General features: G+C 64.8%; 48 protein-coding genes and 4 tRNA genes (1 of these 52 running past the window's edge). 10 read left to right on the top strand and 42 right to left on the bottom strand.

What is annotated here, in order from left to right:
• Positions 1–309, bottom strand: the 5' portion of a protein-coding gene (locus FAS41_RS23995; protein WP_138525886.1) for a carboxymuconolactone decarboxylase family protein. It extends 108 nt beyond the left edge of the window; only the first 309 of its 417 coding nucleotides appear in the window; it begins with the start codon at positions 307–309; its stop codon lies off the left edge, out of view.
• A 112-nt stretch (positions 310–421) separates the two neighbouring features.
• Between FAS41_RS23995 and FAS41_RS23990 the strand changes: the two genes are divergently transcribed.
• Positions 422–1,219, top strand: a complete 798-nt coding sequence (locus tag FAS41_RS23990) for a cyclase family protein (RefSeq protein ID WP_138525885.1) — start codon at positions 422–424, stop codon at positions 1,217–1,219.
• 144 nt (positions 1,220–1,363) lie between these two features.
• Here the strand turns inward: FAS41_RS23990 and FAS41_RS23985 are convergent, their stop codons facing one another.
• The 10 genes from FAS41_RS23985 to FAS41_RS23940 all read right to left on the bottom strand — a co-directional run bounded on the left by FAS41_RS23985 (position 1,364) and on the right by FAS41_RS23940 (position 15,913).
• On the bottom strand, positions 1,364–3,745 hold the full coding sequence (locus FAS41_RS23985) for an efflux RND transporter permease subunit (protein WP_138525884.1): 2,382 nt from the start codon (positions 3,743–3,745) through the stop codon (positions 1,364–1,366).
• A gap of 14 nt (positions 3,746–3,759) precedes the next feature.
• Positions 3,760–4,776, bottom strand: a complete 1,017-nt coding sequence (locus tag FAS41_RS23980; RefSeq protein WP_425049017.1) for a WD40/YVTN/BNR-like repeat-containing protein — start codon at positions 4,774–4,776, stop codon at positions 3,760–3,762.
• 415 nt (positions 4,777–5,191) lie between these two features.
• Positions 5,192–6,559 carry a DUF1329 domain-containing protein gene (locus FAS41_RS23975; protein WP_138525882.1) on the bottom strand — a complete coding sequence of 456 codons (1,368 nt, stop codon included), beginning with the start codon at positions 6,557–6,559 and terminating at the stop codon, positions 5,192–5,194.
• Positions 6,560–6,621: 62 nt separating this feature from the next.
• Positions 6,622–8,589 carry a DUF1302 domain-containing protein gene (locus FAS41_RS23970; RefSeq protein ID WP_138525881.1) on the bottom strand — a complete coding sequence of 656 codons (1,968 nt, stop codon included), beginning with the start codon at positions 8,587–8,589 and terminating at the stop codon, positions 6,622–6,624.
• A 485-nt stretch (positions 8,590–9,074) separates the two neighbouring features.
• Positions 9,075–11,747: an aminopeptidase N gene (gene pepN / locus FAS41_RS23965; RefSeq protein ID WP_138525880.1), complete on the bottom strand. Its 2,673-nt coding sequence runs from the start codon at positions 11,745–11,747 to the stop codon at positions 9,075–9,077.
• Between the two features lie 149 nt (positions 11,748–11,896).
• Positions 11,897–12,724 carry a DUF2797 domain-containing protein gene (locus FAS41_RS23960; protein ID WP_177421678.1) on the bottom strand — a complete coding sequence of 276 codons (828 nt, stop codon included), beginning with the start codon at positions 12,722–12,724 and terminating at the stop codon, positions 11,897–11,899.
• Positions 12,724–12,984 carry a YeaC family protein gene (locus FAS41_RS23955; RefSeq protein WP_138525879.1) on the bottom strand — a complete coding sequence of 87 codons (261 nt, stop codon included), beginning with the start codon at positions 12,982–12,984 and terminating at the stop codon, positions 12,724–12,726. Before FAS41_RS23955 ends, FAS41_RS23960 begins: the two co-directional genes overlap by 1 nt.
• Before the next feature lie 192 nt (positions 12,985–13,176).
• Complete coding sequence (locus tag FAS41_RS23950) at positions 13,177–14,049, bottom strand: rhomboid family intramembrane serine protease (protein ID WP_138525878.1); 873 nt, start codon at positions 14,047–14,049, stop codon at positions 13,177–13,179.
• Positions 14,046–15,026 carry a metallophosphoesterase gene (locus tag FAS41_RS23945; RefSeq protein ID WP_138525877.1) on the bottom strand — a complete coding sequence of 327 codons (981 nt, stop codon included), beginning with the start codon at positions 15,024–15,026 and terminating at the stop codon, positions 14,046–14,048. The genes FAS41_RS23950 and FAS41_RS23945 overlap by 4 nt, the downstream gene beginning before the upstream one ends.
• Entirely contained in the window at positions 15,026–15,913 is an 888-nt protein-coding gene (locus FAS41_RS23940) for an NAD(+) kinase (RefSeq protein ID WP_017519352.1), read from the bottom strand. The genes FAS41_RS23945 and FAS41_RS23940 overlap by 1 nt, the downstream gene beginning before the upstream one ends.
• A gap of 112 nt (positions 15,914–16,025) precedes the next feature.
• On the opposite strand from FAS41_RS23940, the gene FAS41_RS23935 reads away from it, so the two are divergent.
• The gene (locus FAS41_RS23935) at positions 16,026–16,964 is read left to right on the top strand and encodes a DUF1853 family protein (RefSeq protein ID WP_138525876.1); all 939 of its coding nucleotides are present in this window, start codon (positions 16,026–16,028) and stop codon (positions 16,962–16,964) included.
• On the opposite strand, the gene FAS41_RS23930 is transcribed toward FAS41_RS23935, so the two are convergent.
• The 3 genes from FAS41_RS23930 to FAS41_RS23920 form a co-directional block, all read right to left on the bottom strand.
• Positions 16,952–17,863, bottom strand: a complete 912-nt coding sequence (locus tag FAS41_RS23930) for a 1-aminocyclopropane-1-carboxylate deaminase/D-cysteine desulfhydrase (RefSeq protein ID WP_246084931.1) — start codon at positions 17,861–17,863, stop codon at positions 16,952–16,954. The two genes, FAS41_RS23935 and FAS41_RS23930, sit on opposite strands and share 13 nt — an antisense overlap.
• 43 nt (positions 17,864–17,906) lie before the next feature.
• Positions 17,907–19,367 (bottom strand): coiled-coil domain-containing protein, encoded by a 1,461-nt coding sequence (locus tag FAS41_RS23925; protein WP_138525875.1) that lies wholly within the window; start codon positions 19,365–19,367, stop codon positions 17,907–17,909.
• Positions 19,368–19,655: 288 nt separating this feature from the next.
• On the bottom strand, positions 19,656–21,689 hold the full coding sequence (locus FAS41_RS23920) for an NADPH-dependent 2,4-dienoyl-CoA reductase (protein ID WP_138525874.1): 2,034 nt from the start codon (positions 21,687–21,689) through the stop codon (positions 19,656–19,658).
• 210 nt (positions 21,690–21,899) lie between these two features.
• Here FAS41_RS23920 and FAS41_RS23915 point away from each other — a divergent pair, with 210 nt between their 5' ends.
• Positions 21,900–23,018, top strand: a complete 1,119-nt coding sequence (locus FAS41_RS23915; protein WP_138525873.1) for a carbon-nitrogen hydrolase family protein — start codon at positions 21,900–21,902, stop codon at positions 23,016–23,018.
• Positions 23,015–24,052 carry an AraC family transcriptional regulator gene (locus FAS41_RS23910; RefSeq protein WP_138525872.1) on the top strand — a complete coding sequence of 346 codons (1,038 nt, stop codon included), beginning with the start codon at positions 23,015–23,017 and terminating at the stop codon, positions 24,050–24,052. Before FAS41_RS23915 ends, FAS41_RS23910 begins: the two co-directional genes overlap by 4 nt.
• A gap of 251 nt (positions 24,053–24,303) precedes the next feature.
• On the opposite strand, the gene FAS41_RS23905 is transcribed toward FAS41_RS23910, so the two are convergent.
• The 20 genes from FAS41_RS23905 to leuC form a co-directional block, all read right to left on the bottom strand.
• Positions 24,304–24,380: transfer RNA gene (locus FAS41_RS23905), tRNA-Asp, on the bottom strand.
• A 96-nt stretch (positions 24,381–24,476) separates the two neighbouring features.
• Positions 24,477–24,553 (bottom strand) — tRNA-Asp (locus tag FAS41_RS23900).
• A gap of 16 nt (positions 24,554–24,569) precedes the next feature.
• Positions 24,570–24,645, bottom strand: a tRNA-Val gene (locus tag FAS41_RS23895).
• Between the two features lie 272 nt (positions 24,646–24,917).
• Positions 24,918–25,676: an SDR family oxidoreductase gene (locus tag FAS41_RS23890; protein ID WP_045211857.1), complete on the bottom strand. Its 759-nt coding sequence runs from the start codon at positions 25,674–25,676 to the stop codon at positions 24,918–24,920.
• A 5-nt stretch (positions 25,677–25,681) separates the two neighbouring features.
• Positions 25,682–26,893, bottom strand: a complete 1,212-nt coding sequence (locus FAS41_RS23885) for an O-succinylhomoserine sulfhydrylase (protein WP_138525871.1) — start codon at positions 26,891–26,893, stop codon at positions 25,682–25,684.
• Positions 26,894–26,920: 27 nt separating this feature from the next.
• Entirely contained in the window at positions 26,921–28,426 is a 1,506-nt protein-coding gene (gene purF, locus FAS41_RS23880; protein WP_138525870.1) for an amidophosphoribosyltransferase, read from the bottom strand.
• A gap of 106 nt (positions 28,427–28,532) precedes the next feature.
• Positions 28,533–29,075 (bottom strand): CvpA family protein, encoded by a 543-nt coding sequence (locus tag FAS41_RS23875; protein WP_138525869.1) that lies wholly within the window; start codon positions 29,073–29,075, stop codon positions 28,533–28,535.
• A gap of 104 nt (positions 29,076–29,179) precedes the next feature.
• The gene (locus tag FAS41_RS23870) at positions 29,180–29,842 is read right to left on the bottom strand and encodes an SPOR domain-containing protein (RefSeq protein ID WP_138525868.1); all 663 of its coding nucleotides are present in this window, start codon (positions 29,840–29,842) and stop codon (positions 29,180–29,182) included.
• 35 nt (positions 29,843–29,877) lie between these two features.
• Positions 29,878–31,158: a bifunctional tetrahydrofolate synthase/dihydrofolate synthase gene (folC, locus tag FAS41_RS23865; RefSeq protein WP_138525867.1), complete on the bottom strand. Its 1,281-nt coding sequence runs from the start codon at positions 31,156–31,158 to the stop codon at positions 29,878–29,880.
• Positions 31,155–32,030 (bottom strand): acetyl-CoA carboxylase, carboxyltransferase subunit beta, encoded by an 876-nt coding sequence (accD, locus tag FAS41_RS23860; protein ID WP_138525866.1) that lies wholly within the window; start codon positions 32,028–32,030, stop codon positions 31,155–31,157. The genes folC and accD overlap by 4 nt, the downstream gene beginning before the upstream one ends.
• 257 nt (positions 32,031–32,287) lie before the next feature.
• Complete coding sequence (locus FAS41_RS23855) at positions 32,288–32,911, bottom strand: phosphoribosylanthranilate isomerase (RefSeq protein WP_138525865.1); 624 nt, start codon at positions 32,909–32,911, stop codon at positions 32,288–32,290.
• A gap of 57 nt (positions 32,912–32,968) precedes the next feature.
• A complete protein-coding gene (gene truA / locus FAS41_RS23850; protein ID WP_138525864.1) occupies positions 32,969–33,826 on the bottom strand; it encodes a tRNA pseudouridine(38-40) synthase TruA in 858 nt (285 codons plus the stop codon).
• Between the two features lie 19 nt (positions 33,827–33,845).
• Positions 33,846–36,737 (bottom strand): motility hub landmark protein FimV, encoded by a 2,892-nt coding sequence (locus tag FAS41_RS23845; protein WP_138525863.1) that lies wholly within the window; start codon positions 36,735–36,737, stop codon positions 33,846–33,848.
• Positions 36,738–36,905: 168 nt separating this feature from the next.
• Positions 36,906–37,916 carry an aspartate-semialdehyde dehydrogenase gene (locus FAS41_RS23840; protein ID WP_138525862.1) on the bottom strand — a complete coding sequence of 337 codons (1,011 nt, stop codon included), beginning with the start codon at positions 37,914–37,916 and terminating at the stop codon, positions 36,906–36,908.
• 95 nt (positions 37,917–38,011) lie between these two features.
• Positions 38,012–39,148 (bottom strand): type IV pilus assembly protein FimV, encoded by a 1,137-nt coding sequence (locus tag FAS41_RS23835; protein WP_138525906.1) that lies wholly within the window; start codon positions 39,146–39,148, stop codon positions 38,012–38,014.
• Positions 39,149–39,472: 324 nt separating this feature from the next.
• Positions 39,473–40,585, bottom strand: coding sequence for an aspartate-semialdehyde dehydrogenase (asd, locus tag FAS41_RS23830; RefSeq protein ID WP_045211887.1), 1,113 nt, complete (start codon positions 40,583–40,585; stop codon positions 39,473–39,475).
• 80 nt (positions 40,586–40,665) lie between these two features.
• Entirely contained in the window at positions 40,666–41,748 is a 1,083-nt protein-coding gene (gene leuB / locus FAS41_RS23825) for a 3-isopropylmalate dehydrogenase (protein ID WP_138525861.1), read from the bottom strand.
• 104 nt (positions 41,749–41,852) lie between these two features.
• Entirely contained in the window at positions 41,853–42,617 is a 765-nt protein-coding gene (locus tag FAS41_RS23820; RefSeq protein WP_138525860.1) for a class I SAM-dependent methyltransferase, read from the bottom strand.
• Positions 42,618–42,649: 32 nt separating this feature from the next.
• Positions 42,650–43,294: a 3-isopropylmalate dehydratase small subunit gene (leuD, locus tag FAS41_RS23815; RefSeq protein WP_138525859.1), complete on the bottom strand. Its 645-nt coding sequence runs from the start codon at positions 43,292–43,294 to the stop codon at positions 42,650–42,652.
• A gap of 11 nt (positions 43,295–43,305) precedes the next feature.
• Positions 43,306–44,733, bottom strand: coding sequence for a 3-isopropylmalate dehydratase large subunit (gene leuC, locus FAS41_RS23810; RefSeq protein WP_138525858.1), 1,428 nt, complete (start codon positions 44,731–44,733; stop codon positions 43,306–43,308).
• A 166-nt stretch (positions 44,734–44,899) separates the two neighbouring features.
• Between leuC and FAS41_RS23805 the strand changes: the two genes are divergently transcribed.
• Complete coding sequence (locus FAS41_RS23805) at positions 44,900–45,793, top strand: LysR family transcriptional regulator (protein ID WP_017520368.1); 894 nt, start codon at positions 44,900–44,902, stop codon at positions 45,791–45,793.
• A gap of 112 nt (positions 45,794–45,905) precedes the next feature.
• Positions 45,906–48,779 carry a bifunctional diguanylate cyclase/phosphodiesterase gene (locus FAS41_RS23800; protein WP_138525857.1) on the top strand — a complete coding sequence of 958 codons (2,874 nt, stop codon included), beginning with the start codon at positions 45,906–45,908 and terminating at the stop codon, positions 48,777–48,779.
• Between the two features lie 6 nt (positions 48,780–48,785).
• Here the strand turns inward: FAS41_RS23800 and FAS41_RS23795 are convergent, their stop codons facing one another.
• Entirely contained in the window at positions 48,786–49,409 is a 624-nt protein-coding gene (locus FAS41_RS23795) for a helix-turn-helix domain-containing protein (RefSeq protein WP_138525856.1), read from the bottom strand.
• A 111-nt stretch (positions 49,410–49,520) separates the two neighbouring features.
• Here FAS41_RS23795 and FAS41_RS23790 point away from each other — a divergent pair, with 111 nt between their 5' ends.
• From FAS41_RS23790 to FAS41_RS23780, 3 genes are read left to right on the top strand one after another with little or no spacing between them, the layout of a single operon-like run.
• On the top strand, positions 49,521–50,633 hold the full coding sequence (locus tag FAS41_RS23790) for an NAD(P)/FAD-dependent oxidoreductase (RefSeq protein ID WP_138525855.1): 1,113 nt from the start codon (positions 49,521–49,523) through the stop codon (positions 50,631–50,633).
• Between the two features lie 20 nt (positions 50,634–50,653).
• On the top strand, positions 50,654–51,028 hold the full coding sequence (locus FAS41_RS23785; protein WP_138525854.1) for a RidA family protein: 375 nt from the start codon (positions 50,654–50,656) through the stop codon (positions 51,026–51,028).
• Between the two features lie 58 nt (positions 51,029–51,086).
• Positions 51,087–52,148: a YkvI family membrane protein gene (locus FAS41_RS23780; RefSeq protein ID WP_138525853.1), complete on the top strand. Its 1,062-nt coding sequence runs from the start codon at positions 51,087–51,089 to the stop codon at positions 52,146–52,148.
• Between the two features lie 88 nt (positions 52,149–52,236).
• On the opposite strand, the gene FAS41_RS23775 is transcribed toward FAS41_RS23780, so the two are convergent.
• A complete protein-coding gene (locus FAS41_RS23775; RefSeq protein ID WP_024766905.1) occupies positions 52,237–52,683 on the bottom strand; it encodes an Hsp20 family protein in 447 nt (148 codons plus the stop codon).
• A gap of 147 nt (positions 52,684–52,830) precedes the next feature.
• Between FAS41_RS23775 and FAS41_RS23770 the strand changes: the two genes are divergently transcribed.
• Complete coding sequence (locus FAS41_RS23770; protein ID WP_138525852.1) at positions 52,831–53,577, top strand: SDR family oxidoreductase; 747 nt, start codon at positions 52,831–52,833, stop codon at positions 53,575–53,577.
• Between the two features lie 148 nt (positions 53,578–53,725).
• Here the strand turns inward: FAS41_RS23770 and FAS41_RS23765 are convergent, their stop codons facing one another.
• The 6 genes from FAS41_RS23765 to FAS41_RS23740 form a co-directional block, all read right to left on the bottom strand.
• Positions 53,726–54,685 carry a tRNA dihydrouridine synthase gene (locus tag FAS41_RS23765; protein ID WP_138525851.1) on the bottom strand — a complete coding sequence of 320 codons (960 nt, stop codon included), beginning with the start codon at positions 54,683–54,685 and terminating at the stop codon, positions 53,726–53,728.
• 76 nt (positions 54,686–54,761) lie between these two features.
• Positions 54,762–55,217 (bottom strand): acyl-CoA thioesterase, encoded by a 456-nt coding sequence (locus FAS41_RS23760; RefSeq protein WP_138525850.1) that lies wholly within the window; start codon positions 55,215–55,217, stop codon positions 54,762–54,764.
• Complete coding sequence (locus FAS41_RS23755; RefSeq protein ID WP_138525849.1) at positions 55,214–55,864, bottom strand: bifunctional 4-hydroxy-2-oxoglutarate aldolase/2-dehydro-3-deoxy-phosphogluconate aldolase; 651 nt, start codon at positions 55,862–55,864, stop codon at positions 55,214–55,216. Before FAS41_RS23755 ends, FAS41_RS23760 begins: the two co-directional genes overlap by 4 nt.
• Positions 55,865–56,031: 167 nt before the next feature.
• Positions 56,032–56,871 carry an alpha/beta fold hydrolase gene (locus FAS41_RS23750; RefSeq protein WP_138525848.1) on the bottom strand — a complete coding sequence of 280 codons (840 nt, stop codon included), beginning with the start codon at positions 56,869–56,871 and terminating at the stop codon, positions 56,032–56,034.
• Between the two features lie 13 nt (positions 56,872–56,884).
• Entirely contained in the window at positions 56,885–57,424 is a 540-nt protein-coding gene (locus tag FAS41_RS23745; RefSeq protein ID WP_138525847.1) for a TetR/AcrR family transcriptional regulator, read from the bottom strand.
• A 169-nt stretch (positions 57,425–57,593) separates the two neighbouring features.
• Positions 57,594–57,669 (bottom strand) — tRNA-Glu (locus FAS41_RS23740).
• Positions 57,670–57,671: the final 2 nt, after the last annotated feature.

Here is a 57,671-nt window from a genome sequence, read left to right as displayed (position 1 = left end):
CAACTCGCCGAGCATGCTGTCGTCCATCCCGGCCTTGCGCGCCGCCGCACCGTGGGAGCCGATGCAGTAGTTGCAGTTGTTGGTGACGCTGACGGCGACGTAGATCAGCTCCTTCATCAACGGGTCGAGCTGTCCCGGCCCCATGACTTCCTTGAGGCTTTCCCAGGTGCGCTTCAGGGTCTGCGGGTGGTTGGCCAGAGCCTTCCAGAAGTTGTTCACCCAGTCGATCTTGCGGGTCGCCATGATGTCCTCATAGACGGCACGGACTTCAGGGCTGGCTTCGGCGTACTCGATGAGCTGGAAGGACATGGGGTCTCCTAACGAAAGGGAATAAGAAAAGCAGAATTCAGAATTGGATGACGGAACGGGCGATGGAGAAAGATAAGGCGCTTTCTCCCATCCCCGTCAAGGAATCAGACCCATGCAACGCCTTCCCGCCCTGCTCTTCGCCGCTGCCTTGTTGCCTGCCGCGAGCCAGGCCGCCCAGCCCGGCCTGTGGGACACCTACGCCAGCCTCAAGCAGCATGACTGGGTCGACCTGACCCACTCATTCGACAGCAACACGCCGCACTGGAAAGGCTTCGAGCCGATGGGTCGCAAGACGCTCTATACCGTGGACAAGGACGGTTTCCAGGTGGAGTTGTACAGCCACGTTGGCCAATGGGGTACCCACGTCGACCCGCCGGTGCACTTCCACAAGGGCCTGCGCAGCGTCGACCAGTTGGAGGTGAAGGAGCAGTTCCTGCCACTGGTGGTGTTCGACATCCACGAGCAGGTGGCGAAGAACCCGGACTACGTGCTCACCCTCGTCGATGTGAAGGCCTGGGAGGCCAAGCACGGGGCAGTACCGGAAGGCTCCTTCGCAGCGTTGCGCACCGACTGGTCGCAGCGCTGGCCGGACCAGGCGAAGATGCAGAACCAGGACGCCAAGGGCGTGGCGCACTATCCGGGTTGGAGCAAGGAAGCGCTGGTGTACCTCTACGAGACGCGCAAGATCACCGCCTCCGGCCACGAGACCACCGACACCGATCCGGGCATCGCCACCAGCAAGGACGATTACTCGCTGGAGTCCTACATCCTGGGCACCAACCACTACCAGATCGAACTGCTCGCCAACCTCGACAAGGTGCCCGAAGCCGGCGCGCTGGCGGTGGTGAGCTTCCCGAAGATAGCCGAAGGCACCGGCTTCCCGGCGCGGGTGTTTGCGATCCTGCCTTAAGCCAGAACGGCGGCAGAACCTGTAGGAGCGAGCTTGCTCGCGAACCAGGCTCCTGCGCGATGCTGTTCGCGAGCAAGCTCGCTCCTACGAAGAGCATAAAAAAACGCGGCCCGAGGGCCGCGTTTTTTATGGCTTGAGCGTCGATCAGTGAACCAGGATCGAAGCCTTCTTCTGACGCACCTTCTCCGGATTGATCAGGAAGCGCGCCAGTGCCGGCAGCAGCCACAGCGCACCGAACATGTTCCAGAGGAGCATGAAGGTCAGCATCAGGCCCATGTCGGCCTGGAACTTGATCGCCGAGAAGATCCAGGTGGCGACGCCGATGGCCAGGCACAGGCCGGTGAACAGCACCGCTTTACCCGTGGACTTCAGGGTCTCGTAGTAGGCCTCCTGCAGGGACAGGCCCTGGCGCAGGAAGGACTCCAGGCGGGTGTAGATGTAGATGCCGTAGTCCACGCCGATCCCCACGCCCAGTGCGATCACCGGCAGGGTCGCCACTTTCACGCCGATACCCAGGGTGGCCATCAGCGCGTTGCCCAGCACCGAGGTGAGGATCAGCGGCAGCACGATGCACAGGGTCGCGGCGAAGGAGCGGAAGGTGATCAGGCACATCAGCGCGACGCAGATGTACACCAGGATCAGGATGGTCAGTTCCGAGTGCTTGATCACGTCGTTGGTGGCGGCCTCGATACCGGCGTTACCAGCGGCGAGCTTGAACTTCAGGTCATCCTTCTCGTTGGCCTTGGCGAAGTCCTGCACGACCGCCACCGCGCGGTCGAGGGTCTCGGCCTTGTGGTCGTTGAGGAACACCAGCAGGGGCGCCAGCGAGCAGTTGCTGTTGAACAGGCCTTCGGCGCGGCTGATGGAGTTGTTCAGCACGTCCTGGTTGCGCGACAGCGACTCCCACTTCAGGTTGCCTTCGTTCATGCCCTTGATCATCTGCTTGGAGACAGTGACCAGGGAGATGGCCGACTGCACGCCCTGGGTGTTCTCCAGGCGCCAGGCCAGCTCGTCGATGGCGGACAGGGTCTTGTGGGTGGAGCAGCCTTCGGCTTCGGACGCCACCATCACCACCAGCACGTCGGAGCTGGTCGAGTAGTTGCGGATGATGAAGTCGTTGTCCAGGTTGTAGCGCGAGTCCGGACGCAGTTCCGGCGCGCCCTGGTCGAGGTCGCCGATCTTCAGGTGATGGCCCTGCCACAGGCCGCCGGCGAACATCGCCAGGGCGATGACCACGGAGATCGGCGCCACGGACGGGCTGGCGAAGTTGGACAGGGCACGCCAGAAGGGATGGTCGCGCACGGCGTCTTCCTTGCTGCGCTGCACTGCCTTCTTGCTGATGCCGATGTAGGAGATCGCAACCGGCAGCAGGATCAGGTTGGTGAACACGATCACCGCCACGCCGATGGAGGCGCCGATGGCCAGTTCGCGGATCACGCCGATGTCGATCACCAGCAGGGTGATGAAGCCGACGGCGTCCGCGAGGATCGCGATCATGCCCGGCAGGAACAGCTGGCGGAAGGTGCGGCGGGCGGCCAGCAGCGGGGTCTCCGCGTCACTGGACTGCAGGGCGATACCGTTGATCTTCTGCACGCCGTGGGAAATACCGATGGCGAAGATGAGGAACGGCACCAGCATCGAGTACGGGTCCAGCCCAAAGCCGATGATGTGCAGCAGGCCCAGCTGCCAGATCACCGCCACCAGGGTGGTGGACAGCACGGCGATGGTGGAGCGCACGCACTTGGTGAACCACAGCAGCAGCACCAGGGTGATGACGAAGCAGATGCCGAAGAAGCCGACCACCATCAGCAGGCCGTCGATCAGGTCACCGACCTTCTTGGCGAAGCCGGTGATGTGGATCTTCACGTTGGGGTTCTGCAGCTGGTACTTGTCGCGGATCTTCTCTTCCAGCTCATGGGAGAACTGGCGGTAGTCCAGCTTCATCAGCTTGCCCTGGTCCTTCGGGTCCGGGTAGACCTCCAGCAGCGGCACGTCGACGATGCTCGACTTGAAGTTGTTGGCCACCAGGCGGCCGATCTGGCCGGACTTGAGCACGTTGTTGCGCAGCAGGTCCAGGGCCTTGGCGGAACCGTCGTAGGTCTGCGGGATCACTTCGCCTCCGGCGAAGCCTTCCTCGGTCACCTCGGTCCAGCGCACGCTCGGGCTCCACAGCGACTTCATGCCGGAGCGGTCGACGCCGGGGATGTAGAACACCTCGTCATGGATCTGCCGCAGCGTCTCCATGTACTCCTTGGTGAAGATGTCGCCATTCACCGCTTCCACCGAGATGCGCACGGTGTTGCCGAGGTTGGCCAGGTCGTTGCGGTGCTCCAGCATGTTCTGGATGAACGGGTGCTGCAGCGGGATCATCTTCTCGAAGCTGGTGGATGGGCGCACCTGCGTAGCCGACCAGCCGAGGAAAATGGTCACCAGCAGGCACGCGATGATCACGAACGGCCGGTGGGTGAAGATGATGCGTTCCAGGAAAGTCGCCTTGTCCTGTTGATGCTTGTTCAGAGCGTTCATTGCGGCTCCCCGGCTTATTGTTGTTCTGTCAGCTCGGCGCCGGTCGCCGTAGCCAGGTGGATACCGCCCTGGCCGACCAGGACCAGGTTGCCATTGCCGGCCGCGCTCACGCCCGCAAGGGACAGGCGGTCCGGACGGTTGACGACACTGAAGCTCACGCCGTCGTCCTTGCTCTCCAGCACGCTGCCGCCATGGCCGACGACGACGATGGTGCCGTCATCCAGCAGGCTGCCTTCAGAGAGGCCGAACTCCAGCTCGCCGCCATTGGCGGTGGGCAGGCTGACCTGCTGCCAGGTGTCGCCGAAATCGGTGGAGCGGAACAGGTGGCCGCGCAGGCCATAGGCCAGGACGGTGCCGGCGTGGGTGGTACCGGTGGCGCCGAACAGCGAGCCTTCATAAGGGCCCTGGAGTTTTTCCCAGGTCTCGCCCCAGTCCTTGGAGCGGAACATGCTGCCTGCTTCGCCGACCACGAACAGGCCGGAATCCTTCACCGCCGTGATGGCGTTGAGGTGGAACTGGTCTTCGTTGTCCAGGCGGTCGCTGACGTCTTCCCAGCTCTTGCCGCCGTCGGTGGTTTCCAGCAGCGCGCCATAAGCGCCCACGGCCACGCCGTGGTTCTCGTCCTGGAACCAGATGTCCAGCAGCGGCGCTTCGCGCTTGAGGTCCTCGAACTGGCGCACCCAGGTAGTGCCGCCATCGGTGGTGGCCAGGACCTGGGCATCATGGCCGACGGCCCAGCCTTTCTTGTCGTTGACGAAGAACACCGAAGTCAGCAGCTGGCGGGTCGGCACGGTGGCCTGGGTCCAGCTCTTGCCTGCGTCGTCGGAATAGAGGATGTGCCCGTGATCCCCCACCGCGACCAGGCGCTTGCCGGCATGGGCGATGCTCAGCAGCAGGCTGCTGGAAGCCTTGGCGGAAATGATCGAGTTGGCATCGCTGGCGGCGTCCGTTGCGGCAACGGCATGCAGCGGAGCCAGGGACATCATCAGGAAGGAAAACGCGCCGAGCAGGGAAACCGACTTGCGCGACATCGGGAAGGAGCTTCGCACTCCCGATATGGGCTGCTCGCTCGAAGTGCGCCACAGGGGCTCACGCATATGCCTTTACCTCTTTTTCTTATGCAGGCGGTATGTAGTTTGGAGCTATATAGCCAGCCTTTTCCGGGGCTGACAATTGACGGCACGTTATCTTTTGTTAAGCCCCAGCCGCCTCACTCGAAAGGATGACTGCGTTTTGCCATCTCAGCCGAAAGGCGCGCGGCCGCGGGCTTCCAGCGGGTTGTGCGGTAACACTTTTGCTCCCTCGAGGTTTTGCCCGGGCAATGAAAAGCCCCGCCGAGGCGGGGCTCTTTTCGTAGGAGCGAGCTTGCTCGCAAATGTGTCAGCCGGCAGCAACGGTGCTGGGCGGGTTCGCGAGCAAGCTCGCTCCTACACGCCTACGGCGAACTCAGCGGGTGCCGCGGCGACGCAGTGCGGACGGGCTGAAGTAGGAGTCGTCCGGTACAGCCTGGCCGAAGTCGATGGTGCTCGGCTCTTCGTTGTCCAGGTTCTGTACGTGGTAACGACGGGCCTGCAGGTCGTGGAAGGTATCCAGAGCGGTCCAGGTGGTGGGCAGCTCGTAGTAGTTCTTCAGGTAGGCCAGCGATACACGCCACAGCTCGCCGCGACCGTCGTACTGGTCGACTTCGGCGGCGCCCCAGCTGTCCTCGTCCAGGAACAGCACGCGCTTGGAATAGATGTGGCGCGAGCCCGGCTTCAGGGTGCCTTCGACGACCCACACGCGGTGCAGTTCGTAGCGGGTGTATTTCGGGTTCAGGTGGTTCGGGGTCAGCAGATCCTTGTACTTAACCTCAGGGCTGGAGACCTTGTAGTTGTTGTACGGGATGTACATTTCCTTCTTGCCGATCAGCTTCCAGTCGTAGCGGTCCGGCGAGCCGTTGAACATGTCGGTGTCGTCGGCGGTACGCAGGCCGTCGGCGGCAGCGATCGGGGTGTCGTAGGCCAGGTTCGGCGCGCGGCGCACACGGCGCTGACCGGCGTTGTAGCCCCAGGCCTGACGCGGCTCCTTCACCTGATCGAGGGTCTCGTGGACCAGTGCGGCACCACCGGCCAGGCGAGCCGGGCTCTTGGTGAACGACAGGTAGTAGAACAGCAGGTTGTTCAGGTCCGAGAAGCTCTTGCCCTGGATGTAGTACTTGAACAGCGCCTCCTGCTGCGAGGTCACCAGCGAGTAGTCACCATTGCGCTGCACGGCCACTTCGGACGCGCGACGCACGATGTAGGTGCCGCGGTAGCGGGCGATGTGGTTCCACACCGCTTCCACGCCGTTCTGCGGGATCGGGAACGGAATGCCGCCAAAGGCATCGACGAAACCGTTGCCGCCCTCGGCCAGCTTGGCGCTGGTGGCGTTCTTCAGGGTGTTGTCATACACCCACTGCGGTGCCGAACCACTGCGGCGGCTCGGGTACACCGGCATCTGGAAGGTGTCCGGGTAGGTGGCGAACAGCGCCAGGGTGCCCGGGGTCAGGTTGGCCTTGTACTGGTCCAGGTTCGCCTTGGTAATGGTGTACAGCGGCTTGTCGGCGGCGAACGGGTCGATGTGGTGCTGGCCCGGCTTGTAGCCGGCCGGTGCCTGGGTGATGCCACCGGTCCAGGCCGGGATGGTGCCGGCGGCGTTGCCGGCCTTTTCCGCGCCCAGCGGGGTCAGGCTCGACTGCAGCTTGGCCGCATCCTGCGGGGAAACCGCCGCCAGGGCGCTGCCGGCGGACAGGGCCAGAGCCACGGCAGCGCCGACCAGGGTACGCATGTTGCGCATGTTGCTTCTCCGTGAGGGGCGTGCGGCAGGCACTTCTGAAGCCCGCCGCACACTTGTCGTTATCAGAAGGAGTACTTGACGTTGAAGCCGACGTTGTCGCGGTCGCGGCTGGCGTTGTTCTGCCCGGCGCCGTAGAACTCGGTGTACTGCAGCTCGGCCTCCAGGGCGTTCAGGTAGGTAGCCTTGACGCCGAGAGTGTAGGCCTTGCGGCCTTCGATGAAGTTGCCGGTCTGGTAGGAGTTGCCTTCGAAGTCGTCCTTGTAGACGGCGTAGGGCGAGATGTTCACGCCGGCGAAGACGTCGTTCCAGGTGCCCGACAGCAGCAGGGTGTAGCCGTAGGCGTTCTTGTTCACCTGATCGTCGCGGTCGTAGCCGGAGATGTAGGCGCCGTTGCCACGGCCGGAGTAGTAGCGGGTACTGCCGTCATACGCGGTGTACTGCAGGTCGCTGCCGCGCAGGTGTTCGGAGGCCAGTTCCGCCACGCCCATCAGCGAGTCGAAGGACAGCGACGGGCCGAAGTTGTAGATGGTGCCCAACGAGGTGTTGAAGGCCTCGACGCGCTCGTAGTTGTGGATCTGGTCGCGAATCGAGACGTCACCGCCACCGATGTTCACGGTCTTGCCGCTGGCCAGCGCCGGGGCCTGCACCAGCAGATCGCCGAGCAGGTCGTTGGTGGTGGCGATGCCGATCGGCAGGTTCGGGCGGTAGGCCAGCTCACCGAACACCGAGGCGTCGCCCACGGTGGTGTTGAAGCTGAAGCCGTACATGCGGATGTTCTCGACGTACTCGCGGCGGGCGTTGACCTGGTTGGCCACGTCCACGGAGGTCGCACCATTGACCAGGCTCAGCACCTGGCCGGCCAGGGCGTTGCCGCTGCCGGCCGCCGAGACCAGCTGGTCGTAGGAGGTGAAGCCGCCGACGCCGGCGAGCTGATCGAGATCCACGCCAGCGTAGTCGCTGTTCAGGTCGGCGTAGATGGTCGGTTCCTTCGAGTGGTAGTTCACGAAGTAGAAGCCGAACTCGGTGGAGTTCAGTTCTTCGGCCACGTAGTGGAAGGCCACGCCGAACTGACCATCGTTCTTGGCGTTGATGTCCTTGCCGACGTTGGCAACCTTGAACACACCGTTGGAGTCCAGGTACTGGGTACCCTGCAGGCCGCCCACATGGGCTGCGGACAGCTGCGGGTAGAGGCTCTGGAACAGCGGGTTGGAGAGCGCGCCCACGGTGGTGTAGGCGGTGTTGCCACCATCGGCGAACAGATCGGTCTCGGAGAAGAAGGTGCCGACCGGGTCGATGCGGGTCTCTTTCCAGTTCCACTGGTAGAAGGCGTCCATCGACAGGTTGTCGGTCAAACCGATGTTGAAGCTTGCAGCTTCCACCGGCATCAACACTTCCTTCAGCTCGGAGCCCGGCAGGCGGAACTTGGCGGCGTCCACCGGGTTGGTGGTGTTCACGCCACCACGGTAGAAGATGCCCTCCCCCCAGTTGAACACCTGGCGGCCCAGGCGTGCGGTCAGCGGGTGGTCGGCCACGTCCCAGTTGCCGTAGACGTAGGCATCGAGGATCTCGGCGCGATTGCCGGCGGCATCGCGGGTCTCGCTGGTGAAGCGATCGCTGTTGGGGTAGGTCTGGCTCGGCTGCGCCGGATGGTTGTTGTCGTAGTAGTCGTTGCGCTTGTCCATGATCTGGGTGTCATAGAAAGCCGAGCCACGGACGAACAGACCGTAGTTCTTGTAGGTCGCTTCCAGGTCGGAAGTGATCTTGTACACCTCGGAAACCAGGCCAGTGTCGAAGTTACGGTTGCCGTCGTTGCCGTTGATGTCGTTGTTGGTCTTGTCCTGGCCCTGCACGCGCCAAAGGGCGCCGTAGGACACGGTGCTGTCCAGCGAGCCGGTGACTTCGTTGTCGAGGAAGCTGAACTCGACCGCCGTTGCCTGGGCAGACATCAGCAGAGGCAGGATGCCGGCCAGGGCGAAACCGGCACGAGCAGGCGCATAACGCAAGACGGGCTTGCGAACTGGGATTTCCATTAGGACTCACTCCATGGACTGATCATTCTTTAGCGGCGCCGCCAGTGCGCGGTACGCCTTGTCAGCCGTTATTCCACGGCCTTGTTGTCGTCGATCTGAAGGAAACTCCCCCAAGGTGCTCGACACGCCTCCCGTCCCAATGGACGGGCAAAGGCTAAGCGGGGTCCGTCGGTGCAACCCCAGTGCCAACAGCACCGATGTATCGGATTCTGCTTACAAAAAATAAAGAATCTGCGCGCTACTTTTTGTGACTGGTCGTTCACTGATCAAATCAGGTGGCCGATTGCGCCATTTACCACCCCTGATGGCGCAATCTGCCCCTGAAGGTGCGACGCAGACACATCGGCGTTTTTCGCCCAATACCACAAAGCGATAAGAATGATATCGGTTAATTTCGATAGGTAACAAAAAGGTGTTACCAACAAAAGTTGGTAACACCTTTTCGACAGGACATTGCGCCCCTGGGACGGGGCGCGGCGGGTGTGTTACGCGAGACTCTTGCTGACCACTTCGTATACATCGCTGGACAGCTCGCCGGACGCCAGGATGCGTTCCAGCTCGGCCTTCATCTGCGCCTGGCGCGCCGGTGCGTACTTGCGCCAGCGGGTCAGCGGGGTCAGCAGGCGCGAGGCGATCTGCGGGTTGAGTGCGTTGAGGGTGATGATCTGGTCAGCCAGGAAACGGTAGCCGGCACCGTCCGCGCGATGGAAGTTCACGGCGTTCTGGTTGGCGAAGGCGCCGATCAGGGCGCGGATCTTGTTCGGGTTCTTCAGGGTGAAGGCCGGATGACTCATCAGCGCCTGCACGCGCTCCAGCCCGCCCGGCAGGGTACAGCCGGCCTGGACGCTGAACCACTGGTCCATCACCAGCGGGTCTTCCTTGAAGTAGTCGGCGAACATTGCCAGCGCCTCGGCCTTCGCACTGTCGAAGGACCCGCTTTGGGATGAAGAGTTGACCAGCACCGCGAGTGCAGTCAGGCGCTCGGTCATGTTGTCGCAATCCTTGTACTGCTCCTGGCAGGCGGCGAGCACTTCAGCCTTGCCGCTCTGCATCAGGTAGGACAGGGAAATGTTCTGCAGGCTGCGACGGGCTATGTGCGAAGCCTCAGCGACGTAGGCAGTCTCGCGGGACTGCTTGCGGTTGGCCTGGTAACGCTCCCACAGCTGCTCGTGCAGCGCTGCACCGATCTGCTGGCGGGCGAATTCGCGGGCCACGTGGATCGCCTCGACATCAGCCACTTCGCTGATCTCGGCGAGATACGCCTCGCTGGGCAGCGAGAGCATCTCGGCAACCATGGCCTGGTCCAGACCGGTATCCAGCAGCAGGGTACGGAAAGCGGTGATCAGACGCTCATCCAGGACAAGCTTCTCGCCACGCTGGTGCTGGCCGATCAGCTCCTGCAGGACCTGCACGGACAGCTGCTGGCCGGCTTCCCAGCGGTTGAAACCGTCCTCGTCGTGCTGCATGAGGAACATCAGCTGGTCGCGGTCGTAGGGGAAGCTCAGCTTCACCGGCGCGGAGAATCCACGCAGCAGCGACGGCAGCGGCTTATCGGCAAGACCGACGAAAGTGAAGGACTGCTCGGCCTCGGTGACCTGCAGTACACGGTCGCTGCCGTGGGCGTGCTCTTCGCCCTGCAGGCGCAGCGACAAGGCGTTGCCGAGCTTGTCGATCAGGCCCATCTGCACCGGAATGACGAAAGGCTGCTTCTCGCTCTGCCCCGGCGTGGCCGGGCAGCTCTGGCGGAAGGTCAGGGTGTAGCTCTGCGCGGCAGCGTCGTAGCTCTCCTCGACCGCCAGGCGCGGGGTGCCGGACTGGCTGTACCAGCGCTTGAACTGGGTGAGGTCGACGCCGTTGGCGTCTTCCATGGCCTTGACGAAGTCGTCGCAGGTCACGGCCTGGCCGTCATGGCGCTCGAAGTACAGGTCGGTGCCCTTGCGGAAGCCGTCGGCGCCCAGCAGGGTGTGGATCATGCGCACCACTTCCGACCCCTTCTCGTAGACGGTCAGGGTGTAGAAGTTGGAAATCTCGATGAAGGAGTCCGGGCGCACCGGGTGCGCCATGGGGCCCGCGTCCTCGGCGAACTGGTTGGTACGCAGGAAGGCCACGTCCTCGACGCGCTTGACGGTGCGCGAGTTCATGTCGGCGGAGAACTCGCTGTCTCGGAACACGGTGAAGCCTTCCTTGAGCGACAGCTGGAACCAGTCGCGGCAGGTCACGCGGTTACCCGACCAGTTGTGGAAGTACTCATGCGCCACTACGCCTTCGACGCGCTGGTGCGCGGCGTCGGTGGCGGTCTCGGCCTTGGCCAGCACGCAGCTGGAGTTGAAGATGTTGAGGCCCTTGTTCTCCATGGCACCCATGTTGAAGTCGTTGACCGCGACGATCATGAAGATGTCCAGGTCGTACTCGCGGCCGTAGACCTTCTCGTCCCAGCGCATCGAGTTCTTCAGGCTGTCCATGGCGTGCTGGACCTTGTCGATGTTCTCCGGCTCGACATAGATGCGCAGGGTGACTTCGCGCTCGCTCATGGTGGTGAACTGGTCTTCCACGCACCAGAGGTCACCGGCAACGAGGGCGAACAGGTAGGCCGGCTTCTTGAACGGGTCCTGCCAGGTCGCCCAGTGGCGGCCGCCCTCTTCCGAACCGCTGGCCACCGGGTTGCCGTTGGACAGAAGCACCGGGTACTGGTGCTGCTCGGCCGACAGCGTGGTGGTGAAGCTGCTCATCACGTCCGGGCGGTCGAGGTAGTAAGTGATCTTGCGGAAGCCTTCGGCCTCGCACTGGGTGCAGAACATCTTGCCGGACTTGTACAGGCCTTCCAGCGCGGTGTTGCTTTCCGGGTGGATGCGCACGGTGCTGTCGACGGTGAAGGTCTTCGCCGTCGGTTGCAGCGTCAGGTGGTTCTCATCGAGCTGGTACTGGCCGGCTTCAAGGGCCTGGTCATCCAGCGCCACCGACAGCAGCTCCAGCTGTTGGCCGTCGAGCACCAGCGGCGGCAGACCATCGCCGCGCTCCGGGTTGCGGCGCATCACCAGCTGGGCGTGGACCAAGGTGTGGTCCTCGTACAGCTCGAAGGTCAGGTTGGTCTCGTCGATCAGGTACTCGGGCGCCTGATAATCCTTGAGGTAGATGACTTTCGGTTGCTCGGTACGCATGGCTTTTGGCCCCTTGGAAGGCGGCAGGCGGAATCGGCCGGCCGGAGGAATCTGGTACTGACTCTAGCGATCTGGAACGCAGCGGGCGAGTCGGGGACGCATCTATCCCTAGATGCGTGCCACGAACCAGAAATTCAATGCGGATTCGATCAGGCGCTGATGGCCAGCTGGTACGCGGTGAACTTGCGTACGTTGATCACACCGGTATCGAAGATCAGGTACTGGCCCTTGATACCCTGCAGGGTACCCTCGACCACCGGCGTCTTGTCCAGATCGAAGCTGGTGATCTTGGCCAGGTAGGCCTCCACCGGGTACTTGATCTCGATGGGGTCCATGTCAATCACCGGCTGGATCGCCTGCAGGCCGAAGCGCTGCTGCAGGGCGACGAGGCCCTCGGCACAGGCGTCGAAGATCTGCTCGCGGATAGCTACCAGATCCAGTGGCTCGGCCTCGCCCTTGAGCAGCGCGCGCCAGTTGGTGCGGTCGGTGACCTGGCTACGCAGCAGGTCCTCGACGAAGCCCGACTGCTGGCGGGTCGCCACACGCATGATCGGCAGCGCCTGGCGCGCGCCCTGGTCGATCCAGCGGGTCGGCACCTGGGTGGCGCGGGTGATGCCCACCTTGGCCCCCGAGGAGTTGGCCAGGTAGACCACGTGGTCGGTCATGCAAAAGCGCTCGCCCCACTCAGGCTCGCGGCAGGAGCCGTCTTCGTAGTGGCACTTCTCCGGGCTCATGATGCAGCTGTCGCATTGCGCGAGCTTGGTGAAGCATGGGTAGCAGTAGCCCTGGGCGAAGCTCTTCTTGGTCTTGCGTCCGCAGTGGCAGCAGTTGATCTCGCCCAGGTACTCCAGGCGCACGGTCTTGCCGATCAGCGGGTTGACCGGCACCTGCGAATCGCCCAAGCGGAAGGCGTACTGCACGGGGCTTTCCAGGCGCGCCGACATCTTGTCCAGGGCGCCGCGTCCGATCTCTTGCATCAGTGCAGGGAGTTGGAGGAGAAGATCATGTTCGGGATCGGCTCGGCGTGGGAGGCGCATTCCTGCGGGCCCATGTAGCCGGTGCGCTGATCCTCGGGCAGGTTGTCCATCTCCCAGGCGATCATGGCCTGCAGCGACAGTTCCTTCTGTTCCTGGGACAGCTTGCGGCCGTCTGGCCACTTGCCGATTTCCACGGCCAGCTTGAGGCTCTCGTAGATTTCGGGGGTGATGTTCTCGATCATTTCGGCGAAGGACGACATGGGCCGGCTCCTGCAGGGGAAAAACGAAGCCGGCATTCTACCGGGCGAAAGCCTCGCGCGCACGAACGCCGGTCAATCGGTTGCGCAGCTTCCGCTCGGCGTAGAGGGTGCTTTCGCAGGATGGCGTGGAGCGAAGCGATACCCATCGATCCCTGCAGCGACAGCATGGGTATCGCCTAGGCTCCACCCATCCTACGGGGAGCCGTTTTTCCGCCGCGCCAGCAGCCCGCCGATCAGGCCACTCAGGCAACCCGCAACCAGTCCACCGACATGGGCGCCGTTGGCAATGGAGCCGAAGCCGAGCAGGTCGATTACCCCCGACAGGCAAACCAGCAACCAGATCAGCATCATCGCCACCACGCCCTTGGGCAGCTGATAGGCCGGCGTCGGCGCCATGCGCTGGAAGATCCAACAGTGGCCGAGCAGGCCATAGAGCACACCGGACAGACCACCGAACAGGCTCGGCCCACTGACGCCGTACTGCACGACGTTGGAGACCAGCCCGAAGCCCAGGCTCAGCCCCAGCAGCAGCCAGGGCCCCTGGCGGTATTCGATGCGCCGCCCCAGCTCCCAGTACCACATGGCGTTCATCGCCAGGTGCAGCCAGCCGAAGTGGATCAGCATGGGCGTGAACAGGCGCCACCACTGCCCCTGCGCCAGCGAGTCGGCCAGCGGATAGAACAGCGCACGGTCCTGGCCGACCATCTGGAAGTTCTGGAAGGTGAACCAGCGTAGCGTTTCCGGGGTAGTGCCCAGCGTGGTGATGGCCGCCACCACGAAGGTCACCAGCAGCACCGCGGCGGTCATCCGGCTCATCTTCAACTGCTGCACGAAGCCTGGCCCGCGGCGCTGCGGCTCGGCCTGCACGGTGAACTCCGGATCACCCTGCGGATAACGCTCATACAGGCTGCGAACCTGCTCGGCCAGCTGGGCATTGGGCACCCAGAGCACCTGCTCGCCGGATTCCTCGCTGACCCGGAACGGTACGTTCAACCGACGCAGCAGGCCGACAAACGCTCCCAGGTCGACTGCCGCCGGCAACCGCATCGCTTCAACTGCGCTCACTCATCGCCCTCCGGACGCTTCACATCCACCCAAACGAACTTATTGCGGTCCAGCCGCGTTTCCTCGTCCAACCGGTAGGCCGCGAGCTTGCCGTACATCACCGCGCTGTAGTCCAGGCAGGCGAGGTTCGGGCGGATCGGCGCCGGGGTGCCACGCCGCCAGTAGTGGCCGACGAACAGCAGCGGCTCGTCGGCGCCGTAGGTCAGCAGGCGTGACTTCTGCTCCTCGCTCAGGCGTTCGCTGGCCACTTCGTCGGGCAGCGCGTCGGGCTGGAACACGATATCGCCATAGGTTTCCGGCGCGCGGTCCTCTTCCCAGAACTTGGTGCGGAAGGCCGAACGGGTGAAGCCGTCACTACCGGTCAGGGTCATGCCGTTGGGCAGGCGCATGTCGGTGCCGCGCAGCAGGCGATCGCAGGCTTGCTGGGCAAAGCTGCCGGGTTCGGCGGTAGACATGACGAAGGCTTCGTCGATGCGCCCATCCGGGAACTGTCGGCGCAGCGTCTCGATCACGTCGTGGTCCCAGCAGGCATGGACCATGCGGAAGCGCCCCGAGTCGAGGAACAGCGGCATCTCCTGGAACCAGCCGAGAAAGTCGCGCCAGTCCGCCGGGTGGCCTTCGAACTGCTCCAGCGTCTCCTTGATCAGCCGGGCGTGGCGTGGCGTGTGCTCGCGCACGTACTGGCGACCGCTGCCGGGCGCGGCAGGCATCGACCAGCCCAGGGCGTTGAATTCGTGATTGCCCATGATGCACAGCGCCTCGCGGGCGGCGACCATGTCGTGCACCCGGTGCAGCGCTTCTCGGATTCGCGGGCCACGGTCGATGATATCGCCCAGGAACAGCGCCTGGCGCCGCGGGTGCCGCCATACACCGCCCTGAGAGCGATAACCCAGGCGCTCCAGCAGATGGTCGAGGGTGTGCGCGCAGCCGTGGATGTCGCCAATCAGGTCATAGCCACGTGCGGGGTCGAGTTCCATCACTCACTGCTCCCGAGGCGGCTGCCCCAGCCCAGCTTGGTCCGGCAGACCTCGTAGTAGTTGTGGTCGATGGGGTGGATCAGGCGCAGCTTCTGTGGCTTCTTGCTCACCGTGACGGTGTCGCCCGGCGCGCAGGTGAAGTGGTTCTGGCCGTCACAGGACACCTGCGGGTAGATCTGCATGTTCGGCGAGACGACGATCTTCAGCTCGCTGTTGCCGTCCACCACGATGGGCCGGCTGGACAGCATGTGCGGGTACATCGGCACCACCACGATGGCATCCAGCTTGGGATGCATGATCGGCCCGCCGGCGGACAGCGCGTAGGCGGTGGAGCCGGTCGGCGTGGCGACGATCAGGCCGTCGGCCTTCTGGCTGCAGACGAACTGGCCGTCGATATACAGCTCGAACTCGATCATCCGCGTGGACTTGCCGGGGTGCAGCACCACGTCGTTCAGCGCGTCGCCCTGGCCAATGGATTCACCGTGGCGGCGCACCAGGGCGTCGAGCAGGAAACGACTCTCGACGATGTACTGGCCGCCGAGCACTTCGGCGACCTTGGTTTCCAGCTCGTCGGGGCGGATATCGGTGAGGAAGCCCAGGCTGCCACGGTTGATCCCCAGCACCGGCACCTTGTGCCGCGCCAGAGCGCGCGCCGCGCCGAGCATGCTGCCGTCGCCGCCGACCACGATCACCAGGTCGCAGATCTCGCCCATGATCTTCCGTGAGCAGGTCTGTAGACCGTGCCCCGGCAGGACCTCGGCGATGGTGTCCTCGAGGATCACGTGCAGGTGGCGCTCAGTGAGGAATTTCTTCAGCCGACGGATGGTTTCCAGCACCTGGGTGCTGCCCAGGCGGCCGATGATGCCGATATTGCGAAAGGGTTCCATGGGACTCCGGACGGCGTTGCGCTACTCGAATGGCGGAATTATGGGCGAAAGGCCCAAGCAGCGGCAAACCGCAGCGTGGCCGGAGCAAGGGTGTAGCAGCTAGGCTTGGGGCATGACCGACTTCACCGCCCTGCTCGACGAGCTGCTGATCGACCTGCGCCAGCCGCAGGTCCGCGACCTCGCCTGGACATTGCTCTCCCCACCCCTGCTGCAACCCGACAGCCCGGCGCTACGCCATCCACTGACTGCCAGTCGTTGGTACTTGCAACCGGCCTTGCTGGCCGACTGGCTGCGCGCCCAGGAACAGTCACCGGGCGAACTGCTGGCGCAGCTCGAGTCCGCACCGCACCAGCGCCTGGGCCGCTACTACGAACGGCTCTGGCAATACGCCCTGGAGCGCGCCCCGGACCTGCGCCTGCTGGCCGCCAACCTGCCGGTGCGCGACAACGGCCAGACCCTCGGCGAACTGGACCTGCTGCTGGAGGACGACGACGGCCTGCATCACCTGGAGCTGGCCATCAAGCTCTACCTCGGCCCCAGCGACGACGGCCCCGACTCCTGGCTCGGGCCGGGCGCCGAAGACCATCTGCTGCGCAAGATCGAGCACTTCTACCAGCATCAGTTACCCCTCTCATCCACCGTCGAGGGGCTTGCCGTGGTGCGCGAGCACAGTGACGCCGATCCGGCCCCCGGCCTCTGGCTCGGCGGCTACCTGTTCTATTCCTGGCCTACGCCCTGCCCGCCACCCGCGGGGGCCAGCGACAACCATCAGCGCGGCCGCTGGCTGCACCGGCATGCCTGGCCTGCCTACCAGGCAGAACACCCGCACGGCTGGCAGGCTCTGTCCCGCAAGGGCTGGCTATCCCCGGCCGCCGAAGATGAAAGCTGGGGCACGGAGCGCTTCGCCACCTGGCTGGCAGAACTGCCGGAAGACGGCTTCCCGCAGATGCTGGTGCGAATGGCGTTCCACGAAGGACGCTGGCGGGAGCAGGAGCGCCTGTTCCTGGTGGGTGACCGCTGGCCAAGGGTGCATAGCGGCTATTCGCGCTGAGCGGCCAGGGTCTTCAACTTCTCTTCCAGCGCTCGCCGTCCCTGCAGGCCACCACTGTGGACCGCGACGATGCGAGTACCGCGCGCGACGCGCCCCGCCGCGACCTCATCGTGCAGCGCCAGCAGCAATTTCCCGGTGTATAGCGGCTCCAGCGGCACGCCACACTCGGCTTCAGTCGCGAGGATGAAGCGCGCCAGCGTCACGTCGATCCGCGCGAAGCCGCCACGGCTGGCATCCAGCAGGCGGTATCCGTTATCGCCCGTGCCACTCTCCCTCAGCAGTTCCGGCACCTGCGCTTCGACGCCATGCCCCTGCGGCACCGCCAGGGCACCGACCACCGGATGCGCACCGCCCTCGCCGAGCACCAGGCCGGCCAGGGTCGTGCCGGTGCCGCAAGCCACCCAGAGCTGCTGGTAGTCCTCCCAACCAAGGGCGCCGAGCTGTTGGCGAATTTGCTCGATCAGTGGCGAGCAACCTTGTGCGCCAGGGAGTCCGCCGCCGCCCTCGCCGACCGCCAGCAACTGGGGATAGCACCGACGCCAGGGCTCCCAGAATTCGGCTTCGTGACGCCGACGATAGCCACCGTAGCCAAGCCAGTGCAGCCGCATGCCGAGCTGGCGCAGGTCGGTAACCGTGGGATTGTCCTGCTCTTCTCCGCGCAGCAGTCCGACGGTCTCGAAACCGAACCGCGCGCCGGCCGCCGCTACCGCGTGCAGGTGATTGGAATGGGCGCCGCCCAAGGTCATCACGCCGGCTAGGCCGAGGTCGGCAGCCTGCTGCAGATAGGGTGCGAGTTTGAACCACTTGTTGCCTGAGACCAGCGAATCCACCCGATCCAGGCGCAACAACGCCAGCTCGACGCCGGCGCGATCGAGCCAATCCAGGTGGATGCGTTGCAGGGGAGCTTCAGGGCGCCAGTCGGGAAACGGCACGGCACCCCGGTCAGCCGGTGGTGACACTACGCAGTCGGCCGGCGGTCTTGTGTCGGGAGCAGCAGTTGCTGTCGCCTTCGACAAAGCGGCCGGGAGTTTCCACGCGGTCGATGGGCATGGCGCAACGCTCGCCGTTGGACAGTCGTCCTTCGCAGGCGGGTTGCTGATAATGGGCCAGCCAGCTGCGGTACTGGTCTTCGGCGACGAAGCACTTGGCCGCGGCGTAAGCCATGGGGTTTTCCTGGTAACGGGCGACATCCTGCAGCGACAGGGTCAGATGACCGGCGCCGGGATGGTACACCACGAAGATCACGCCCATGCCCGCCAGGCGCTCCAGTACCGAGCCATCGGCCGCCTTGGCCGACAGGGTATCGAGTTCCAGGCGCAGGCCTTCCGCACCCTGCTGCAGTTGTGTGGCGAGCTGGCGTAGCTGTGCGGTTTCCTCGCGCAGTTGCTCGGCCTCCTTGCGCAGCTGCTGGTTCTCCTGCTGCAGCTGCTGGTCGAGCTCGTTGCGGTAGCCCAGTTCGACGTCACGGACGGAAATCTGCTCCTTGTAGCGAGCTTCCAGGCTGGCCAGGCGTGTGCGGGATTCGTCCTCGATCTGCTGGCGCAGCTGCTCCAGTTCATCGCGACCACTCTGTTCGATGTGGCGCAACTGTGCGGTCAGCTCCTCGCGTCCGCGCTGGAAGCCATTGGCCTGGCCGTCCAGTTCACGGCGAAGGCCGGCATTGATCTCTTCCTCGCGCTTGAGGCCTTCGCGCAGCGCGGCCAGTTCGGCCTGCAGCACCTTGACCTGCTCCTGCGCGCCGAGCTTCAGGCGGCCGAGCTCCTGCTCATGCTGCTGGCTGATCTGCGACAGGCGGGTTTCATGCTGGCCGAGCAACTCGGCGGTCTTCTGTTGGTGCTCCTCGAGCATCGCGCGGGCCAGCTTTTCGGCCTCCTCGCGGGACTCCTCGGCGGGCGCGTACCACTGGTGTTCGTCTGCCATCTGCAGGCGCGCGAGCTCCACGGCGGCCGGTTCTTCTTCCACCAGCACCCCGAGGTTGTTGCGCTTGATGGACTCGCGCAGTTGCACCAGATGGTTCTGGCTCGCCTCCAGGGTCGGGTCCCAGAGGTGCATCTGGTGCCAGGACACCGGGCACTGGCTGCGGCAGGCCAGGCGGATAGGCCCGGCGCCCATGTCGGGACCACGGCCAGCGCGGTCGGCCAGGTTGCGCAGTGGCAGGTTCCAGCCTCTGTCGGCTTCGCCCTTCTCGTCGAAGTCCAGATAGAAGAACACCACCGCCTTGACCAGCAGGCGTGGGTTGATCAGCACATAGGCGAGCTGCATCTGCTGATCGGCGTATTCCGGCATCTGCACGACGTTGTCGAGCAGCGCCTCGAATTCGGGGTAGAGCATTTCCCTGCAGACGCCACGGTCGTTGAAGAAGACCACGGCTTCCACCATTTGAGGCTTCTTCTGCATGCTCATCGATTGACCTCTGGGCTGGTGCGGGAGGAAGTCTGGAGAAAAGGGTCTGTCAGAAAAGCAGCACCCAGACAGCGGGAAAATCCCGACATCCGAGCAAGTCTAGGGGAATTAATGTCGCAGGCAATGTGACTCGGTTGGCACCCGTCCCGGCGGTCAGGCCAAGCGGTTAACCGGCTGGATAATTCTGTGACGCGGTTGGATTTTCGAAAGGGTTTCCGGGCCCGGAAGGGAACTTTTCCGGGCCCGGCTTTGTGACCTGAATCTCAATCGACCCAGGTTACCGCCAACTCAGAGCTCAGCAGCGAGGCGCGAGCCCTGGTTGATGGCGCGCTTGGCGTCGAGCTCGGCAGCCACGTCGGCGCCACCGATCAGGTGCACGCTCTGGCCGGCGGCAACCAAGCCATCGTGCAGCTCACGCAGCGGGTCCTGGCCGGCGCAGACGACCACCGTGTCCACTGGCAGTACCTGCGGCTCGCCGCCGGCGATGCTGATGTGCAGGCCGTCGTTGTCGACCTTGAGGTATTCGACGCTGTTGAGCATCTGTACCTGCTTGTTCTTCAGGCCGGTGCGGTGGATCCAGCCGGTGGTCTTGCCCAGGCCGTCGCCGACCTTGGACTTCTTGCGCTGCAGCAGGAACACCTGGCGCGCCGCGGCATGCGGATGCGCCTGGATACCAGCGATGCCGCCCCGGGCTTCCAGGTTCTCGTCGATACCCCACTCCTGCCAGAAGGCATGGCGATCCAGGCTGGTGGATTCGCCGGCATGGGTGATGTATTCGGAGACGTCGAAGCCGATGCCGCCAGCCCCGATCACTGCGGCAGTCTTGCCGACCGGCTTGCGCTCGAGGATGGCGTCCAGGTAGCTGATCACCTTGGCATTCTCGATGCCCGGAATAGCCGGGGTGCGCGGCACGATACCGGTGGCCAGGATGACTTCGTCGAAGCCGCCCTTGACCAGGTCATCGACGCTGACGCGGGTATTCAGGCGCAGGTCGACGCCGGTGGTTTCCACCTTGCGCTTGAAGTAGCGCAGGGTCTCGTAGAACTCTTCCTTGCCCGGCACGCGCTTGGCGACGTTGAACTGCCCGCCGATCTCGCCGGCAGCGTCGTACAGGGTCACCTCGTGGCCACGCTCGGCCGCCACGGTGGCAGCGGACAGGCCCGCAGGGCCGGCGCCAACCACAGCGATCTTCTTCACGTGGCTGGTCGGGATGTAGTTCAGCTCGGTCTCGTGGCAGGCACGCGGATTCACCAGGCAACTGGTCAGCTTGCCGCCGAAGGTGTGGTCCAGGCAAGCCTGGTTGCAGCCGATGCAGGTGTTGATCTCGTCGGCGCGGCCTTCGGCAGCCTTGTTGACGAAGTCCGGGTCGGCGAGGAACGGACGGGCCATGGAGACCATGTCGGCATCGCCTTCAGCCAGCACCTGCTCGGCGATTTCCGGGGTGTTGATGCGGTTGGTGGTGACCAGCGGGATGCCGATCTCGCCGCGCAGCTTGGCGGTGACCTTGGTGAAAGCCGCGCGCGGCACCTTGGTGGCAATGGTCGGGATACGCGCTTCATGCCAGCCAATGCCGGTGTTGATGATGGTGGCGCCGGCCTGCTCGATGGCCTTCGCCAGCAGGACGATCTCGTCCCAGGTGCTGCCGCCTTCGACCAGGTCGAGCATCGACAGGCGATAGATGATGATGAAGTTCGGGCCTACGGCCTCACGCACGCGGCGGACGATTTCCACCGGCAGGCGCATGCGGTTCTCGTAGCTGCCGCCCCAGCGGTCGGTGCGGTGGTTGGTGTGGGCGGCGAGGAACTGGTTGATGAAGTAGCCTTCCGAACCCATGATCTCGACGCCGTCGTAGCCGGCCACCCGGGCCAGGCTGGAACAGTTGACGAAGTCGGCGATCTGCTTCTCGATGCCCTCTTCATCCAGCTCGCGCGGCTTGAACGGGTTGATCGGCGCCTGGATGGCGCTGGGCGCTACGGACTTGGGGCTGTAGGCGTAACGGCCGGCGTGGAGGATCTGCATGCAGATCTTGCCGCCCGCCTCGTGCACCGCCTGGGTGACGATCTTGTGCTTCTCGGCTTCTTCGGCGGTGCTCAGCTTGGCTGCGCCGGAATACACGCCGCCCTCCTCGTTCGGGCCGATGCCACCGGTGACCATCAGGCCGACGCCGCCACGGGCACGCTCGGCGAAATAGGCCGCCATGCGTTCGAAGCCCTGGGGTTTCTCTTCCAGGCCGGTGTGCATGGAGCCCATCAGGGTACGGTTGCGCAGGGTGGTGAAACCCAGGTCCAGCGGCGCGAGCAGGTGCGGATAAGTGGCGGTCATGATTCCTCCGGCATTCACGATGATGCCGCGCCCTCAGCCTGCGGAACGGCTCGGCATGGGGCGCGGTCGGTATGGGGCTGACTCTAAGGAGCGCACCTCCACCGCTCAATGATCGAAAATGACAAGTTACTGACCAAAGATGACACCCCGCCTTGGCAACGCCCGGCCCAAGCCCTACCCTGTGAGGCATCCCATGAGTACCCGTCGTTTATGCGCAAGCTGATCTTCCTCGTCCTGGTGATCCTCTTCGCCGGCTATGCCGGCTGGGCGGAGCGTCGCCCGGTAGGCCACTACCTGTCCGACCTGCGCAGTGAGGTCTCGCTCAACCAGGGCCAGCCGTCCGAGCGCGGCAACCTGCTGGGCGTGCAGCCGGAGCTGTTCACCCAGGACTACCAGAGCGTCGAGCGCCTGCACCTGAAGTTCCGCGCCTACCTGGCCAAGGCCCGAGACGAAGGGCTGATCAACCCTCGCACCGTGGTGGTCTTCCCCGAGCACATCGGCACCTGGCTGGTGGCCGCCGGTGAGAAGCCCGAGGTCTACCAGACCGAGCACATCGCCGAGGCCATGGAATGGATGGCCGCCAGCAACCCGCTGAAACTGGCGCGCGGCTGGCTCGGTGCCAAGGGCGAGGACCGCATGGCCGACGCCCTGTTCCGCATGAAGGCCGTGGACATGGCCCACGACTACCAGACGCTGTTCGGCTCGCTGGCAAAGGAATTCGGCGTGACCATAGTCGCCGGCTCCATTGTGCTGCCCAACCCGCGCATCGTCGAAGGACAGATTCGCACCGGCAACGGTCGCCTCTACAACGTCAGCCAGGTCTTCGGCAGCGACGGCCTGCCCCTGGGCAAACCGCAGCGCAAGCTGTTCCCCATCGACGACGAGAAAGGCTTCACCGGCAGCGGCGATGCGGACGACCTGCAGGTCCTGCAGACCCCAGCCGGGCGCCTGGGCGTACTGGCCTGCGCCGACAGCTGGTATCCGACGAGCTACGCCGCGCTGGCGGCGAACAAACCCGACATCATCGCGGTGCCCGCCTTTCTTACTGGCAACGGCAGCTGGAGCAAGCCGTGGAAGGGGTACAACGGCGGTGCGACACCGAGCGACGTGACCCTCAAGCCCGGTGCGCTTTCCGAAGGTGAAGCCTGGGAACGCCTGGCCCTGGCCGGCCGTCTCGGCGAAAGCGGCGCTCACGCCGGGATCACTGTGTTCTTCCGCGGCCATCTCTGGGACCTGGGCAGCGACGGTCGCAGCCTGGTGATCAATGGCAACGGCCATACCCTGGCGCCCGACGGCCCCGGCGCACGCCTGATCAACCTCTGGCTATGAACCGCCCGACCATGCGGCTCGGCGACCTTTCGGTGGGTTTTGTCCACAGCCTCGCCGATGCGCTGGCGGAGAGCGGCGTCGCTCCACAAGCCCTGCTTCAACAATACGGACTGGACGCGGCACGCCTGGGCGAGCCCGGCGCACGCCTGTCGATCCCCCGCTACATGCGTCTGGGCCACGCGGCCATCCAGCAGAGCGGCGACCCGGCCCTTGGCCTGCGCATGGGCCAGTTGAGCCGACCGGGCCAGAGCGGTCTGGCGGGTGTCACCGCCGCCCAGGCACCGAACCTGCGCGCCGCCGCCCGCGCGCTGATCCGTTTCGAGCCGCTCTACGCGCAGAACTACCGCGGCCAGAGCAGCTTCATCGAGGACGCCAGCGGCGCCTGGCTGCGTTTCTACTCCATCAGCCCGTACAACGCCTACAACCGTTTCGTGGTGGATTCGGTGCTGGCCGGCTGGGTGAGCATGCTCGGCAGCATCGGCGCGCAGCCGCTGCGCCCGGAGAAGGTCGAGATCGAGTATCCGGCGCCTGCCTGGGCGTCGCGCTTCGAAGAGATGCTTGGCTGCGCGGTGGAGTTCGGCGCCGAGCACAACCAGCTGCGTCTGGACCAGGCAGCGCTGGCGCGCGCCAACCCGGACCACTGCCCGAGCACCTGGCGGCAATTGCTGGATATCTGCGAAAAGGAACTTGAACAACAGACTCGAACACGCAGCCTGCGCGAGCGCGTTGCCCAGCTGCTGGGCCCGATGCTCAATGGTCGCGAGCCGGACCTGGAGGAAGTGGCCGCGCGGCTCAAGCTGCCGACCTGGACGCTACGCCGCAAGCTGGCGGAAGAAGGCACACAGTTCCGCAGCATCCTCAACGACACCCGCCGCGACCTGGCGATGATCTACATCCGCGACACCGACCTGGCGTTCGGCGAGATTGCCTACCTGCTCGGCTTCGCCTCCGCCGAGGCCTTCCAGCGCGCCTTCAAGCGCTGGAGCGGGCAGACGCCCGGGGAGTTCCGCCGCGCCCAGCGCCACAGCGCCTGATCACATCTCCGTGGCGTCGTCGGCCGGTTCCGGCAGATCCTGTTCCACGGCGTGCAGTTCGAGCAGTTCTTCCTGATAGTCGTCCATTGGCTTTTCTCCTGACCGTTCGATCCGGTTTTAGCAAAGACCATGGGGAAAAAGCTAGACGCCAAAGGTGAACGACCTGTGACAGCGTCTTACAGTGCGACGGTAGAGCTTTCGGACGGAAACGAAAAAACCCTCAGGTATTGCTACCTGAGGGCTTTCGAATATGGCGCAGCGGACGGGACTCGAACCCGCGACCCCCGGCGTGACAGGCCGGTATTCTAACCGACTGAACTACCGCTGCGTGTCGGTTGGACTTTCGTCCGGTACAGCAACCTCCTTGCGCCTGGAGTGAATCACTCGACAAGCCGGTTCGGGGTAGGAACCAAGGAGGGGAAAATGGCGCAGCGGACGGGACTCGAACCCGCGACCCCCGGCGTGACAGGCCGGTATTCTAACCGACTGAACTACCGCTGCGCGTAACTTGCGAGAGTGGTGGGTGATGACGGGATCGAACCGCCGACCCTCTGCTTGTAAGGCAGATGCTCTCCCAGCTGAGCTAATCACCCTTCGTCTCGAAGTGGGGCGCATTCTACAGCCGGCAGAACCTAAGTCAATGCCCTGATTGAACTTTTTTTCATTTTCCGCGAAAAAAGTTCGGCGTGCGGTTAATGACCTCGGTGCGGCTCCAGATTCGCGAGCAAGCTCGCTCCTACAGAGTCAACCTAGCGAGCGCTCTTGTAGGAGCGAGCTTGCTCGCGAACAGCCCACGCCCGGAGTCGGAGAGGCACAAAAGAAAAAGGGCGACCCTCCGGCCGCCCTCCTCATCCACGTTCGACGATCAGTCGAGGTAGATCATCTTGCGCGTCATGCCGCCATCGATCACCAGCTCCTGGCCGGTGACGAAGCCGGCACTGTCGCCGATCAGCCAGGCCACCGCCGAGGCAATGTCCTCGACCGTACCGACACGGCCGACCAGGTGCTGGTCATGGTCCAACTCGGTCAGCGGCTCGGCTTCGCGCTCGCGCAGGTCGCGGGCGTCGATCCAGCCGGGGGAAATCGCGTTGACACGGATTTCCGGCCCCAGACTGCTGGCCAGGGCATGGGTCAGCGACAGCAGCCCACCCTTGCTCGCCGCGTAGGCTTCGGAATTCGGCTCGGACTGGTGCGCGCGAGTGGAGGCGATGTTGACGATGGCACCGCTGTGAGCGCGCAGGTACGGCGCGCAGTGCTTGGCCAGCAGCATCGGGCCGGTGAGGTTCACCGCCAGGGTACGGTTCCACTCGTTCAGGCCGAGGCTTTCCAGCGCCGTATTGTGCGGCCGGGCGATGGCGGCATTGCTCACCAGCGCATCCAGGCGGCCGAACTGGCCGATCAGCTCGGCCACAGCCGCAGCGACCTGCCCTTCGCTGGCCACGTCCAGCGCGATGAAGCTGGCGCGCTCGCCCAGCGCCGCCGCCACCTTCGGACCGCGCTCACGATCGATATCCGCCAGCACCACCTGCCAGCCCTCGGCGACCAGCCAGGCAGCGACGCCCAGGCCGATGCCGTGTGCCGCACCGGTGACCAGCACCACCTGGCCGTTACCCAGGGCGTCCATCACGCTCACAGTGCCGCCAGGCCTCGCGCCAGGTCGGCCTTGATGTCGTCGACATCTTCCAGGCCCACGGCGACGCGGATCAGGTTGTCACGGATGCCGGCGTTCTCGCGCTCGGCCGGCGACAGGCGACCGTGGGAGGTGGTGGCCGGATGGGCGATGGTGGTCTTGGTGTCACCCAGGTTGGTGGTGATGGAGATCATCCGGGTGGCATCGATGCAGCGCCAGGCCGCCTCCTTGCCGCCCTTCACCTCGAAGCTCACCACCGCGCCGAAGCCCTTCTGCTGACGCTTGGCCAGTTCGTGCTGCGGATGACTGGTGAGACCTGCGTAGTACACACGCTCTACCCCCGGCTGCTGCTCCAGCCACTGCGCGACCAACTGGGCCGAGGCGCTGTGGGCCTGCATGCGCACGCGCAAGGTTTCCAGCCCCTTGATGAAGATCCAGGCGTTGAACGGGCTGAGGGTCGGGCCAGCGGTACGCAGGAAGCCGACAACTGGCTCCATCTGCGCACGGCGACCGGCGACTACACCACCCATGGTGCGGCCTTGGCCGTCGATGTACTTGGTCGCGGAGTGGATCACCACATCCGCGCCCAGCTTCAGCGGCTGCTGCAGCGCCGGGGTGCAGAAGCAGTTATCCACCGCCAGCAACGCGCCCTTGGCGTGAGCGATTTCAGCCAGTGCGGCAATGTCGACCAGCTCGGCCAGCGGATTGGACGGCGACTCGACGAAGAACAGCTTAGTGTTCGGCTTGCAGGCTGCTTCCCAGGCTTTCAGGTCGCTCAGTGGCGGGTAGTCCACCTCGATGCCGAAGCGTTTGAAGTACTTCTCGAACAGGCTGATGGTCGAGCCGAACACACTGCGCGAGACCAGCACGTGGTCACCAGCGCTACACAGGCTCATCACCAGGGAAAGGATGGCCGACATGCCGGTGGACGTGGCCACCGCCTGCTCGGCGCCTTCCAGCGCAGCGATGCGCTCCTCGAAGGTGCGCACCGTAGGGTTGGTGTAGCGCGAGTAGACATTGCCCGGCACTTCACCGGCGAAGCGCGCGGCAGCATCGGCGGCGCTGCGGAACACATAACTGGAAGTGGTGAACAGGCCTTCGCCATGTTCGCCTTCCGGGGTGCGGCGTTGCCCGGCGCGCACTGCGAGGGTGTCGAAACCGACGCCCTCCAGGTCGCTGTCCAGCCGGCCGGCTTCCCAATCCTGAGCCATGCCCTGCTCTCCCTATTCGTTTCTAAGTCAGTCGTTATACAGATCGATGATGGCGCTGACCGCGGCACCCTTGGTCTTGGTCGCGTCGTTGCGCGCCTGCTCGATCTTGTTCAGATAGGCTTCGTCGACGTCGCCGGTGACGTATTCACCGTTGAACACGGCGCAGTCGAAGTGTTCGATCTTGATCTTGCCGCCCTCGGTGGATTCGATCAGGTCCTGCAGGTCCTGATACACCAGCCAGTCGGCTCCGATCAGCTCGCCGACTTCCTCGGTGCTGCGGTTGTGTGCGATCAGCTCGTGGGCGCTCGGCATGTCGATGCCGTAGACGTTGGGGTAGCGCACCGCCGGGGCGGCGGAGCAGAAGTAGACGTTCTTCGCGCCAGCCTCGCGGGCCATCTGGATAATCTGCTTGCAGGTGGTGCCGCGAACGATGGAGTCGTCCACCAGCATCACGTTTTTGCCGCGGAATTCCAGCTCGATGGCGTTGAGCTTCTGGCGAACCGACTTCTTGCGCGCGGCCTGGCCGGGCATGATGAAGGTACGGCCGATGTAGCGGTTCTTCACGAAGCCTTCGCGGAACTTCACGCCCAGGCGGTTGGCCAGTTCCAGCGCAGCGGTGCGGCTGGTGTCCGGGATCGGGATGACCACGTCGATGTCGTGGTCCGGACGCTCGCGGAGGATCTTGTCGGCCAGCTTCTCGCCCATGCGCAAGCGCGCCTTGTAGACCGAGATGCCATCGATGATGGAGTCCGGACGAGCCAGGTAGACGTGCTCGAAGATGCACGGCGCGTACTGCGGGTTGGCCGCGCACTGACGGGTGTAGAGCTTGCCGTCTTCGGTGATGTACACCGCTTCGCCCGGGGCCAGGTCACGGATCAGGGTGAAGCCGAGGACGTCCAGGGCAACGCTTTCCGAAGCGATCATGTACTCCACGCCGTTCTCGGTGTGACGCTGACCGAAGACGATCGGGCGGATCGCATGGGGGTCGCGGAAGCCGACGATACCGTAGCCGGTGATCATCGCCACCACAGCGTAGCCACCCACGCAGCGAGCGTGCACGCCGGCAACGGCGGCGAACACGTCTTCCTCGGTGGGCTGCAGCTTGTTGCGCACCGCCAGTTCATGGGCGAACACGTTGAGCAGCACTTCCGAGTCGGAGTTGGTGTTCACGTGACGCAGGTCGGATTCGTAGATTTCCTTGGCCAACTGCTCGACGTTGGTCAGGTTGCCGTTGTGCGCCAGGGTGATGCCGTACGGCGAGTTGACGTAGAACGGCTGCGCCTCGGCGGAGCTGGAGCTGCCCGCAGTCGGGTAGCGCACATGACCGATGCCGATCTTGCCGACCAGGCGCTGCATGTGACGCTGCTGGAAGACGTCACGGACCAGGCCGTTGTCCTTGCGCAGGTACAGACGGTCGTCCTGACAGGTGACGATCCCCGCAGCGTCCTGGCCACGATGCTGGAGAACGGTGAGGGCGTCATACAGCGCCTGATTGACGTTCGACTTGCCCACGATACCGACGATGCCACACATGCGACGCAACCCCTAGTTGGTGTTCAGGCTAAAACAATTCCGTATTCGGCAGTATCCACCGGACCTGCCATAGCGGCGACGGCTACCCGTCGCCTCCGCCCGCCCGTCACTGGGCCGGCAGCAAAGACCCCACTCCGGATGGCGGAGTGATGGTAACGCCGGACATCCACTGCCCGGCAAAAGTCAGGATGAAGTTCTTCGACCAGTCGGCGACCATCAGGAAATGCGGCATCAGCACCGACTGCTGCCACCACGGATCCTGCTGCACCGGCGCAAGGCTCAGCAGACCGACCAGCAGAACCACCAGCAGCACACCACGGGCGCCGCCGAATACCATGCCGAGCACACGGTCGGTGCCGGACATTCCGGTCACCCGCACCAGCTCGCTGATGAGGAAGTTGACCAGTGCGCCCAGCAGCAGCGTGACGACGAAAAGAAGAGCGCAAGCGGCGATGACACGCCCCGAGGGCAGCTGAATGTAGGGTGCGAGATGCTCGGCCAGGGCGCCGCCGAACATCCAGGCGACCGCACCGGCTACGATCCAGGTGACCAGCGACAGGGCTTCCTTGACGAAACCACGGCTCAAGCTGATCAGGCTGGAAATGACGATGATGCCGATCATCGTCCAATCGACCCAGGTAAATGCCACGTTGCGGCCCAGAAACGGAAAGGCCCCGCATTTTAGCAGAGGCCTTCGATTTAGAAGAGCCCCAGTTTGACATGGGGCTGATTGAGAGAAGCTAACGAACGGGCTCAGCCACGCTCAGGCTGGAAACGCACCACGAAGCCATTGAGCTTCTGCTGCTTGCCCAGTTGGTCGCGCAGGCGATCTGCCTCGGCGCGCTCGACCACCGGACCGACGAATACCCGGTTCATGCCGTCGAAGCTGCGCACATAGGCGTTGTAGCCCTGACTGCGCAGGGACTTCTGCAATTCGTCGGCGCGTGCACGGTTGGACAGGCTGGCCAACTGCACCGACCAGCTCACCGGCAGGTTGTTGCTGTCCAGGCGCTGGGCCGGCTGTTGCGCCGGAGCGACAGGAGCGGCGCTAGCCTGAACCTGGGCAGGCGCAGCCGACTTGGGAGCGACCGGTTGCGGGGCCGCAGCCTTGGGCTGTGCCGGCTGGGCCTGCTGGGTCGGCAGGCTGGCGATGGGGGCGGAAGGCGTCTGCGCCGGGGCCGCTTCGGCCGGCGGCACGGCGTTGTCCGCATCCTCGGCCTGGGGCTCGGGAACCTCGGTAGGCTGTACTTCGACGGTGGGCATGGCCGGTGGCTTGGGCATCACCGGCGCTTCGACCACCACCTGGCGTACATCATCCTCGCGGGAGAACAGCATCGGCAGGAAGATCACGGCCAGTGCCAACAGCACCAGCGCTCCGACTACCCGCTGCTTGAGCCCCTTATCGAGCAACGCCATGCACAACTCCCCTTAGGTGTACTTCATTGAGCAGCTTATTGAGCAGCCTTGGCGAGCCACTCCAGGGCATCCGCCACGCTGTAGAACGAACCAAACACCAGAATCTCGTCATCGGTGCCCGCTGCATCGCACTGTGCCACCAGCGCCGCAGCGATATCGCCATGGCAACTGACCTGCGCCCCGCGAGCCTGCAGCGCAGCCTCCAGCTCTGCGGCCGGACGACTGCGACCGGTGGGCAGCGGCGCGACGGCCCAATCCTGCACCAAGCCGAGCACGGGTTCCAGTACGCCGTCGAGGTCCTTGTCCGCCAGCAGACCGAACACTGCGTGGCGCACACCCTTGGGCGGCGCTGCGCGCAGGCGGCTGGCGAGGTATTGCGCTGCGTGCGGATTATGCCCGACGTCGAGCAGCAAGTGGCGCTCTTCGCCATGCCATTGCACAGTGCGACGATCCAGGCGCCCGGTCACACGGGTGCGCTGAAGTGCGGCGACCAGCTGCTCGCGCTGCCATGGCAGGCCCAGCAAGGCATAGACCTGCAAGGCCAGTGCGGCATTCTCCATTGGCAGGTCGAGCAACGGCAGGTTGTGCAGGCTCAGCGCCTCGCCAGTGGAGGAGCGACCACGCCAGTGCCAGTCGCCCTCGCCCAACGCCAGGTCGAAATCCCGGCCGCGCAGGACCAGTGGTGACCCGAGCTTGCGCGCCTGTTCCAGAATCGGCGTCGGCGGTTCCAGGTCACCACAGACGGCAGGCTTGCCGGCGCGGAAGATACCGGCCTTCTCGAAAGCCACGCTTTCGCGCGTGTCACCCAGCCAGTCGGCGTGGTCGATGCCGATACTGGTGACCACGGCAACGTCGGAGTCGATCAGGTTGACCGCATCCAGACGACCGCCCAGGCCGACTTCCAGTACCACGGCATCGAGGTTGGCTCGCTCGAACAGCCAGAAGGCCGCGAGGGTGCCCATTTCGAAGTAGGTCAGGGAAATTTCGCCACGAGCCGCCTCAACAGCGGCGAAGGCTTCGCAGAGCGCCTCATCGCTGGCTTCGACGCCATCGATGAGCACGCGCTCGTTGTAGCGCAGCAGGTGCGGCGAGCTGTAGACGCCGACACGCTGTTCCTGCTCACCCAGCAGGGCGGCGAGGAAGGCACAGGTGGAACCCTTGCCGTTGGTGCCCGTGACGGTCACCACGCGGGAGGCGGGGCGCCCCAGGCCAAGCCGGCCAGCTACTTCACGGGAGCGATCCAGCCCCATGTCGATTGCCGTGGGGTGGAGTTGTTCGAGATAGCTGAGCCAGTCGGCAAGGGTACGTTGGGTCATCCTGCGAGTGCGGCGCTGGGAGTGTGGGTGAACTTGGCCAGAACCTTCGCCAGACGCGGGCGCAGCTCGGCACGGTGGACGATCATGTCGATGGCGCCGTGCTCCAGCAGGAACTCGCTGCGCTGGAAGCCTTCCGGCAGCTTCTCGCGCACGGTCTGCTCGATCACGCGCGGCCCGGCGAAGCCGATCAGGGCGCGTGGCTCGCCGACGATCACATCGCCGAGCATCGCCAGGCTCGCGGATACGCCGCCATAGACCGGATCGGTCAGCACGGAGATGAACGGGATGCCTTCTTCGCGCAGACGGGCCAGCGCGGCGGAGGTCTTGGCCATCTGCATCAGGGAAATCAGCGCTTCCTGCATGCGCGCGCCACCCGAGGCGGAGAAGCAGATCATCGGGCAACGGTTTTCCAGGGCGTAGTTGGCGGCGCGCACGAAGCGCTCACCAACGATGGAACCCATGGAGCCGCCCATGAAGGAGAACTCGAAGGCACTGACCACGACCGGCATGCCCATCAGCTTGCCGCTCATGGAGATCAGCGCGTCCTTCTCGCCGGTGTCTTTCTGCGCAGCAGTCAGGCGGTCCTTGTACTTCTTGCTGTCGCGGAACTTCAGGCGATCCACCGGCTCCAGCTCGGCACCCAGCTCCTCGCGGCCTTCCTCATCGAGGAAGATATCGATGCGCGCACGGGCGCCGATACGCATGTGGTGATCGCACTTGGGGCAGACGTCGAGGGTCTTTTCCAGCTCCGGACGGTACAGCACCGCCTCGCAGGACGGGCACTTGTGCCACAGGCCTTCCGGTACCGAGCTCTTCTTCGCCTCGGAACGCATGATGGAAGGGATCAGCTTGTCTACCAGCCAGTTGCTCATGCTCTCGTCTCCAGTGCAGTGACACGGCGCGATGGGTTGCGCGTGCCGCTGAGCAAATTCATCGTCGCGGTTCCAACCTCAAGGCCGGAACCCCTCGCAAACAAAGGCGCCGCCAGGGGCGTCGCCACGGATACAGCATTCGATACGGACCGTCGGCAGGCAGCTGTTCCTGCTGCGACGACTCCCAGCGCTCCCCAAGGGCAGCGATTGGGTAGTGGACGGCGGCAGGCCGCTCGTCGTCACATGAAGATTCCGCGTCAAGCCGCCGAACGACATTGCGCAATGAAATCGCGGATCTTCTGCGCATCCTTGATGCCCTTGCTCGCCTCCACCCCGCCGCTCACATCCACGGCATAAGGGCGCACCTGGGCAATGGCATCGGCCACGTTTGCGACCGTCAGCCCCCCTGCCAGGATCAGCGGACGCTGCACATCCTTCGGCACCAGGGTCCAGTCGAAAGCCAGCCCGGTTCCGCCAGGAACACCCTCCACATAGGTATCGAGGAGGAATCCGCTGGCCTGTGGATATTTCGCAATCTGCGCTGCCACGTCGTCACCCGGCTTCACCCGCAGGGCCTTGAGGTAGCGCTTGTGCCAGCCGGAGCAGGCCTCGGGCGTCTCGTCGCCATGGAACTGCAGGACATCCAGCGGCACCGCATCGAGAATCTCCCCCAACTCGCAGCGGCTGGCGTCCACGAACAGGCCGACGGTACTGACGAAGGGCGGTAGCGCAGCGACTATCGCCCGCGCTTGCTGGATGCTCACCGCGCGCGGACTCTTGGCGTAGAACACCAGGCCGATGGCGTCGGCGCCCGCCTCGGCGGCGGCCAGGGCATCCTCGACTCGGGTAATACCGCAGATTTTGATGCGAACGGCGGACAAGATGCAGCAACCTTCAGGCAAGTGATCGATCGATGGTAGCAAATGCCCCTGGCATCGTCAGCCGACGATATCCGGCAAACTTGAAAGGAAATGTGGCCCCAGGTAGCGCTGGGGCAAGACGAATTCCTCCGGGTATTCCACGCTCACCAGGTACAGCCCATAAGGATGCGCAGTAATACCGCTGGCACGCCGATCGCGCGCGGCCAGCGCTTCGGCCGCCCATTCCACCGGGCGCTCACCGGCACCGATGGTCATCAACATCCCGGCAAAGTTGCGCACCATGTGATGCAGGAAGGCGTTGGCGCGGACGTCCAGCACGATGAAACGCCCGTGCTCGATCACCTCCAGGTGATGCACTGTCTTCACTGCCGACTTGGCCTGGCACTGCACCGCACGGAACGAGGTGAAGTCGTGGGTGCCGACCAGCGCGCGAGCCGCCTCGCGCATGCGCGAGACATCCAGCGGACGGTGGTTCCAGGTGACCTCCTCGGCCATGTGCGCCGGGCGGATCTGGTCGTTGTAGATCACATAGCGATAGCGCCGCGCCATGGCGGTGAAGCGCGCATGGAAATGCGCGGGCATCACCTTGGCCCAGGTCACGCTGATGTCGTTGGGCAGGTTGGCATTGGTGCCCATGACCCAGGCGATGAGCGAGCGCTCGGCGGTGGTATCGAAATGCACCACCTGGCCGCTCGCGTGCACCAGCGCATCGGTACGGCCTGCGCACATCAGCGAGACCGGGTGATCAGCCACTCGGGACAGGGCTTTTTCCAGCGCGCCCTGCACGGTCGGCACGCCATTTTCCTGGCGCTGCCAACCGCGATATCGCGAGCCTTTGAATTCGACGCCCAGGGCAATCCTGGAAACGCCAACGGCGGCCGATTCGGCCGCCGCTGAGGGTACTGCTTCAATCATCTATCTGGAGCCTTCCGGCTCAGGCGATACGCCCGAGCAGTTCGCGAGCTTCCTGCTGCTGGTTGTCGTTACCCTCGGTGATGACTTCATCGAGGATGTCGCGGGCGCCTTCAGTGTCGCCCATGTCGATGTAGGCACGCGCCAGGTCGAGCTTGGTGGCCGCTTCGTCGGCACCGGAGAGGAAGTCGAAATCGTCTTCGTCGTCGGCACCCTCGCCCGGCAGATCCAGTTCACTGGCGGAGAAGCTCTCCTCTGCCAGCGACTCGACGGGAGCCTGCGGCTCGTCGTTGTGTGCGGAAATACGGTCGAGCTCGGCACTGACTTCGTCCAGTTGGGCGGCGAAGCTGTCATCGGCCTTGGCCGGTGCCGGCTCGTCATCCGCGAGGGACAGATCGAAGTCATCCGGCAGGTCGTCGGCTTGCGGCGCCTTGCTCTCGATATCCAGGCTGAACTCCTCGGGGCTCACACCGGACAGCGAAGCGGTGTCATCGTCCAGACCCAGCAGGAAGTCGTCTTCTACCGAAGTCAGGGCGGAGTGGGAGTCTTTCTCCAGGTCCTTGTCCAGGTCCAGGGAGAAGTCACCCAGATCGCCGGCCAGCGACGGAGCCTCGACCTTGGCAGCCGGCTCTTCCGGCAGGTCCAGATCGAAGGCGAAGTCGTCCTCGGCCTTGGCGCTCGGCGCCTCGGCCGGCGAGCCGCCCAGGCTCAGATCGTCGTCCAGGTCGAAGCTGCCGAAGGACAGTTCGTCATCCTGCTGCGAGGCCGGAGCGGCGGGTTTGTCGTCACCCAGCTCCAGATCGTCCAGCGCCAGATCGAAGGCGTCGTCAAGGTCGCCGTGGGGCTGAGCTGCGGATTCCACAGTGGCGGCCGGACTATCAGTAGACGGGCTGTCGATAGTGAAGTCGTCCAGGCTGAACCCATCGAGATCATCGTCGGAAGCCGCCGCGGCAGCGGCCAGTCCACCACCCACGGCAGCCAGGGTAACCATGCCCGGGTAACGGGACTTCAGCTGCTCGACCTGGGGTTCGGCGCCGCCGATCTCACGCAGTTCGTTTTCCTGACGGGCGAAACCTTCGCGATCACCAATCTCGGCATAGACCTCCATCAGCTTCAGACGCAGGTCGGTGCGCTGCGGTTCGTCGTAGATGGCGCCCTGCAGCAGTTCGGCAGCCTGGTTGAAGCGGCCGTAGGCGATGTAGATATCCGCCTCGCCCAGCGCATCGCTGGTCTGCGCGGCAACACGCTCGGGCGCCGCTTGCGCCGGAGCGGCAACCTCGGCGGCCTGCGGCACGTCCAGGGTGTCCAGCTCGCTGCCGGCGAGGGTCAGGTCGTCGTCGAGGTGCGGCTCGTCATCACCGGCATAGGCAGCGAGGCTTTCCTGCTCCTTGGCGGCGCGACGGCGGGAAATGATCATCAGCAGCACCAGCAGGGCCAGCAAGGCGCTGCCGGCGATGGCGCCCAGCCAGATCGGATTGGCGAGAATCTCGTCGACGATGCTGGTCTCGGCCTGCTCGACCGGTGCAACAACGGGAGCCGGAGCCGGTTGCGGCTTCTGCGCCTCGGGCGCGGGGACCGCTGCGGCAGGAGCCGGAGCGGGTGCCGGAGCGGGTGCCGGAGCCGGCTGCGCCTCGGCAGCAGGAGCCGGCGGGGTGCCTGCATCGCCACTCGGAGCCGCTGCGGCCGGTTGATCTGCTACCGCCGGAGCCGCCGGCTGGGCAGCCGACTCGGCGCCCGGCACGGGAGCCAGAACGGCGGCGGCGCCATTGGTGGCGACAGTCTTGTCGTTGCCCAGCTCGCTCTGCAGCTTGGCCAGCTGTGCATCCTTCAGCGCGATGAGCTTCTGCAGCTTGTCCATCTGGCTCTGCAGATCGGTCATGCGGCTGCTCAGCTCGTCGTTCTCGCGACGGGTGCTGTCGAGGCTTTCCTTGGTGACGGCCAGCTTGTCAGCGACGGCCTGGCCGTCTTTGCTGCCCTTGTCCCCCCCCTTGGCCTTGCCGTTCTCGCCGGAAAGCAGACGCAGGCTGTCCTTGGTCTCGGCCTGGGCCGGAGCGTTACCGGCGTTGGCGCGCTGGGTGGCATCCAGCTGACGGGCGCCGCCGGTGGGCAGGCTGCGACCTTCACGCCAGGCGGTGTACTGCTGGTTGACTTCGGCCACGGCAGCCGGCTGGGTACGCGCCTTGATCTGCTCGGCATCGGGCAGGCGCAGCACCTGGCCGCTCTTCAGGCGGTTGATGTTGCCGCCGAGGAAGGCATCGGGGTTGAGGTCCTGGATCGCCAGCATGGTCTGCTGGACGGAAACGCTGCCATCCGGGCGCGCACGGGCGGCGATTTCCCAGAGGGTGTCGTTCTTGCCGGTGCGGTACTCATTGCCTTCCAGGCGGCGAGACGGGGCAGCCGGAGCGGAGCTCGGAGCGGGAGTCGCACGCGGCGCGGCAGTGGCGGACGGGCGCACCACCGGAGCGGGAACGGCCATCGGCGCACGCGGCACGGCAGCAGCGGTCTGCGGCGAATACAGTGGCGGGTCCAGCAGCACGGTGTACTCGCGCAGCAGACGGCCATTGGGCCAGAGCACTTCCACGAGGAAGTTCAGGTAGGGTTCCTGTACCGGCCGGTCGGAGGTCACGCGGATGACGCTCTTGCCGTTCGGCTTGACGATGGGAGTGAACTTCAGCCCGGTCAGGAAGTACTGACGGTCGACGCCGGCCTTGTTGAAGTCTTCCGGCGAAGCCAGCTTCGGGATGACCTCGGCCGCGGACAGGTCACGAACTTCGACCAGCTCGATTTCGGCATCCAGCGGCTGGTTCAGCGCCGAACGCAGGTGGATATCCCCCAACCCCAGCGCATGCGCCATGCCGGAGGTCAGTGCCGAAGCAGCTGCGATTGCCTGCACCAGTTTGCGAAGCCGGACCATATATTAATCCCTTGTTTTAATAGCTTTTTTCTGGATTAGAACAACGTCTAACGGGCGCCGCTGCCCACTACACCTTCCGTTTTCAGGATGGTGCTTTCCCCTGTCAGCGACGTTCCCGGCCAGTATTGCCAAGCTAGAATACTTCTTCAAATATTCGGTAAGTATCTTTTACAGATAGTGTTTTATCAACAATTCGCCCAAGTTCACAGCATTTAGGGCTGCGCCTTTTCTCACATTATCTGACGCAATCCACAAATTCAGTTCGCACGAATCTGTCAGACCGGTACGTAGGCGACCGACGTAAACACTATCCTGCCCCTGTGCATCGCCAATGACAGTCGGGTAATCGTCTTCCACCAGCTCGATGCCCTCGGCCGCGTCCAGGGCGGCGCTGACAGTCGCCAGGGAAACCGGCGCCGCCGCCTTGATGGAAAGCATCAGAGTATCGCCAAAGAATACCGGCGCCAGGCTGCAGGTCACGCTCAGACCGCTCTTCAGCTCGGGGAACAGCACCGCGAGCTCTGCCGCGACGCGGCGCTCGACCACGGAATACCCCTGCTCATCGACGCCGCCCAGTTGCGCCAGCATGTTGAAGGCGAATTGGCGATCCACCAGTCGCGGCTCCAGCGGACGCGCATTGAGCAGCTCGGCGGTCTGCCGCGCCAGCTCCTGCACGCCCTCTCGCCCCAGCGCGGAAGCAGACAGGCAGGCACTCACAGTGACCTGGCGAAGCTCCAGCACGCCACGCAGCGCGGCAAGCACTTCAGCAACTTCGGCCGCCGGCGCCGCCGGAGCAGCAATCAGCGCAGGAAGTTGCAGGGTTTCGACGGCATCGCCATTCACGCAGGCCTGGGCCAGCAGCGCGGCGGCATTGTTCAGTGATGCACCACTGAGATCGATCACACTGCAGCCAGCCGCGACGGCTCGCGCGGCGCAGTCGACAGCGGCTTCGGCACCCACGGAGAGGAAGGCCAGGCGCACCTTGGCAAAGTCGAAATCATCGAGCTTGCCGACCCGGATGTTGCGCCCACGGAAGGCCACCGACTTGCCGGCGGATTCGCCGCTGGCCAGCAGATACAGGTTGGCGACAGGGAAGTCGCGCTCGTCCAGCAGTTCGACCAAAGCCTCGCCAACGAGTCCTGTGGCGCCTACAACGGCGATGTCGAGTGTTTCAGGCATCCGGGGTCTCACAATCGGTGGGAAAAGTAGCGCAGCACTTTACTGCTCCCACCGGCGGCGAAGCAATCGAGGGCTCCGCCGCCTATCGCCGCAGCTCAGGGGCGCGGCGCACCGTCCGTTGCCTGGGCGGTCAATGGCGCGGCCACCTGGGCGACCTCCCCGGCCGCTGCCTGCGGATTGCCCGCCGGCGCAGCACCCTGAGTCCTGGCGCGATCCTGCTCGGCCAGACGCGCGATCAGGCCGGCGATCTGCGAGTCCTTCAGCTCGATCAGCTTGTTGAGTTTCTGGGTCTGGCTTTCCAGGTCAGAGATCCGGCTGCGCAGTTCATCGCCGTCACGGCGTGCGCTGTCCAGGCCTTCCTGGGCTACCGCCAGTTGCTCGGCCTCAACCTTACCCTTGTCCTTGCCAGGCTGGCCGGAGATCAGCCGCAGGTTGTCGCGCTCTTCGGCCTTTGCCGGCGCGCTCCCCGCCTCTGCCTTGTGGGTGGCGTCGAGCTGGCGGCCCTGCTGGGCCAGTTGCGGATTGCGCTTGGCCTTCCACTGCGAATTCTGGGTTTCCACATGGGCCACTGCCTGAGCATGGCTTTGCTCGCGAACCTGCTGTTCGCTGGGCAGGCGCAGCACCTGGCCGACCTTCAGGCGATTGATGTTGCCGTCGACGAAGGCATCGGGATTCATCCGCTGCATCGCCGCCATGGTCTGCATGACCGATACGCTGCTGGACGGACGATTGCGCGAAGCGATGTCCCACAGCGCATCGTTGCGCTGGATGCGATAGCTGTCAGCCGGCGCATTGGCCATCGACGGCGCCAGCGGTTGCGCTTGCGGCGGGCGAACCGCAGCCACCGGCGCGATAGCCGGCGGCGTCACCGGGCTGGCCACATAGGTTGGCGGGTCCAGCAGCAGGGTGAATTCACGCACCAGGCGCCCCTGCGGCCAGACAACCTGGAGAACAAAGTTCACGTAGGGCTCGCGAATGGGCTTGGACGAGCTGACGCGAATGACGCCACGACCGTTCTTGCCGACGTCAGGGGTGAACTTCAGCCCGCTGGCGACCACATTGCGGTCCACGCCCAGACGTTCGAAGTCTTCCGCCGAGGCCAGGCTGACCACGACCTCCTCGGAGCTCAGGTCAGCCACGCCGCGCAGGTCGATGTTGGCCGAGAGGGTCTGCCCCAGCGCTGCTCGCGAGGAAATGTCGCCCAGTTCCAGGGCGCCTGCCATGCCCGGCATGAAAGCCGCGGCCACCGCCGTTGCCAACCACAATCTGTGTAACCGAGCCATTGTCTCCCCCCGCTGCTTGCTTGCCGTCGGCCGGCGCGAAAAGGCGCACCGAAACCTGTCCCCATGGACGGGCTGCGAGGATAGCGACTGGTTCCCGGTGGCTTTTCCGGGTGCGTCACAGAAACCGGCGCCAAAGAGCCGACAGCTCGACGGACTGACGTTTTTGTGCGGCGGTTCACCTACACACCGGGAACTTCTCATGCGCCAGAAAGCACAACGCCGGCTCAAGGCCGGCGTTGTGCGCTCCAGGGAGCAGCAGCACTCAGGAGGGAATCAACGCTCGAGCAGGATGCGCAGCATGCGGCGCAGCGGCTCGGCAGCCCCCCACAGCAGTTGGTCGCCGACGGTGAAAGCGCCCAGGTACTGAGTACCCATGTTGAGCTTGCGCAGACGGCCGACCGGAACGCTCAGGGTGCCGGTGACGGCCGCCGGAGTCAGTTCGCGCATGCTGATTTCGCGCTGGTTCGGGATCAGCTTGACCCAGGGGTTGTGCTGGCTGATCAGGCCTTCGATGTCCGCAATGGGCACATCCTTGTTCAGCTTGATGGTCAGCGCCTGGCTGTGGCAGCGCATGGCGCCGATGCGCACGCAGATGCCGTCAACCGGGATCGGGTTCTTGAAGCGGCCGAGGATCTTGTTGGTCTCCGCTTGGCCTTTCCACTCTTCGCGGCTCTGGCCGTTGGGCAGTTCCTTGTCGATCCACGGGATCAGGCTGCCGGCCAGCGGCGCACCGAAGTTCTCGGTGGGCATGGCGTCGCTGCGGATGGCTTCGGCGACCTTGCGATCGATGTCGAGGATGGCGCTGGACGGGTTGGCCAGGTCATCGGCGACGGAAGCGTTGATGGCGCCCATCTGCTTGATCAGCTCGCGCATGTTCTGCGCACCGGCGCCCGAGGCCGCCTGATAGGTCATCGCGCTCATCCACTCGACCAGGCCGGCTTCGAACAGGCCGCCCAGGGCCATCAGCATCAGGCTGACGGTGCAGTTGCCGCCGATGTAGTTCTTGGTGCCGGCGTCCAGCGAGTTGTCGATGACCTTGCGGTTCACCGGATCGAGGACGATCACCGCGTCATCCTGCATGCGCAGGCTGGAGGCGGCGTCGATCCAGTAGCCCTGCCAGCCGGCTTCGCGCAGCTTGGGGAAGACTTCGCTGGTGTAGTCGCCGCCCTGGCAGGTCAGGATGACGTCGAGGGTTTTCAGTTCCTCGATGCTGTAGGCGTCTTTGAGGGGGGCAATGTCCTTGCCAATGGACGGACCTTCGCCACCCACGTTGGAGGTAGTGAAGAACACCGGCTCGATCAGGTCGAAGTCCCGCTCTTCCAGCATCCGCTGCATGAGCACCGAACCCACCATGCCACGCCAACCGATCAGACCTACACGCTTCATCGCTACTACACCTTCATATATTTAGAGGGCCGTCGTTCCCGCTTTCCTACAAGAGCACGGGAACGAGCGAGCCGAACAGATTACAGATTCCGCAGAGCCGCGACTACCGCATCGCCCATTTCGCGGGTACCGACCTTGGTGCAGCCTTCGGACCAGATGTCACCGGTACGCAGGCCCTGGTCGAGCACCAGGCTCACGGCCTTCTCGATGGCGTCGGCGGCGGCGCCTTCATTGAAGGTGTAACGCAGCATCATCGAGACCGAGAGGATGGTCGCCAGCGGGTTGGCGATGCCCTTGCCGGCGATGTCCGGCGCGGAACCGTGGCAGGGCTCGTACATGCCCTTGTTGTTCGAATCCAGCGAGGCGGAAGGCAGCATGCCGATGGAGCCGGTGAGCATGGAAGCCTCATCCGACAGGATGTCGCCGAACATGTTGTCGGTGACCATCACGTCGAACTGCTTGGGTGCGCGCACCAGTTGCATCGCGGCGTTGTCGACGTACATGTGCGACAGCTCGATGTCCGGGTAGTCCTTGGCGACTTCCTCGACCACTTCACGCCACAGCTGGCTGGAAGCCAGGACGTTGGCCTTGTCCACCGAGCACAGCTTCTTGCCGCGCACGCGGGCCATGTCGAAGCCGACGCGGGCGATACGGCGGATTTCGCCCTCGCTGTACGGCAGGGTGTCGTAGGCCTGGCGCTCGCCGTTCTCCAGCACGCGCTGCTCGCGCGGTTGGCCGAAGTAGATGCCGCCGGTCAGCTCACGGACGATGAGGATGTCCAGGCCGGCGACCACTTCAGGCTTCAGGCTGGAGGCATCGGCCAGTTGCGGGTAGAGGATGGCCGGACGCAGGTTGCCGAACAGGCCCAGTTGCGAGCGGATCTTCAGCAGGCCGCGCTCGGGACGGATGTCTCGCTCGATCTTGTCCCACTTCGGGCCACCCACGGCGCCCAGCAGCACGGCGTCGGAAGCGCGCGCTCGCTCCAGGGTCTCGTCGGCCAGCGGTACGCCGTGCTTGTCGATGGCCGCGCCGCCGATCACGTCTTCGGTCAGCTCGAAGCCCAGGCCGAACTTGTCGTTGGCCAGCTCCAGCACCTTGACCGCTTCGGCCATGATTTCCGGGCCGATACCGTCGCCGGGGAGAACCAGAATCTGTTTGCTCATCTTTCTGCTCACTCTTTGAAAGTCGCTTGGCCAATAAAGCCGCTTGGCAAATAACGTAACGCCCCGGATGGCTCGCGCCATCCGGGGCGGTCAGAACCTTGAAATCAGCGCTCCGCCCAGAGCACCAGCACGTCGGTGCTGAAGGAGCCCTCGGCGTCGATCTCGAAATACTCACGCACCTCGTCGCCCATCGAAAGCTGCAGGGCATGAATGGCCTGGCGCATCACATCAGGGGTGCGCATGCGCTCGACCCAGGAAGTGAACTCCAGGCGCAGGCGCTGGCGCTTGGCGGCAGTCACCGCGAGGCCCGCTTCGCCGACCAGACGTGCCCACTCCGACGGGGAATAGTCGCGCACATGGCTGGTGTCACGCAGGACCTCGACAGTCTGCAGATAGGTGTCCAGCAGAGGCAAGCCCGGTGCCGCGACATCGATGACGCAGACCACGCCGCCCGGCTTGAGCACCCGGCGCACTTCACGCAGAGCCTGGCCGACATCCCGCCAGTGATGCGCGGAATAGCGGCTGAAGACGAAATCGAACTCGCCGCCCTCGAACGGCAGCTGCTCGGCAGCGCCACAACGCGTGGAAATGTTGCCCAGACCACGCTCGGCGGCGGCCGCGGCCACCACGTCGAGCATTTGCTGGGACAGGTCGTAAGCCACCACTTCGCCAGCCAGCGGCGCTACGTTGAAGCTCACATGCCCTGCCCCGCAACCCAGGTCCAGCACGCGCGCACCGGTAGTCGCCGACAGTCGCTCACGCAGTTGGGCGAATTCCTCACCCTGGGCGTGTACGGCGCTGGTCAGGTAAGCGTTGGCCTGGGCGCCGAACTGGCGCTGGACCACTTGCTCGTGACGACTCTCGGTCATGGTGCTCTCCTTGAAGAGTGGTGCGACGCCGCTCAGGCGTCGCGGAACAACCAGGGCTGGTTCTGCTTGTAGCCGGTCTCGAAACTGCGAATGGCCTCGGCGTCCTGCAGGGTCAGGCCGATGTCGTCCAGACCGTTGAGCAGGCAGTGCTTGCGGAATGCATCCACTTCGAAGCTGTACTGCTTGCCGTCCGGGCGGGTCACGGTCTGCGCGGCGAGGTCGACGGTCAGTTGGTAACCCTCGGTGGCTTCGCACTGGGCGAACAGCTCGTCGACTTCCTCATCCTTCAGGATGATCGGCAGCAAGCCGTTCTTGAAGCTGTTGTTGAAGAAGATGTCGGCGAAGCTCGGCGCGATCACGGTGCGGAAGCCGTACTCGTCCAGCGCCCACGGCGCGTGCTCGCGGGAGGAGCCGCAACCGAAGTTCTCACGGGCCAGCAGCACGCTGGCACCCTGGAAGCGCGGGAAGTTAAGGACGAAATCCTTGTTCACCGGGCGCTTGGAGTTGTCCTGGTTGGGCTGCCCCACGTCGAGGTAACGCCACTCATCGAACAGGTTCGGGCCGAAGCCGGTGCGCTTGATCGACTTGAGGAACTGCTTGGGGATGATCTGGTCGGTGTCGACGTTGGCGCGGTCGAGCGGCGCAACGAGACCGGTGTGCTGGGTAAAGGCTTTCATGTTCGGTCTCCTCAGGCCTGCATCAATTCACGTACGTCGATGAAACGACCGGTCACGGCAGCCGCGGCGGCCATCGCCGGGCTCACCAGGTGGGTACGACCACCGGCGCCCTGGCGGCCTTCGAAGTTGCGGTTGGAGGTGGAAGCACAATGCTCGCCGCTCTCCAGGCGGTCCGGGTTCATCGCCAGGCACATGGAGCAGCCCGGTTCACGCCATTCGAAGCCGGCCTCGATGAAGATCTTGTCCAGGCCTTCCTGTTCGGCCTGGGCTTTCACCAGGCCCGAACCCGGCACGACCAGCGCCTGCTTCACCGTGGCAGCGACCTTGCGGCCCTTGGCCACGGCGGCGGCAGCGCGCAGGTCTTCGATGCGCGAGTTGGTGCAGGAGCCGATGAACACGCGATCCAGCTGGATATCGGTGATCGCCTGGTTGGCATTCAGGCCCATGTATTTCAGCGCGCGGACGATGGAATCGCGCTTGACCGCATCGGCTTCGGCCGCCGGGTCCGGCACGTTCTGGTCCACTGCGAGGACCATCTCGGGCGAAGTGCCCCAGCTGACCTGCGGCTTGATGTCCTCGGCACGCAGCTCGACGATAGTGTCGAAGTGCGCATCGGCGTCGGAAACCAGGTCGCTCCAGGCTTCCACGGCCTTGTCCCAGTCACTGCCTTGCGGCGAGAACGGGCGGCCCTTCACGTAATCGACGGTCTTCTGGTCGCACGCCACCATGCCGACGCGAGCGCCCGCTTCGATGGACATGTTGCAGATGGTCATGCGGCCTTCCATGGACAGGTCACGGATGGCGCTGCCGGCGAACTCCAGGGCATGGCCGTTGCCGCCCGCGGTGCCGATCTTGCCGATCACCGCGAGGACGATGTCCTTGGCGGTTACGCCGAAGGGCAATTTGCCTTCCACACGGACCTGCATGTTCTTCATCTTCTTGGCGACCAGGCACTGGGTGGCGAGCACGTGCTCCACCTCGGAGGTGCCGATGCCGTGAGCCAGCGCGCCGAAGGCGCCGTGGGTCGAGGTGTGCGAGTCGCCGCAGACCACGGTCATCCCCGGCAGGGTCGCGCCCTGCTCCGGGCCGACCACGTGCACGATGCCCTGGCGGACGTCGTTCATCTTGAATTCGAGGATGCCGAAGTCATCGCAGTTCTCGTCCAGGGTCTGGACCTGGATGCGCGACACTTCGTCGGCGATGGCCGCGAGGCCGCCCTTGCGCTCGACCTGGGTGGTCGGCACGTTGTGGTCCGGGGTCGCGATGTTCGCATCGATGCGCCACGGCTTGCGGCCGGCCAGGCGCAGACCTTCGAAGGCCTGCGGCGAGGTCACTTCGTGGAGGATGTGACGGTCGATGTAGATGAGCGACGAACCATCGTCACGGCGCTTCACCTCGTGCATTTCCCAGAGTTTGTCGTAGAGCGTCTTGCCGGCCATCAGAGAGTCCTCATCAGCATCTTTCTATGCCCCTTGGGCTTGTGGGGATGATCCTATGGAAAGGCACTGAATAACTCAAATTCATATTTTTTATCCAAAGGATTCCCACGAGGAATACGGTGCGTTATAAAAGTCCGGCGCCGTTTCCAGAGCGCAGGGAGTCGACATGGACCTGACCAGCCTCAACACCTTCCTCGCCATCGCCGAATCCGGCAGCTTCTCCGAAGCCGGCGAGCGACTGCACCTGACCCAGCCGGCGGTAAGCAAGCGCATCGCCGCCCTGGAGAACCAGCTGGGCGTTCGCCTGTTCGACCGCGTCGGCCGCGAGGTGACCCTGACCGAGTCCGGTCGTGCCCTGCTGCCGCGCGCCTACCAGATCCTCAGCGTGCTGGACGACACCCGCCGCGCCCTGACCAACCTCAACGGCGAAGTGAGCGGCCGGCTGGTCCTGGCCACCAGTCACCACATCGGCCTGCACCGCCTGCCGCCGCTGCTGCGTGCCTTCACCAAGGCCCACCCGCAGGTGGCGCTGGACATCCAGTTCTGCGACTCGGAAGTGGCCTACGAAGAGATTCTCCATGGCCGTGCCGAGTTGGCCGTGATCACCCTCGCCCCGGAAACCGCCGAACCGGTGCGCGCCGTGCCGGTGTGGGACGATCCGCTGGACTTCGTTGCCGCCCCCGAGCACCCCCTGTCGGTGCAGGGGCCGGTGTTCCTCGCCGACGTGGCGCGGCACCCGGCGGTTTTCCCCGGCGGGAACACCTTCACCCACCACATCGTGCGGCGCATGTTCGAGGCCGAGGGTCTGACACCGAATATCGGCATGAGCACCAACTACATGGAGACCATCAAGATGATGGTTTCCATCGGCCTGGCCTGGAGCGTACTGCCACGTACGATGCTGGATGACAGCGTCGTACGCCTGCCGCTGCAGGACATTCAGCTCAGCCGGCAACTGGGTTACATCCTGCATACCGAGCGCACGCTGTCCAACGCCGCGCGGGCCTTCATGCGCCTGCTCGACGCCCAGGCGGCCGGGCTTGCGCCGGTCGCGGCCTAACCTCTATTGTTCTGACAGAACTAGAAGAAGGGGCCCGAATGCCCGTCCGCACACCCGCTCGCGTTAGCCGGCCCCGCTTGGCCGGCGCTGCCAGACACAGGGGGAGCGCCGCATGAGCCGCGATCCGCACACGCCCCCGCACGCCTCCGACGGACAGGACAAGTTCGCCAAAGCCTTTCATACCGCGCCCGACGCCATGGTCATCACCGACCGAGACAGCGGAAAATTCCTCGAACTCAATGCCAGTTTCGTCGACCGCTTCGGCTGGAGCCGTGAAGAAGCCCTCGGCCGTACCTCCGTGCAACTCGGTCTGTGGCGCAGCCTCGACGAGCGCCAGCGGATGCTCGACAAGATCACCGCCGAACGGCAGATCGACGGCTTCGACGTTACCCTCATCACCCGTGCCGGCGAAGTCCGCAGCGCCCGCGTCTATGGCTGCCAGATCGAACAGGACGGCCGCCCATGCCTCGTGCTGACCGTCCGCGACATGACCCGTGTGCGGGCCCAGGAGAGCGCCCTGCGCGACAGCCAGGAGCGCCTGGACCTGGCGCTGGATTCCGCGCAACTGGGCATCTGGGACTGGCATATCCCCAGCGGCCTGCTCTACGGCTCGGCCCGTGCCGCCGTTCTGCACGAATTACCTGACCGGGACTTCCACGGGCCCTTCGGCGAATTCTTCGCCTGTGTCGACAAGACCGACCGCCAGCGTATGCGCCAGGCCTATGCCCGGCTCGCCCGCGGGCCGGAGAACGACTACCAGTTCACCTACCGCGCCCAACTCGACTCCGGTGAAGTGCGCTACCTGGAAAGCCGTGCGCGGCTGTACCGCGACTCCCACGGCAAACCGCTGCGCATGGCCGGCACCCTGCTCGACATCACTGAGCGCGTGCTGCGTGAACGCAGCCTGCAGGCCTCGGAGGAGAAGTTTGCCAGCCTGTTCCAGGGCAGCCCGGACCCGATCTGTGTATCGCGGGTGCGCGACGGCGAGTTCGTCGAGGTCAACCCGAGCTTCTGCAGCACCTTCGGCTGGCTCGCCGAGGACATCATCGGCCGCTCGTCCCACCAGGTGACCTTCTGGGCCGACCATCACCAGCGCTCACGGCTGTTCGAGCAACTGATGCGCGATCATTCGCTGCAGAACGTCGAAGTGCAGTTCCTCACCCGCGAAGGCCAGACCATCACCTGCATGGTCGCCAGCCGGCTGATCTGGGTCGATCGCCAACTGTGCATCCTCTCCAGCTTCCGCGACGTCACCCGGCGCTTGCAGGCCGAGGCGGCACTGAAGGCCAGCCAGGAGAAGTTCGCCAAGGCGTTCCACTCCAGCCCCGACGCCATCACCATCACCGAGCGCGAGACCGGCCGCTACATCGAGGTCAACGAAGGCTTCCACCGTCTTACCGGCTACCGTACCGACGAGGTGATCGGCCAGACGGCCTTGGGCATCAACATCTGGGCCGACCCGGACGAGCGCCTGAACATGATCGCTGCGCTGAACCGCGACGGCTTCGTCCACCACCTGGAAATGCGTGGCCGCCACCGCGACGGCACGATCAAGACGGTGGACGTGTCGGTGGAGCCGATCGAGCTGGGCGGCGTGAACTGCCTGCTGCTCACCGCCCGCGACACCAGCGAACTGAGGGAGGCCGAGGCGCGCATCCAGCACCTCGCGTACCACGACGCCCTGACCGACCTGCCCAACCGCGCGCTGCTGATGGACCGCCTCAAGCAGCAGATCGCCCTGCTGCAGCGTCACAGCCTGCGCGGCGCCCTGCTGTTCCTCGACCTCGACCACTTCAAGCACATCAACGACTCGCTCGGCCACTCCGTCGGCGACTCCATCCTGCAGATGGTCACCGCGCGCCTGGAGGCCAGCGTGCGACAGGAAGACACTGTGGCGCGCCTGGGTGGCGACGAGTTCGTGGTGCTGCTCACCGGTATCGAAGGAAGCCGCCTGGAAACCGCCCAGCAAGTGCGCCAGCTGGCGGAAAAACTCCGCGACCTGCTGGCCGAGCCGATGCTGCTGGACGGCCATCGCCTGCAGATCACCCCGAGCATCGGCATCGCATTGATACCCGACGACGGCGCGACCCCGGACGACCTGCTCAAACGCGCCGATATCGCCATGTACCGTGCCAAGGACGCCGGACGGAACACCGTGCAGCTGTTCCACGAATCCATGCAGCAGGCCGCCAGCGAGCGCCTGCGCCTGGAGAACGGCCTGCGCATGGCCCTTGCCCGTCGCGAATTCAACCTGCACTACCAACCGCAGGTGGACGCCCGCGACTCGCGTATCGTCGGCGCCGAGGCGCTGCTGCGCTGGCGCCACCCGACTCGCGGTCCGCAATCCCCGGCCAGTTTCATCCGCGTGCTGGAGGACAGCGGGCTGATCGTCGAAGTCGGGCAGTGGGTGCTCGAGGAAGCCTGCCGCACCGGCGCGCGCCTGCTCGCCGAGGGCCGAATCGACCTTGAGAACTTCAGCCTGAGCGTGAACATCAGCCCCCGGCAGTTCCGCCAGAGTGACTTCGTCGAGCGACTGCTGGCGCTGCTGCACAAGACGAGGCTACCGCCCAGCCTGCTGAAGCTGGAGATCACCGAGGGCATCGTGATCCAGCAGCTGGACGACACCATCGCGCGCATGGAGCGCCTGCGCGAAGCCGGAGTGCAGTTCGCCATGGACGACTTTGGCACTGGCTATTCATCGCTCACCTATCTCAAACGCCTGCCGGTGGACAGCCTGAAGATCGACCAGAGCTTCGTACGCGATGCCCCCAACGACAGCAACGACGCGGAGATCGTCCGCGCCATCGTCGCCATGGGCCACAGCCTCGGGCTGGAACTGGTGGCCGAAGGGGTGGAAACCCCGGAACAGCTGGCGCTGCTGGCGGAGCAGGGTTGCCATCTGTACCAGGGCTACCTGTTCAGCCGCCCGGTGCCGCTGGAAGACTTCATCGCGCTGCTGCCCGGTCGCGAGCAACAGGCGACCTGAGGCTCGCTATTCGGCGGGCCGCGATTCCGACATCACCACCATCACCTGCGCCTCGTCAGCGTCGCCGTCGTTGAGGTAGAGGTGGCCGACGCTGCTGTCGAAGTAGGCCGTTTCGCGCAGGCCGATGCACACTGACTCGCCCGTCTCGAACTGGATGCGCACGCGGCCGGACAGCACCATGGCGAACTCCTGTCCGGGATGGCGAACGTAGTCGTCGAACTCGCCAACCTCGCGGGCAAAGATACGCGCGTACAGCGGCGTCATATTGCGTTGAGGGAAATCGCCGGCAATCGGGTAGTACTCGTAACCGCCAGTGTCGTAGCCGGCGGCATCATCCACACGGGTCTTCACGAACGTCTTCAGCCCCATCAGCCCGCCGACGGACGGCAAGGGTCGGAACAACTGGGCGATATCCACCTGCAGCGCGCGGGCAGCGGCAGCCAACTTGTCGTAGCTCACCGCGACCTGCGCCAGCTCCATCTTCGACAGGGTGGAAACCGCCACACCAGACAGGTCGGAGAGCTGTTTCAGGGTCAGCTTCTGCTGCTTGCGAACCGCCCGCAGGCGCGCACCGACTTCGTCTCGATCCAGTTGCTGGGGCTTGGGCAGTACTTGGGCGGTTTCGCTCATGGGACATCTCGTGAGGGGGCCGACGAAAGTTTACCGGGCCTTGCCTTGGGTGCAAAAATTCTCATATCTTAGATTTCTCACATACGAGAAAATCTGCAGAAGGCCCTTGCAGTGAGCCATTTCGATTTCGTCATCATCGGTGCCGGCATTGCCGGCACCTCCCTCGCCTACCGCCTGAGCGAGACCCACAAGGTGCTGGTGCTGGAGCGCGAAGAGCAGCCCGGCTACCACTCCACCGGACGCTCCGCCGCCATGTTCATGGAGGCCTACGGCACGCCGCAGATCCAGGCGCTGACCCGTGCCAGCCGCGCCTTCTACGAGAATCCGCCGGCGGGCTTCAGCGAACACCCGATCCTGAGCCCGCGCGGCTGCTTGTACGTCGGCGGCCCGGAGCATGTCGAACTGCTCAGACAGGCACAGTTCACGCCCGGCGTGGAACGCATCAGCACCGAACAGGCGCTGGCGTTCCTCCCCTGCCTTCGCGCCGACGCCATCATCGGCGCCCTCTACGAGCCGGACGCCCGCGACCTTGACGTGCACGCCCTGCACCAAGGCTACCTGCGTGCGCTGCGCCAGAGCGGCGGCGAGCTACGTTGCAACCGCGAGCTGCTGTCCGCTGACTATGCAGATGGCGCATGGACGCTCGAACTCAGTCAGGGCGAAACCGTCCATGCCGCGCAACTGGTCAACGCCGCCGGCGCCTGGGCCGATCACGTTGCCGAGCGCTGCGGTATCCGTCCGGTCGGCCTGCAACCTTGTCGCCGCACCGCCTTCACCTTCCCGGCGCCCGATGGTGTGGACATCAGCCGCTGGCCGGCGGTGATCGGCATCGACGAGAGCTTCTACTTCAAGCCGGACGCCGGCCAGTTGCTCGGCTCACCCGCCAACGCCGATCCGGTGCAAGCCCAGGACGTGCAGCCCGAGGAGCTCGACATCGCCCTGGGCGTGTACCACATCGAAGAGCACACCACCCTGGCGATTCGCCGACCGAACCACAGCTGGGCCGGCCTGCGCTCCTTCGTCGCCGACGGCGACCTGGTGATCGGCCAGGACGCGCAGAACCCGGCGTTCTTCTGGCTGGCCGCCCAGGGCGGCTACGGCATCCAGTCCGCCGATGGCGTCTCGCGCCTGGCCCAATCGCTGCTGCTCGGCCAGCCACTGCCCGACCCCCTGCGCCAGGAAGGCGTCGATCCCCAGCGCCTGAGCCCGGCGCGCCTGCGTTGAGTTTCCCCGGAGACCTTAGAATGAGCGATATCCAGCGTTACCCCAGCACCCTGCCCTTCCCCTTCTCCCGCGCCGTGAAGGCCGGCGGTTTCCTGTTCCTGTCCGGGCAGATCCCGATGACCGCGGACGGCCAGGTGGTAAAGGGCGACATCCAGACCCAGACCGAAGCGGTGATGACCCGCATCGCCGAGAGTCTGGAAGCCTGCGGCTCGAACTACTCCCAAGTGGTGAAGGCCACCGTGTGGCTGTCCGACATGGCCCATTTCGCTGGCTTCAACGAGGTGTACAAGCGCTATTTCGACCAGGGCCTGCCGGTGCGTTCCTGCGTGGCGTCGGCACTGGCGCTGGGCGTGGACGTCGAGGTGGAAGTCCAGGCCTACGTCGGCGAAGCCTGACCCCTTTCGGCCCTGCCGCGAGCGGGGCCGCTCTCATAACAACAACAGAGTCTCGATCATGAAAACCAGTCTCAAGCTCGGCGGGGCCTACATCGGCCTGGTAGTAGGCGTCGGCTTCGCCTCGGGCCAGGAGATCCTCCAGTTCTTCGGCGGCTTCGGCATCATGGGCCTGGCCGGTGCCCTGGTGGCGCTGGCGCTGTTCGCCTTCCTGCTGATGAACCTCTACCAGATCGGCAGCCGCCTGCAGACCCAGTCGCACAAGGAAGCCATGGAGTTCATCTGTGGCAAGCCGCTGGGCCGCGTGGTCGACCTGATGCTGACCTTCTTCCTGTTCGGCACCATGGTGGTCATGTTCGCCGGTGCGAATTCGTCCTTCGAACAGCAACTGGGCATCGGTCACTCCATCGGCGGCATCGTCCTCGGCGTGCTGACCATCATCACCGTGTGCCTGGGCCTGAAGCGGGTGATCACCCTGATGAGCCTGATCACCCCGGTGCTGATGATCATCGTGGCGATCATCGCCATCTACGCCCTGACGCATATTCACAAGCCGCTGGCGGAGCTGGAGCAGATCGCCCTGGCCGTGCCGCATCCGGCGCCCAACTGGCTGCTCGGCGCGCTGCTCTATGTTTCCTACAACGTCGCCGCCACTGCGGCTGCCGTGGTAGTGATGGGCGGCAGCGTGGCCAACCTGCGTACGGCTGCGCTGGGCGGTGTATTCGGCGGCATCGGCGTCGGCGTGCTGATCCTTGCGATGGCCCTGGTGATGCTGGTGCAGATCGACGTGATCGGCGGCAGCGCCATCCCCACCCTGCTGCTGAGCAACAACATCGCCCCCTGGTTCGGCGACGTGATGCTCGCCCTGCTGCTGGTGAAGCTGTACTGCACCACCAGCGGATTCGCCTATACATTGGCCGCGCGCTGCGCCGCCTACGGCGTACCCTTCCGCGTGGCAACCGTGGTCGCCGTAGTACTCGCCTTCGTCGCCAGCCAGGTCGGTTTCGTCAAGCTGGTGGGGCTGGTCTACCCAGCCATGGGCTACCTGGGTTTCGTGCTGATGGCAGCCATCGTCGTCGCCTGGTGGCGCAATCGCTCGGCACCGATGGGCCAGAACGCCTGATCAGGCCATCTGAATAAGAAAACGCCCGCCTCTTTCGAGGCGGGCGTTCTTGTTTGCGGCTACCTCCCGGCTAGTGCCGGGACGCTGCTCAGCCTTCGATGGCCGGGCGCTGGCCGTTGATGGCGATCCGCTTGGGCTTGGCCTCTTCCGGAACGATACGTACCAGCTCGACGCTCAGCAGGCCGTTCTTCAGCGACGCGCCCTGGACCTCGATGTGGTCGGCGAGGCGGAACGACAGCTTGAAGGCGCGCTGGGCGATGCCCTGGTGCAGGTAGGTGACACTCTCGGAAGCCTTCTCGCGCTTGCCGCCGTTGACGGTCAGCACGCCGCGCTCCACTTGCAGCTCCAGGTCTTCCTCCTGCAGGCCGGCAGCGGCGATGACGATGCGGTACTGGTCGTCACCATGCTTCTCGACGTTGTAGGGCGGGTAGGAACTGCCGCTTTCACTGCGCAGGGCGGATTCGAACAGATCGTTGAAGCGATCGAAGCCGACGGACTGGCGGAACAGCGGGGCGAGGGAAAGGACGTTGCTCATTGCGAATCTCCTGAAAATTTCAGCAAGGTATGATTTGGAGCCTGTCTTCAGAGCTCCGGCGCGGGACCCGTCTTCGGCCTCCCGCAGGGACATAGATAGGGATGGCAATACCCGTTTCAAGCCCCGTCTCGCAAAAAGGATTCGCCCATGCAACCCGTCATGCTCATCACCGGCGCCAGCCGCGGCATCGGCGCCGCCACCGCGCTGCTCGCCGCCGAGCGCGGCTATGCCCTGGCACTCGCCTACCGCCGCGAACGTGAGGCCGCGGCAGCGCTGGTAGCGCAGATCTCGGCGGCCGGTGGCACTGCGCGCGCCTTTGCCGCTGATGTGTCGTGCGAAAACGACGTGCTGCGCCTGTTCGGCGAAGTCGACAAAGCCTTCGGCCGTCTCGACGTGCTGGTGAACAACGCCGGCATCCTCGAACGCCAGATGCTCCTGGAGGACATGGACGTAGCACGCCTGCAGCGGGTGTTCGCAGTGAACGTCACCGGCACCTTCCTCTGCTGTCGCGAAGCAGTGAAACGCATGGCGCACAAACATGGCGGCGACGGCGGAAGCATCGTCAACGTCTCGTCCATGGCCTCACGACTGGGCTCACCCAATGAGTACATCGACTATGCCGCCGCCAAGGGCGCGGTGGACAGCCTGACCATCGGCCTGGCCAAGGAAGTGGCGGGCGAAGGCATTCGAGTGAATGCCGTGCGACCGGGGCTGATCAAGACCGAGATTCACGCCAGCGGCGGCGAGCCGGGGCGCGTGGAGCGCCTGCAAGCGGCGATCCCGCTGGGGCGCGGCGGTGAGGCGGAAGAAGTGGCGCGGGCCATCCTGTTCCTGGCCTCGGACGAGTCCAGCTACTCAACCGGCAGCTTTGTCGACGTCAGCGGCGGGCGCTGATTCGCGGCGTGACGGAACACGATTTTGTAGGAGCGAGCTTGCTCGCGAACCTCACCGATCCCTGCCTCCGCCAGAGCCCCTTTCCCTAACCCCCCTGAAGGGAGAGGGTTAGGGAGAGGGCGTTTCAGCGGTTTCCAGCCAATGGGAGTCAGGCGGCGACTTCGATCTCGACCTGCAGCATCCGGTCGAGCACTTCGCAGTCATGCTCGCGGCGCACCTGGGCGAACAATTCCACGGCTTCGGGATAGCTGCGGGTGAGCATGCCCAGCCATTGCTTCAGGCGCCCCGGCGCATAACGCGGTGCCAGCTTGCGCCGAGCCTGACGCCAGAAGTCGTCGAGCAGCACACGCACCTCCGACCACGGCATCGGCACCACCTCGCGGCCATCGCGCCAGGCGGCGATCTGCCGGGCGAGGTCCGGGCGGGAAACCAGCCCGCGACCGAGCATGATGTCCGCCACGCCGCTGATGGAACGGCAACGGTGGTAATCCTCGAGGGTCCAAACTTCGCCGTTGGCGAATACCGGAACCTTCACCGCCTCGGCGACTTTTGCCACCCACTCCCAATGCGCCGGCGGCTTGTAGCCGTCGGCCTTGGTCCGCGCATGCACCACCACATGGGCGGAACCGGCGTCGGCCAAGGCGCGGGCACAGTCGATGGCGCCGTCCGGGCTGTCGTAGCCCAGGCGCATTTTCGAGGTCACGGGGATATGCGCGGGCACCGCGCGGCGCACGGCCTCGATGATGCTGAACATCAGCTCGGGTTCCTTCAGCAGCACGGCACCGCCGCGGGAGCGATTCACCGTCTTGGCCGGGCAACCGAAGTTCAGGTCGATCACCGGAGCCCCCAGCTCACAGGCCTGCACGGCGTTTTCCGCCAGCAGTTGCGGGTCCGATCCGAGCAATTGCACACGCATCGGCACGCCGGCACGAGTACGGCTGCCATGGGCCAGTTCCGGGGCGAGCGCCAGGAACGACGACGGCGGCAGCAATCGGTCGTTGATGCGGATGAATTCGGTGACGCACCAGTCGATGCCGCCGACGCGGGTCAGCACATCGCGGAGGATGTCATCTACCAGCCCCTCCATCGGGGCCAGGGCGATCTGCACGGAGGAATCTCGGGCAATGAAGAAGGCCGCGGATTGTAGGGAATGCGCCGCGCCGGGAAAAGCGCGGCGCGACGGATCACGCGCCAGCAGCCACGGCTTCCGGGGAGAGCAACGCGCGGCCGTAGCCTTCGATGAACTCCACCGGCATGCGCTTGGGCCTGCCGCTGGACAGCTCGATGCAGACGAAGGTGGTCTGTGCGCGCAGCAGGGTCAGCGCATCCGCCGGACGCACCAGCTGGAAGTGACGAGTCATCTTCAGGCGCTGATCGGACTGGACGATCCAGGTCGCCAGTTGCAGCTGCTCACCTTCGTAGGCGGCGGCGAGGTAGTCCACCTCGTGGCGCACCACGGCCATGGCGCGATCCAGCCGGCGGTACTCGGCCAGGTCCAGCCCCAGGCTCTGGGAGTGGCGCCAGGCGCAGCGCTCCAGCCAACTGACGTAGACGGCATTGTTGGCATGGCCGAGGCCGTCGATGTCCTCGGACTTGACCTCGATGTCGATGACGAACGGATCGGGCAACTGCCAACTCATGAAGCATGCTCCAGGCTTGCGGCCAGCGCACAGGCTTCGCTGGCCAATTGAGTGATCTGGTCCCAGGCGCGAGCGCGAACCAGGCTGGGCGGCGCGATCCAGGTGCCGCCGACGCAGGCGACATTGGGCAGGCGCAGCACGTTGATCAGATTTTCCTGGGTGATGCCGCCAGTCGGGCAGAAGCGGATGCCGGCGAATGGCGCCTTGAGGCTCTTGAGCATCTTGATCGCGGCGTTGCCGTCGGCCGGGAAGAGCTTCAGCGAGCGGTAACCGTACTCCAGCGCCACCAGCACCTCGGAAGGCGTCATCACGCCCGGCAGGAACGGCAGCTTCGCATCGTCGGCGGCGGCCACCAGCCGCGGCGTGCAGCCAGGGCTGACAGCGAACTGCGCACCGGCATCACGGGCCTCCTGGAACTGCTCGGTGTGGATCAGCGTACCGGCGCCCACGACCATTTCCGGCAACTCGCGGCGAATCTCGGCCACCGCATCCAGCGCCTGTGGTGTACGCAGGGTCACTTCCAGCACCCGCACACCGCCGTCGTACAAGGCGCGAGCCAGGTCACCCGCCAGCGCCACATCATCGATCACCAATACCGGCATGACCGGGCGCGCCTTCTGCAGCACCCAATCCAGCGACAGATTCATGCTTTCCCCCAATCGACCACCCGCGTGCGCAAGACCTCGCGCCCAGGCCGGGGTGGCCGGAAATGCCCGAAAGTCTACGCCAGCGCGCCGGGCCTGACGACCCGCAACGGGCCATCATGGAACGAAAACGGCGGCCTCTGGCCGCCGTTATCAGGGTGGTGAATGACTCAGGAGACCAGCGCCAGCGGTAGCGGCTCCTCGACCGCCTCCAACAACTCCAGAATCGCATCGATGACCGCAGGGTCTGCCAGCACGCGGTGATGCCCGCCTTCGGCCAGATGCAGCAACCGGCTCTGCGGCCAAGCCTCATGAATGGCCGTCGCCTCGCTGACCCGCACGTACCGGTCATCCTCGGCGTGCACCACCAGGCCGGGGAAGTCCAGCTGGTAGCGCGACACATCCAGCTGCTTGGCGGCGATTCCCGCGCGGCTCTCGATCATACGGATGAAGCGCGAGCGCGCGACCGGCGGCAAACCGACCACCTTGGAGAAACCTCGCAGCACGCCGAGCACATTGCTCGGGGCGCCGATGCTCACCAAGGTCTCGGTGCGCAGCCCCATCTGGGTAGCCAGCAAGGCGCTGGCGCCGCCCATGGAATGGCCGATCACGGCGCGTAACGGCGGCAGCTCGCCGGCCGCTTCGAGTAGGGCGCGTGCGAACAGCACGATGTCCGCTTCCTGGCCCGGCGAGCGGCCGTGGCCAGGCCCATCGAGGGCGATCACGCCATAACCGGCGCCGACCAGATGCTCGATCAGCGTGGCGAACTGGGTCGGACGCCCCTCCCAGCCATGCATCAGCAGCACGGCAGGCCCTTCGCCCCAGCGCAGCGCCGACAGGCCGAAGCGCAAGGTGACCCGTTCGGAGCTGGCCAACAGCGGCAACTCCCAATCGCGCGGCGCATGCTCGTTGGGCGTCACGAACAGTTGCTGCATGCGCCCCGCCGCCCACTGAGGCGCGACGCGGCCCAGGGTGGCATTGATGCCTCGAACCCAGTTCAGACTGCTCATTCGACGTACCTCCTCAGATCACCGCTTTCTTCGCGGCACGCAGGACACGATCGGACAGGTCGCCGTCGCCGAGGGCTCGGGCCAGCGCCAATCCACCAATCATCAGGGCCATGTCGCTGAGCACGGTGTCGATTTCCTCGGGGCGGCCGGCCAGCGCCGCGACCATCAACTCCACGTGCTCTTCCAGGGTCTGGCGAAAGGCCTCCGGCAGATTCGCCACTTCGTTCAGCGAACTGGGGATCGGACAGCCCTCTTCTTCGCTATCGCGATGCTTGCGCGACAGGTAGAACTGCGCGGTCAACGCGCGACGCTCGGCAAAGCTCAGTTTCGGATCGAAACGCTTGAGCCCCTCGCGGCGCTTGGCGAGCAATTGGCGGAACGCCTCCAGCATCAGCGCGTCCTTGCTCTCGAAGTGCGAATAGAAGCCGCCCACCGTCAGACCCGCCGCCGACATCACCTCGCCCACGCTGGGGCCGACCGGCCCGTGCTGCAGCAATGCACTGGTGGCGGCGGAGAGTATGCGTTCACGGGTCTGGGCTTTCTTGTCGCTCATGGTTGGCCTCTCGCTCGAAAAATATTATGGAGAGAATATTATTCTCATAATAAAAATCAGCAAGCAGAAAGCGCGACCACTGGTCGGAGGACAACTTTCTGGAGGGATAAAAAACAAAAGGGCCACTGAAATTCTCAGTGGCCCTATAGGCATCGCAGAGCGATAAAAATGGCGTCCCCTAGGGGACTCGAACCCCTGTTACCGCCGTGAAAGGGCGGTGTCCTAGGCCACTAGACGAAGGGGACGC

Origin of the sequence: Pseudomonas nicosulfuronedens (assembly GCF_005877905.1) — a bacterium.
GTDB classification, from domain to species: Bacteria; Pseudomonadota; Gammaproteobacteria; order Pseudomonadales; family Pseudomonadaceae; genus Pseudomonas; species Pseudomonas nicosulfuronedens.
Note: the sequence above shows the minus strand (reverse complement) of the source record. Positions and strands in the feature narration are given on the sequence as shown.

Bases quoted from the DNA above. Each gene is read 5' to 3' on its own strand.
- leuC (WP_138525858.1), bottom strand. From the start codon at position 44,733: ATGGCCGGCAAGACGCTCTACGACAAACTCTGGGAAATGCACGAGGTG.
- FAS41_RS23795 (WP_138525856.1), bottom strand. From the start codon at position 49,409: ATGAGCGAAACCGCCCAAGTACTGCCCAAGCCCCAGCAACTGGATCGA.
- FAS41_RS23745 (WP_138525847.1), bottom strand. From the start codon at position 57,424: ATGAGCGACAAGAAAGCCCAGACCCGTGAACGCATACTCTCCGCCGCC.
- FAS41_RS23870 (WP_138525868.1), bottom strand. From the start codon at position 29,842: ATGGCGTTGCTCGATAAGGGGCTCAAGCAGCGGGTAGTCGGAGCGCTG.
- FAS41_RS23800 (WP_138525857.1), top strand. From the start codon at position 45,906: ATGAGCCGCGATCCGCACACGCCCCCGCACGCCTCCGACGGACAGGAC.
- FAS41_RS23970 (WP_138525881.1), bottom strand. From the start codon at position 8,589: ATGGAAATCCCAGTTCGCAAGCCCGTCTTGCGTTATGCGCCTGCTCGT.
- FAS41_RS23940 (WP_017519352.1), bottom strand. From the start codon at position 15,913: ATGGAACCCTTTCGCAATATCGGCATCATCGGCCGCCTGGGCAGCACC.
- FAS41_RS23835 (WP_138525906.1), bottom strand. From the start codon at position 39,148: ATGCCGGGCATGGCAGGCGCCCTGGAACTGGGCGACATTTCCTCGCGA.
- FAS41_RS23885 (WP_138525871.1), bottom strand. From the start codon at position 26,893: ATGGCTCAGGATTGGGAAGCCGGCCGGCTGGACAGCGACCTGGAGGGC.
- FAS41_RS23935 (WP_138525876.1), top strand. From the start codon at position 16,026: ATGACCGACTTCACCGCCCTGCTCGACGAGCTGCTGATCGACCTGCGC.
- asd (WP_045211887.1), bottom strand. From the start codon at position 40,585: ATGAAGCGTGTAGGTCTGATCGGTTGGCGTGGCATGGTGGGTTCGGTG.
- FAS41_RS23915 (WP_138525873.1), top strand. From the start codon at position 21,900: ATGCGCAAGCTGATCTTCCTCGTCCTGGTGATCCTCTTCGCCGGCTAT.
- FAS41_RS23990 (WP_138525885.1), top strand. From the start codon at position 422: ATGCAACGCCTTCCCGCCCTGCTCTTCGCCGCTGCCTTGTTGCCTGCC.
- FAS41_RS23805 (WP_017520368.1), top strand. From the start codon at position 44,900: ATGGACCTGACCAGCCTCAACACCTTCCTCGCCATCGCCGAATCCGGC.
- FAS41_RS23770 (WP_138525852.1), top strand. From the start codon at position 52,831: ATGCAACCCGTCATGCTCATCACCGGCGCCAGCCGCGGCATCGGCGCC.
- FAS41_RS23975 (WP_138525882.1), bottom strand. From the start codon at position 6,559: ATGCGCAACATGCGTACCCTGGTCGGCGCTGCCGTGGCTCTGGCCCTG.
- FAS41_RS23925 (WP_138525875.1), bottom strand. From the start codon at position 19,367: ATGAGCATGCAGAAGAAGCCTCAAATGGTGGAAGCCGTGGTCTTCTTC.
- FAS41_RS23945 (WP_138525877.1), bottom strand. From the start codon at position 15,026: ATGGAACTCGACCCCGCACGTGGCTATGACCTGATTGGCGACATCCAC.
- FAS41_RS23985 (WP_138525884.1), bottom strand. From the start codon at position 3,745: ATGAACGCTCTGAACAAGCATCAACAGGACAAGGCGACTTTCCTGGAA.
- FAS41_RS23920 (WP_138525874.1), bottom strand. From the start codon at position 21,689: ATGACCGCCACTTATCCGCACCTGCTCGCGCCGCTGGACCTGGGTTTC.
- leuB (WP_138525861.1), bottom strand. From the start codon at position 41,748: ATGAGCAAACAGATTCTGGTTCTCCCCGGCGACGGTATCGGCCCGGAA.
- FAS41_RS23910 (WP_138525872.1), top strand. From the start codon at position 23,015: ATGAACCGCCCGACCATGCGGCTCGGCGACCTTTCGGTGGGTTTTGTC.
- FAS41_RS23845 (WP_138525863.1), bottom strand. From the start codon at position 36,737: ATGGTCCGGCTTCGCAAACTGGTGCAGGCAATCGCAGCTGCTTCGGCA.
- FAS41_RS23960 (WP_177421678.1), bottom strand. From the start codon at position 12,724: ATGCAAGAGATCGGACGCGGCGCCCTGGACAAGATGTCGGCGCGCCTG.
- purF (WP_138525870.1), bottom strand. From the start codon at position 28,426: ATGTGTGGCATCGTCGGTATCGTGGGCAAGTCGAACGTCAATCAGGCG.
- FAS41_RS23955 (WP_138525879.1), bottom strand. From the start codon at position 12,984: ATGTCGTCCTTCGCCGAAATGATCGAGAACATCACCCCCGAAATCTAC.
- accD (WP_138525866.1), bottom strand. From the start codon at position 32,030: ATGAGCAACTGGCTGGTAGACAAGCTGATCCCTTCCATCATGCGTTCC.
- FAS41_RS23820 (WP_138525860.1), bottom strand. From the start codon at position 42,617: ATGACCGAGAGTCGTCACGAGCAAGTGGTCCAGCGCCAGTTCGGCGCC.
- FAS41_RS23760 (WP_138525850.1), bottom strand. From the start codon at position 55,217: ATGAGTTGGCAGTTGCCCGATCCGTTCGTCATCGACATCGAGGTCAAG.
- folC (WP_138525867.1), bottom strand. From the start codon at position 31,158: ATGACCCAACGTACCCTTGCCGACTGGCTCAGCTATCTCGAACAACTC.
- FAS41_RS23840 (WP_138525862.1), bottom strand. From the start codon at position 37,916: ATGCCTGAAACACTCGACATCGCCGTTGTAGGCGCCACAGGACTCGTT.
- pepN (WP_138525880.1), bottom strand. From the start codon at position 11,747: ATGCGTACCGAGCAACCGAAAGTCATCTACCTCAAGGATTATCAGGCG.
- FAS41_RS23780 (WP_138525853.1), top strand. From the start codon at position 51,087: ATGAAAACCAGTCTCAAGCTCGGCGGGGCCTACATCGGCCTGGTAGTA.
- FAS41_RS23785 (WP_138525854.1), top strand. From the start codon at position 50,654: ATGAGCGATATCCAGCGTTACCCCAGCACCCTGCCCTTCCCCTTCTCC.
- leuD (WP_138525859.1), bottom strand. From the start codon at position 43,294: ATGAAAGCCTTTACCCAGCACACCGGTCTCGTTGCGCCGCTCGACCGC.
- FAS41_RS23755 (WP_138525849.1), bottom strand. From the start codon at position 55,864: ATGAATCTGTCGCTGGATTGGGTGCTGCAGAAGGCGCGCCCGGTCATG.
- truA (WP_138525864.1), bottom strand. From the start codon at position 33,826: ATGATTGAAGCAGTACCCTCAGCGGCGGCCGAATCGGCCGCCGTTGGC.
- FAS41_RS23750 (WP_138525848.1), bottom strand. From the start codon at position 56,871: ATGAGCAGTCTGAACTGGGTTCGAGGCATCAATGCCACCCTGGGCCGC.
- FAS41_RS23890 (WP_045211857.1), bottom strand. From the start codon at position 25,676: ATGGACGCCCTGGGTAACGGCCAGGTGGTGCTGGTCACCGGTGCGGCA.
- FAS41_RS23980 (WP_425049017.1), bottom strand. From the start codon at position 4,776: ATGTCGCGCAAGTCGGTTTCCCTGCTCGGCGCGTTTTCCTTCCTGATG.
- FAS41_RS23775 (WP_024766905.1), bottom strand. From the start codon at position 52,683: ATGAGCAACGTCCTTTCCCTCGCCCCGCTGTTCCGCCAGTCCGTCGGC.